This window comes from Globicatella sulfidifaciens DSM 15739 (genome assembly GCF_900167405.1).
In the GTDB taxonomy this organism is placed as follows: domain Bacteria; phylum Bacillota; class Bacilli; order Lactobacillales; family Aerococcaceae; genus Globicatella; species Globicatella sulfidifaciens.
The window spans coordinates 1-54,894 of sequence record NZ_FUWO01000015.1 but is presented as its reverse complement, the minus strand read 5'-3'; the positions used below and the strand labels follow the sequence as shown (position 1 = coordinate 54,894).

General features: G+C 36.3%; 48 protein-coding genes, 2 pseudogenes and 1 other annotated feature. Of the genes and pseudogenes, 4 read left to right on the top strand and 46 right to left on the bottom strand.

What is annotated here, in order from left to right; translation table 11 throughout:
- Positions 1-596: 596 nt before the first annotated feature.
- From B5D12_RS10675 to B5D12_RS07895, 31 genes and pseudogenes are all read right to left on the bottom strand, one after another.
- Complete coding sequence (locus B5D12_RS10675; RefSeq protein WP_407645211.1) at positions 597-869, bottom strand: pneumococcal-type histidine triad protein; 273 nt, start codon at positions 867-869, stop codon at positions 597-599.
- Positions 870-874: 5 nt separating this feature from the next.
- On the bottom strand, positions 875-1,288 hold the full coding sequence (locus tag B5D12_RS10560; RefSeq protein WP_268762621.1) for a pneumococcal-type histidine triad protein: 414 nt from the start codon (positions 1,286-1,288) through the stop codon (positions 875-877).
- A 35-nt stretch (positions 1,289-1,323) separates the two neighbouring features.
- Positions 1,324-1,650 (bottom strand): annotated as a pseudogene (locus B5D12_RS10670) (pneumococcal-type histidine triad protein); the annotation flags it as partial.
- Positions 1,651-1,803: 153 nt separating this feature from the next.
- A pseudogene (locus tag B5D12_RS10665) lies at positions 1,804-2,109 on the bottom strand (pneumococcal-type histidine triad protein); the annotation flags it as partial.
- Between the two features lie 139 nt (positions 2,110-2,248).
- Positions 2,249-3,184 (bottom strand): metal ABC transporter solute-binding protein, Zn/Mn family, encoded by a 936-nt coding sequence (locus B5D12_RS08025; protein ID WP_078756331.1) that lies wholly within the window; start codon positions 3,182-3,184, stop codon positions 2,249-2,251.
- Between the two features lie 487 nt (positions 3,185-3,671).
- The gene (locus B5D12_RS08020; protein WP_078756330.1) at positions 3,672-5,093 is read right to left on the bottom strand and encodes a glycoside hydrolase family 32 protein; all 1,422 of its coding nucleotides are present in this window, start codon (positions 5,091-5,093) and stop codon (positions 3,672-3,674) included.
- Positions 5,094-5,107: 14 nt separating this feature from the next.
- Positions 5,108-6,715 carry an ABC transporter substrate-binding protein gene (locus B5D12_RS08015; protein WP_078756329.1) on the bottom strand — a complete coding sequence of 536 codons (1,608 nt, stop codon included), beginning with the start codon at positions 6,713-6,715 and terminating at the stop codon, positions 5,108-5,110.
- A 24-nt stretch (positions 6,716-6,739) separates the two neighbouring features.
- Positions 6,740-7,627 (bottom strand): carbohydrate ABC transporter permease, encoded by an 888-nt coding sequence (locus tag B5D12_RS08010; protein ID WP_078756328.1) that lies wholly within the window; start codon positions 7,625-7,627, stop codon positions 6,740-6,742.
- Between the two features lie 10 nt (positions 7,628-7,637).
- A complete protein-coding gene (locus B5D12_RS08005; protein WP_078756327.1) occupies positions 7,638-8,558 on the bottom strand; it encodes an ABC transporter permease in 921 nt (306 codons plus the stop codon).
- A 202-nt stretch (positions 8,559-8,760) separates the two neighbouring features.
- On the bottom strand, positions 8,761-9,732 hold the full coding sequence (locus B5D12_RS08000; RefSeq protein WP_078756326.1) for a LacI family DNA-binding transcriptional regulator: 972 nt from the start codon (positions 9,730-9,732) through the stop codon (positions 8,761-8,763).
- 197 nt (positions 9,733-9,929) lie between these two features.
- Positions 9,930-10,790 carry an ROK family protein gene (locus tag B5D12_RS07995; protein WP_078756325.1) on the bottom strand — a complete coding sequence of 287 codons (861 nt, stop codon included), beginning with the start codon at positions 10,788-10,790 and terminating at the stop codon, positions 9,930-9,932.
- 405 nt (positions 10,791-11,195) lie between these two features.
- Entirely contained in the window at positions 11,196-11,861 is a 666-nt protein-coding gene (locus B5D12_RS07990) for a SatD family protein (RefSeq protein WP_078756324.1), read from the bottom strand.
- 153 nt (positions 11,862-12,014) lie between these two features.
- Entirely contained in the window at positions 12,015-14,087 is a 2,073-nt protein-coding gene (locus tag B5D12_RS07985; RefSeq protein ID WP_159443901.1) for a 3'-5' exonuclease, read from the bottom strand.
- 495 nt (positions 14,088-14,582) lie between these two features.
- Complete coding sequence (locus B5D12_RS07980) at positions 14,583-15,047, bottom strand: macro domain-containing protein (protein ID WP_078756322.1); 465 nt, start codon at positions 15,045-15,047, stop codon at positions 14,583-14,585.
- Positions 15,001-15,474, bottom strand: coding sequence for a hypothetical protein (locus B5D12_RS07975; RefSeq protein ID WP_078756321.1), 474 nt, complete (start codon positions 15,472-15,474; stop codon positions 15,001-15,003). The genes B5D12_RS07980 and B5D12_RS07975 overlap by 47 nt, the downstream gene beginning before the upstream one ends.
- 371 nt (positions 15,475-15,845) lie before the next feature.
- Complete coding sequence (locus B5D12_RS07970) at positions 15,846-17,474, bottom strand: glycoside hydrolase family 13 protein (RefSeq protein ID WP_078756320.1); 1,629 nt, start codon at positions 17,472-17,474, stop codon at positions 15,846-15,848.
- 649 nt (positions 17,475-18,123) lie between these two features.
- Positions 18,124-18,540 carry a DUF1801 domain-containing protein gene (locus tag B5D12_RS07965; protein ID WP_078756319.1) on the bottom strand — a complete coding sequence of 139 codons (417 nt, stop codon included), beginning with the start codon at positions 18,538-18,540 and terminating at the stop codon, positions 18,124-18,126.
- 72 nt (positions 18,541-18,612) lie between these two features.
- Positions 18,613-19,563, bottom strand: coding sequence for a DUF4349 domain-containing protein (locus B5D12_RS07960; RefSeq protein WP_078756318.1), 951 nt, complete (start codon positions 19,561-19,563; stop codon positions 18,613-18,615).
- A 650-nt stretch (positions 19,564-20,213) separates the two neighbouring features.
- Entirely contained in the window at positions 20,214-20,648 is a 435-nt protein-coding gene (locus tag B5D12_RS07955) for a hypothetical protein (protein WP_078756317.1), read from the bottom strand.
- A gap of 347 nt (positions 20,649-20,995) precedes the next feature.
- Positions 20,996-21,574, bottom strand: coding sequence for a hypothetical protein (locus B5D12_RS07950; RefSeq protein ID WP_078756316.1), 579 nt, complete (start codon positions 21,572-21,574; stop codon positions 20,996-20,998).
- 747 nt (positions 21,575-22,321) lie between these two features.
- Positions 22,322-23,281 carry a DUF697 domain-containing protein gene (locus tag B5D12_RS07945; protein WP_078756315.1) on the bottom strand — a complete coding sequence of 320 codons (960 nt, stop codon included), beginning with the start codon at positions 23,279-23,281 and terminating at the stop codon, positions 22,322-22,324.
- A gap of 483 nt (positions 23,282-23,764) precedes the next feature.
- Entirely contained in the window at positions 23,765-24,100 is a 336-nt protein-coding gene (locus tag B5D12_RS07940; RefSeq protein WP_078756314.1) for a hypothetical protein, read from the bottom strand.
- Between the two features lie 1,208 nt (positions 24,101-25,308).
- On the bottom strand, positions 25,309-25,980 hold the full coding sequence (locus B5D12_RS07935; RefSeq protein ID WP_078756313.1) for an ABC transporter ATP-binding protein: 672 nt from the start codon (positions 25,978-25,980) through the stop codon (positions 25,309-25,311).
- Between the two features lie 9 nt (positions 25,981-25,989).
- On the bottom strand, positions 25,990-27,111 hold the full coding sequence (locus B5D12_RS07930; protein WP_078756312.1) for an ABC transporter permease: 1,122 nt from the start codon (positions 27,109-27,111) through the stop codon (positions 25,990-25,992).
- A 632-nt stretch (positions 27,112-27,743) separates the two neighbouring features.
- Positions 27,744-28,394, bottom strand: a complete 651-nt coding sequence (locus B5D12_RS07925; protein WP_234982947.1) for a sensor histidine kinase — start codon at positions 28,392-28,394, stop codon at positions 27,744-27,746.
- A 282-nt stretch (positions 28,395-28,676) separates the two neighbouring features.
- Positions 28,677-29,825, bottom strand: a complete 1,149-nt coding sequence (gene nspC / locus B5D12_RS07920; RefSeq protein ID WP_078756311.1) for a carboxynorspermidine decarboxylase — start codon at positions 29,823-29,825, stop codon at positions 28,677-28,679.
- Position 29,826: 1 nt separating this feature from the next.
- The gene (locus B5D12_RS07915) at positions 29,827-31,026 is read right to left on the bottom strand and encodes a saccharopine dehydrogenase family protein (RefSeq protein WP_078756310.1); all 1,200 of its coding nucleotides are present in this window, start codon (positions 31,024-31,026) and stop codon (positions 29,827-29,829) included.
- Between the two features lie 157 nt (positions 31,027-31,183).
- A complete protein-coding gene (gene speB, locus B5D12_RS07910) occupies positions 31,184-32,029 on the bottom strand; it encodes an agmatinase (protein WP_078756309.1) in 846 nt (281 codons plus the stop codon).
- Between the two features lies 1 nt (position 32,030).
- Positions 32,031-32,870, bottom strand: coding sequence for a polyamine aminopropyltransferase (speE, locus tag B5D12_RS07905; RefSeq protein ID WP_078756308.1), 840 nt, complete (start codon positions 32,868-32,870; stop codon positions 32,031-32,033).
- 124 nt (positions 32,871-32,994) lie between these two features.
- On the bottom strand, positions 32,995-34,437 hold the full coding sequence (locus tag B5D12_RS07900) for an aminotransferase class I/II-fold pyridoxal phosphate-dependent enzyme (RefSeq protein ID WP_078756336.1): 1,443 nt from the start codon (positions 34,435-34,437) through the stop codon (positions 32,995-32,997).
- A gap of 834 nt (positions 34,438-35,271) precedes the next feature.
- Entirely contained in the window at positions 35,272-35,931 is a 660-nt protein-coding gene (locus B5D12_RS07895; RefSeq protein ID WP_078756307.1) for an HAD family hydrolase, read from the bottom strand.
- Between the two features lie 175 nt (positions 35,932-36,106).
- Here B5D12_RS07895 and B5D12_RS07890 point away from each other — a divergent pair, with 175 nt between their 5' ends.
- Positions 36,107-37,117: a YeiH family protein gene (locus B5D12_RS07890; protein ID WP_078756306.1), complete on the top strand. Its 1,011-nt coding sequence runs from the start codon at positions 36,107-36,109 to the stop codon at positions 37,115-37,117.
- Between the two features lie 107 nt (positions 37,118-37,224).
- Here the strand turns inward: B5D12_RS07890 and B5D12_RS10210 are convergent, their stop codons facing one another.
- The 8 genes from B5D12_RS10210 to B5D12_RS07860 form a co-directional block, all read right to left on the bottom strand.
- Positions 37,225-37,368 carry a hypothetical protein gene (locus B5D12_RS10210; protein WP_159443900.1) on the bottom strand — a complete coding sequence of 48 codons (144 nt, stop codon included), beginning with the start codon at positions 37,366-37,368 and terminating at the stop codon, positions 37,225-37,227.
- Between the two features lie 189 nt (positions 37,369-37,557).
- Positions 37,558-37,923: a type II toxin-antitoxin system RelE/ParE family toxin gene (locus B5D12_RS10660; protein ID WP_078756305.1), complete on the bottom strand. Its 366-nt coding sequence runs from the start codon at positions 37,921-37,923 to the stop codon at positions 37,558-37,560.
- Positions 37,874-38,182 (bottom strand): type II toxin-antitoxin system RelB/DinJ family antitoxin, encoded by a 309-nt coding sequence (locus B5D12_RS07880; RefSeq protein WP_078756304.1) that lies wholly within the window; start codon positions 38,180-38,182, stop codon positions 37,874-37,876. The genes B5D12_RS10660 and B5D12_RS07880 overlap by 50 nt, the downstream gene beginning before the upstream one ends.
- Before the next feature lie 574 nt (positions 38,183-38,756).
- Entirely contained in the window at positions 38,757-39,548 is a 792-nt protein-coding gene (locus B5D12_RS07875) for a TatD family hydrolase (RefSeq protein WP_078756303.1), read from the bottom strand.
- Positions 39,549-39,990: 442 nt separating this feature from the next.
- A complete protein-coding gene (locus B5D12_RS07870; protein WP_407645210.1) occupies positions 39,991-40,743 on the bottom strand; it encodes a tRNA threonylcarbamoyladenosine dehydratase in 753 nt (250 codons plus the stop codon).
- Positions 40,744-41,867: 1,124 nt separating this feature from the next.
- Positions 41,868-42,224 carry an AAA family ATPase gene (locus B5D12_RS07865; RefSeq protein ID WP_234982946.1) on the bottom strand — a complete coding sequence of 119 codons (357 nt, stop codon included), beginning with the start codon at positions 42,222-42,224 and terminating at the stop codon, positions 41,868-41,870.
- A 14-nt stretch (positions 42,225-42,238) separates the two neighbouring features.
- Positions 42,239-42,406, bottom strand: a complete 168-nt coding sequence (locus B5D12_RS10475; RefSeq protein ID WP_234982945.1) for a hypothetical protein — start codon at positions 42,404-42,406, stop codon at positions 42,239-42,241.
- 345 nt (positions 42,407-42,751) lie between these two features.
- Positions 42,752-43,345 carry a uracil-DNA glycosylase family protein gene (locus B5D12_RS07860; RefSeq protein WP_200803016.1) on the bottom strand — a complete coding sequence of 198 codons (594 nt, stop codon included), beginning with the start codon at positions 43,343-43,345 and terminating at the stop codon, positions 42,752-42,754.
- Between the two features lie 469 nt (positions 43,346-43,814).
- Here B5D12_RS07860 and B5D12_RS07855 point away from each other — a divergent pair, with 469 nt between their 5' ends.
- Positions 43,815-44,996 carry an amidohydrolase gene (locus tag B5D12_RS07855; RefSeq protein ID WP_078756301.1) on the top strand — a complete coding sequence of 394 codons (1,182 nt, stop codon included), beginning with the start codon at positions 43,815-43,817 and terminating at the stop codon, positions 44,994-44,996.
- An 18-nt stretch (positions 44,997-45,014) separates the two neighbouring features.
- A complete protein-coding gene (locus B5D12_RS07850; protein WP_078756300.1) occupies positions 45,015-46,196 on the top strand; it encodes a M20 metallopeptidase family protein in 1,182 nt (393 codons plus the stop codon).
- 383 nt (positions 46,197-46,579) lie between these two features.
- On the opposite strand, the gene B5D12_RS07845 is transcribed toward B5D12_RS07850, so the two are convergent.
- The 7 genes from B5D12_RS07845 to B5D12_RS07815 form a co-directional block, all read right to left on the bottom strand.
- A complete protein-coding gene (locus tag B5D12_RS07845) occupies positions 46,580-47,212 on the bottom strand; it encodes a GNAT family N-acetyltransferase (RefSeq protein ID WP_078756299.1) in 633 nt (210 codons plus the stop codon).
- A gap of 534 nt (positions 47,213-47,746) precedes the next feature.
- Positions 47,747-49,009: an MFS transporter gene (locus B5D12_RS07840; RefSeq protein ID WP_078756298.1), complete on the bottom strand. Its 1,263-nt coding sequence runs from the start codon at positions 49,007-49,009 to the stop codon at positions 47,747-47,749.
- Positions 49,010-49,046: 37 nt separating this feature from the next.
- On the bottom strand, positions 49,047-49,688 hold the full coding sequence (gene pyrE, locus B5D12_RS07835; protein WP_078756297.1) for an orotate phosphoribosyltransferase: 642 nt from the start codon (positions 49,686-49,688) through the stop codon (positions 49,047-49,049).
- Between the two features lie 12 nt (positions 49,689-49,700).
- Entirely contained in the window at positions 49,701-50,429 is a 729-nt protein-coding gene (gene pyrF / locus B5D12_RS07830; protein WP_078756334.1) for an orotidine-5'-phosphate decarboxylase, read from the bottom strand.
- Between the two features lie 599 nt (positions 50,430-51,028).
- On the bottom strand, positions 51,029-51,628 hold the full coding sequence (locus B5D12_RS07825; RefSeq protein ID WP_078756296.1) for a 3'-5' exonuclease: 600 nt from the start codon (positions 51,626-51,628) through the stop codon (positions 51,029-51,031).
- A gap of 147 nt (positions 51,629-51,775) precedes the next feature.
- The gene (locus B5D12_RS07820; protein WP_078756295.1) at positions 51,776-52,888 is read right to left on the bottom strand and encodes a 5-methyltetrahydropteroyltriglutamate--homocysteine S-methyltransferase; all 1,113 of its coding nucleotides are present in this window, start codon (positions 52,886-52,888) and stop codon (positions 51,776-51,778) included.
- A gap of 59 nt (positions 52,889-52,947) precedes the next feature.
- Positions 52,948-53,178: a binding site (T-box leader), on the bottom strand.
- Between the two features lie 229 nt (positions 53,179-53,407).
- Positions 53,408-54,364 (bottom strand): 2-hydroxyacid dehydrogenase, encoded by a 957-nt coding sequence (locus B5D12_RS07815; RefSeq protein WP_078756294.1) that lies wholly within the window; start codon positions 54,362-54,364, stop codon positions 53,408-53,410.
- Positions 54,365-54,559: 195 nt separating this feature from the next.
- Here B5D12_RS07815 and B5D12_RS07810 point away from each other — a divergent pair.
- Positions 54,560-54,894 (top strand): UPF0236 family transposase-like protein (locus B5D12_RS07810; RefSeq protein WP_200803015.1); only part of this gene is annotated, 335 nt, incomplete at its 3' end.

Genomic DNA, 54,894 nt, shown 5'->3' with positions numbered 1-54,894 from the left:
GTTAAAAAATATATTGAAAATCAATTAACAGAATACAATGACGGTCGCCCTAGAACTTGATTCATCCATGTAATGAATGACACGGTTTTCTCAAGAGGCGACTTTAAATAAAAAATTGAAAAAAATCATAATGTTTTAGCTTATTATTCACTTATGAGAGGCGCCACAAAGTCCAACCATAAAAACCAAGCAACCGCTCAACTTTTCGAGATGTTGCTTGGTATTTATAAAATATTTTGCTTAAGATTTCACATCCTAAAAAAGCGTTGAGGTTACTTACTAGGACTCCAACGCTTTTTCTTATTTCTATTTGGTATCATTGAGCCCGATTAGTCTAATAGCACGGATAAAATAAAATATTAATTCATTGGCATAGATTAGAGGATTGGTACAATGTAGCAACATAGATTTTTATCGCTTCGTATTCTCACTCCCGCACAGTTGGGGGGAGACTAGAAGTAGAAAATCAAATGATTTTTGCTTCATCTATCCACTTTACCCTGTTGAGTAAGTATTATTTAAAACAAAGTTTAAGCCTACTGTGCTTTGAATTACCGAGCAATACTTAATTGAATTTATCAAATTTATGTCACCCTCTACAAGAAGCCTTTTGAGATCACCCTATCACATGTTGCTATTAAGACATAACCAACTTGTTCATTTTGTTTTTCTTTTCTTAACACTGCTTTAGCATTAAATGGTATTTCTTGCGGTGACGACGCTTCGTTTTTATCCTTCTTACCATTTTCATTGACTAAAATTAAATCAATATCGAAATGTTTCTTAATGTATGCTTGAGCCGCTTGTAATTCTCTTTTATTTAAATCAGTAAAAGGTACCCAGTGATAGTGACTACCATGTTTAGCAATACGTTCTACTTTTGTAATGGATTCAACGGAAAAGACATTCCCATCACTGGTGTATAAGGTTTGTTAGAATCGGTAGGTTTAACCGTGATCGTGTTGTCATTAGCGTGACCTTTTTGATTATCATGGTTATTGTGGTTATTTTGATGATTGATACCAAGTTGACCGCTATTATCTGATGTCGAAGGTTTAGTGTTACCATTTCTACCTAAGACAGCTAATGCAATTTGTAACTCTGCAGCAGCAAGGTCTGATTTTGGTATAAAATGAAAATAATTACCATGCGGTGCGATAAATCCAACGCCTAAGTCTTGAATAACATCATAGGGGCTGAACAAATAACCATCACTGGTCACATAGCTACCACTAGCATCTCTTGAACCTGATCCACCCAACAATTCGCCTTCTTTTACATGATTCACTTTTCTCATTTTTCACGTTGGGATACATCTTGTTCTTAAAATTCAGCGAACGATTTTTTAACTTGTTGAAGAATCGTGTCAATATCAATAATATGGTCATTATTTTTTTCTTGATAGACTTTATATTGGTCATAAATTTTTACGATAAAACCGTCTTTAATCGCTTGTTTAACATCAGCATCTTGTAATTGATAATCGCTCGGTGCTAATAATAATTCACTAAAATAAGTTTCTTCTGCTACGTCGCCACTGAATACATATAAGTCAATGCCAACTAACAGTACATATTCTTTTTCAGTAATATAAACGACAATCGGTTCCCCTTCTAAGTCTAAGTCTTTTAATACTTCTTCAGGCGTTTTATCTACAACCGGCACAATTAAGCTGTCGTCAGTTAAGTGATAATCTTTTCTCAATTCCACGATTGCTTTAGCATCCTTCGGGTCAATACCATTCGCTTGTAATAATAATTCATCGGTTGAACGTACAGTCGATGCTTTTTTGCCCTCTTCTAACCAAACATAATATTGGTCGTCTTTTTTAACAATCCAACCATTCGCACCTTCACTAACCTTCTCAAAAGAATCAAGGTCCTCCTCAGTCACAATACTTTCTAAGAAAATAGAGTCCTCAGGCACTTCACCATTGTAATAATGATAATGGTCACCATGAGAGGTAACATAACCTTCTTCGGTAATTTTTACAATAATTTGTTCTGTGGCAATGCCTTCATCTAAATTAACTTCTTCTTGTGAGCGTGATTCAGTCATTAAATGATTGCTGTCAGCTTGGTTTTCTTCAGCTCCATCAACATAATCCATTCCTGATGAACTGGTTTCTTCAGTGCCATCAACATAATTCATGCCTGATGAATTGCTTTCTTCGGCTAAGGCAATATTTTGATTTAAGAATACTCCACTAGCTAATAAAGTGACTATTAATGATTTTTTGAAATCCATACTATTCCTCCTGTTGTAAATGACTGCTTAATGTTTCTAATACTTTTTCTAAATTCACTAAAAATGGATCAGTATTAAGCGGATCGCCTTCTAGTGGACTTAATGCCACAATGGTGGTGCCGGTCGCATTGGCAATTACTTTAGCAGCACGATCAGAGACATTGGGTTCAACAAAGATTGTCTTCACTTTATACTCATTCACAAATTTTTGTACTTCAGCAATTTTCTTTGATGACGGCTCAATATCGGACGATACCCCTGCAATTCCTAACTGTTTCAAATTAAAGCGTTGGGCTAAATATGAAAAAGCTGTATGCTGGGTGACAAAGGTTTTCTGCTTCAATTGTTCAAAAATCGGTTGATATTTAGCGACAAGTTGTTCTGCTTGTTCAACAAATTGTTTTGCATTCGCTTGATAAGTCTCTTGGTTATCTGGGTCTAATTCCGATAAACGATCCGCAATCAATTGTGCTTCAACACTAGCTTCAATTGGATCTAACCAAGTATGCGGATCATACAACGCCGCATTATCCATCCCTTCGATTTCTTCAATATCTTCTAGTCCAGTAACTTTCTGCATAGCCATTCCTCTTGAGGCCTCAACTAAAGTAACCGATGAATTCTTTAAATTAACCGCTATATTTTTAGTCCAAGATTCTAAAATATTAGAATGATAAATAAAAATATCAGCGTCATAAATAGCCGCTATATCATTGGCTGAAGGTTCAAAACCATGAATACCATTTCTAGAATTCAGGACGCGAACTTCATGAAAATCACCGACAATTTCTTTGGTAATAGCGTACATTGGATAAAAACTTGTGACAATATTTAATTCTTTTGGTTCATTCGCTTGCGCAATCATGACGGAACGTTGAATAAGTGACATACAGCATAATAATATGATTAACAAGCAAGCTCGCCATATTTTTTTCATTTCTCTCAACCTTTCAAATTATAAACTCAACGTTTTAAATAGTAATAATTATCTATTATTAAGTCAAGTGTTTTTCTAAAACAAAAAGTAATTTTTACATTTTCTTAATGATTAAGACCATATTTTTTGTTACAACACCAACAGGAACTATCATGAACCGTCCTATGATTCGATTGTTAATGATTGGTCCTTATTTTTACCCCAACAAAAAGGACCAATCATTAGTAATCCCTTGATTACCTTTGATTGGTCCATTCCCTATTAAGTTGTTTTAAATAATCATCTATCAATCATTGAAGCTTTTACTGGATGTCATGATAGAGGTTCACCTAATGTCAATGAGATATTATTAGATGTCATTAATTAAAGTACCAACCAATATCAATGAATACACTATTAAACGTCATGACCTGCTATTGCCTCAAATGTCAACAAAGGTACTATTGGAGGTTATGACCTAAAGCCTAAACAAACCATAACCAAACAATTATTGAATGACATAACTTGTAATTTCAACGTCTCCATTCCATAATGTCACAACAGGTTCAATTCCTTCTCCTAAATAAATATTAGAGGATAAGGTTGCTGTACCATCATTGGTAATTAATTCGATTGAATTCGTATCTAAAATAATTTCCAGTTTAGCTAATTGAGCTTCTTTTACTCTGAAACCTCGCTGGTTGACAGGTTCATTTTCTTCACCTGATAAATCAATTCTTAGATTTTCTCGGTCTAAATAAACCGCATTGCCATCTTTTTCATAACGAATGCTGACATAGTCATTGGCACTCCCTACTCGCAACTCAAAATCGGCTTGCTTCTTAGGTTGTAAGACTAATAATTTTGCTTGATTGGTTGAGAAATCATCCATCGTTTCTGCTGCTAAATGCGCTTCAGTCAGCACGTGTGTTTGTGTAAATTGATTGTCGCGCCAATTTAAGACACGGGGCATTGTCATACTGAAAGCCCACTGATGGTCTAACTCTTTGGTCACATTGTTTCGTCCCCAAGTATTCATCCAAGCAATCATAATACGACGTCCTTGATCATCTTCTAATGTTTGAGGCGCATAGAAATCATGTCCATGATCTAATTCGTCCCATTGTTCAGGGATAAATTCCTTTTTCTCCCAATCAACTTTCCCTTTAACAACTACCGTAGTATTTAAGTTATGGTGACTCAAATCATCGCGTTCAAAACGCATCGGTGACATTAAGAGTGTATCGACGCCATCGAGATTAAAGTAATCTGGACATTCCCACATTTCGCCTTGTTCTTTCGTTCCTTTAAGGAAAATCGATTCATATTGCCAATCAATTAAATCATCGGAACTGTATAATAAGACGCAACCTACACCGTCTACATGACGAGCCACAATTACCGCATAATATTTACCATCTTTTTCAAAAACCTTAGGATCACGGAAATCAGCTGGCACAATTCCTTCAGGTAAATCCGCTTCGGTTAATACCGGGTTTTGGGCAATTTTTTCAAAATGAATACCATCTTCTGAGACAGCGATGTTTTGAATTTGACGGGGTTCGCCTTGTTCATTTTGAATATTCCCCGTATACATTAACCATAATTTGCCATCTTTTTCAATGGCACTACCTGAAAAACAACCACCAAGGTCATAGTCTTTATCTGGTGCTAACGCTACTGGTAAATGTTCCCAATGGATCAAATCCTTTGACTTTGCATGTCCCCAATGCATCGGTCCCCAAATCGCATCATAAGGATAATGTTGATAAAACAAATGGTACTCTCCTTGATAAAAGATAAAACCATTTGGATCATTAATCCACCCGATAGGTGCAGTAAAATGCACCTGAGGTCGGTATTGTGGATTGACTAAATGTTTGTTTTCTTCAATAAATTGATTTGCTCGCTCGATTGTAAATTGATTCACTGATACGCCTCCTACTATTCTTGGTTAGCTAAATACTCATCAAAATATTTTTGTTTAATTTCTAACCATTCTGGTAATCTAAATCTATCCAATTCTGCTAAATACGCATCCCATTCTTCATCAATATTACCGTTAACAATCCATTCTGAACGTTTACGGTTAACATATTCCATTAAGTCTGCTTCGATTGTTTCAACCTTTTCTAAGTCTTCAACGGTCATAAATACACGTGGATAATTATAATCATTATTCATATATGGCACATAATGTTCATGTAATAAATCTAAACGCCATTTCGCATCATCTGGCATAGTTGTCACAGTACCATAGTATTCATCCAAGATAGCTAAAGGTCCACCTAATTCGGTCTTTTGACGTAATTCTCCTGGTGCAGTCCCTTCTAAAGGTAAATGTTTTAAAGTTTGAGTTGCTTCATCAAATTCAAAGATGTTTTGTTGGGTATCATCACCATAAGTTCCCCAGTTATTTTGAACCGATTGTAGCGGTTCGTACATCTTATCAATCCATTTAGCTGTTAACTCTAAGTTTTTATTCGCTGAAGTAATGACTGCACGGTCACGAGAAAACCCAAAGTTATTAGTACGAGTAATATGCTTTTTACCATCTGGTCCTACTAATGCCGGTAAAATATCATAACTATCATTCATTCCCGTCACATTGGCTTTGTCCCATGTAAAGTAGACACCATAACGATGCTCTGAACCTTTCGCAATATAAGTGTTCCAATCTTGTTCAAAGGCTTCAGTATCTAATAAACCACGTTCATATAAGTCACGCATGAACTTGATTCCTTCTTTGTACTCTTCGTTATCAGCTGTAAAATCAACGATTTTATCGTTGGAGACAACAACGTGGTCATCCGTATCCCCGATTCCAAAGGCACCCATTAAAATTTTAAAGTCTTCATTACCTCCATTATTAATAAAGGACATTGGAATTTCATCCGCTTCACCATTACCATTAGGATCTTGAGTTTTGAATGCTTCTAGGACTTCAATTAAATCATCGGTTGTTTCTGGCATGTCTAAACCTAAATTATCTAACCATTCTACGTTAATCCATGCGATATCATTAACAGAGTGAATCGATTCTTTATCAGAACCTAATTCTTCAATCCAAGGGAATGAATATATATGACCGTCTGGTGCGGTAATCATTGCACGATATTCTGGATTTTCATCTAATATTTTCTTAAAATTCGGCATATATTGATCAATTAAATCTTCAACCGGTACAATCACGCCGTTTTTAGCCCATTTAATTAAATCCACATCAGAGGCCGCAGCATTATGGAATACATCCGGTAAATCACCACTGGAAATATCTAAGTTACGTTTTTCAGCATAATCAGTATTGTAATTAGTCCATTCAATATGAACATTCGTATCTTCTTCTAATCTTTTGACAATTAATTTATCATTTGGATCTTCTGGCGCTAAAGGTGAACTACCGGTCGTCACTTTTAAGGTCACCTGTTTTTCTAACGGAAATTTTACATCTTTCAAACCATAATCAGGACTTGAGGTTCCACCACCCCCACTACATGCGGCTAATATTAAACCACTGGACATTAACAATCCTAACATTTTTACTTTTTTCATCTTTTTTCCCTCCAAAAAATTTTTTTATCCTTTAATTGAACCAACCAAAATACCTTTATCAAAGTATTTTTGGAAGAATGGGTACATAATCATCAATGGTAAACTTGAGACTACAATGGTAGCGTATTTGATCATTTCCGCAATCCGCTGAATATCAATCATCGCGGTATTCGTTCCAATCATTTCTTGATTTGGTTGATTTTGAATTAAGATTTTTCGTAAAACCAATTGTAAAGGTTCTAATTTTGGATCTTTTAAATAAATCATCGCATCAAAATATGAATTCCATTGACCTACAAAAGCATATAAGAAGAGTACAAATAAAATTGGCTTACATAATGGCACAATAATTTTGACAAAAATTTGAAAATCATTGGCACCATCGATAACGGCTGCTTCAATTAATTCTTCAGGTAAATTTTGACAGTAAGTTCGAATTAAAATAATATTCCAAACATTAACCGCCCCCGGAATTAAGATTGACCACACGGTATTTAACATTCCCAGTTGCTTCACTAATAAATAAGTTGGAACTAAGCCGCCCCCAAAAAACATGGTAATTAATAACATAATATTAATCCATTTTCTACCAACTAAGTCTTTTCTAGACAGTGGATATGCTGTTAACATTGAGACAGCGACTGTAATAATCGAAAAAGCTACAGAATAAAAAATCGAATTTAAAAAACCTCGCACAATGGAAGAATCTGAAAAAACTCTTTGATAGCCTTGTATGGTCCAGTCTTTCGGATTTAAACTAATTCCTTTGGCTAATAGAGTAGTCGGATCCATGAAAGAAGCAATCAAAATATAGACAAGTGGTACAAAAGTAATTAAAACTATTAGACCAATCAAGATTCTATTAATCAGTAAAATTCGACGGTCAAAATCGGTTTGCATTGCTGAATTCATCATTTACCTCCTATAATCCTTCGCCATCATTTAACTGTTGCACTGTTTTATTTACAATTATCAGTAATACAACATTAATCACGGTATTGATTAAACCAACAGCTGTTGAATAAGAATAATTTCCTGAAACTAAACCTTGTTTATAAACATATGTCGATATAATTTCAGACGCAGTTAAGTTTAAAGATGTTTGCATTAAGTAAGCTTTCTCATAACCGACACTCATAATGTTACCTGCTGCCAAAATGAATTGAATAACCATCACCGGTTTTAAGGTCGGTAAGTCAATATGCCATATTCTTTGTAAAATATTAGCACCATCTAGTTTAGCTGCTTCAACTAGTGACGGATCAACGTTAACCAATGTGGCTGTGTACAAGGTCGAAGCCCAACCCATTCCTTGCCAAATACCACTTCCAATGTATAAGCTTCTAAAATAATTAGGATTGGTCATAAAATTAATATTGATGCCTACCATTTCTAAAATACGATTTACCGGACCTTCAATCGAGAACAGTAGAAAAATCATCCCGACAATGACCACCACTGAGATAAAGTTAGGTGCATATAAGATTAACTGGATTTGTCTTTTCAATCTTGGACTGGCTAACTGATTTAACATAATTGCTAAAATAATCGGTGGCAAGAAACCCCACAATAATCCATAGACGCTTAACTTTATGGTGTTCCCGACTAATAATCCCAGATTGGGTGCTGATAAGAACCTGGCAAATTCTTTAAATCCTACCCAATCACTTCCTAAGATACCTCGTAATGGATTGTAGTCCTTAAAGGCAATTAAGACTCCGTACATCGGGATATACTTAAATACGAATGTTAGTAGTAAACCTGGTAACAACATAAAAAATAATACTTTTTGTTTTTTTATTTTCTCCCAAGTACTCAACTCTTTTTTGATGACCGTTGACATCTGTTTTCTCCTCCTTTTGAAACGTTTCAAATTAAGTTTAAATAATCAGTGCTGCATTGCTTGGCAGCACATTTTAATTTTAATTTATTTAACATTACTATTGAAACGTTTCAATTATACTCTAAAAAAAATACTACGTAACTTTCTACACTCTTAGTTTATAAAAGAAAGCGTTTTTTGTCAATAGATATTTTAATTATTTTTATTTTTTTGTGGTTTTGCCTTCAACGTAATAACCAGGAATTAAATATTGACGCGTATGCTCCTTATCATCAATAATATCTAAAATAAGTTCCACCGCTTTTTTAGACATTTCTTCTAATGGTTGTTTAATCGTTGACACAACATATTGTCGTTCCATCGCCATTTTTATTCCATCATAGCCAATTATTTGTAGATCCTCTGGTACTTTAATGCCTAAATCTTCCGCAACTTCAATCACATCAAGCGCCGCAAAGTCATTAATCGTAAAGATACCATCAATTGTAGGATTTGCAATTAAAAACTTACGAATCTTTTCTTTTAAGTTAGGAACTGGCTCTACTTCATCTAAAATTGAAATTTTATAGCCTGCATCTACAATCGTTTTTTCAAAATATTGACGACGCTTTTTCGTTTCGTTCTCCGTCTCATTATGTGCTCCCACAAACCCAAAATGCGTACACCCTTTTTCAATGAGAGTCTTCGCCGCTATTTCAGCACCTACCTTATTATCAGACGCAACATAAGCAATATCCATTCCTGGAAACACCCGGTCAAAACTAACAAAAGGGATGCCTGAAGATAAAAACTCTTCAATCGAACTATAAGTAATCGCAATAATCCCATCTACTTTATTTTGTTGTAACATCTTTATATATTCTGCTTCCTTTTCAGGACCAGCGCTGTTACACAGAAGCATCTTATAATCTAATCGACTCAATTCTTGTTCGACATGATAAGCAAACTCGCCAAAAAACGGATGCCATATCGTCGGTACGATTAAAGCAATGGTATTGGTACGATTCAATTTCATCCCACGTGCATATTGGTCGGGGATATAATTTAATTTTTCAATCGCTACATTCACCTTATCAAGCGTTTGGGGTTTAATGCCTTGTGCTTTATTAATGACTCTTGAGACAGTTCCTAAACTAACGCCCGCTAATTCTGCGACATCTTTCATAGTTGCCATTTCTTTCACCTCACTTTACTTAAACATTAATAACGATGACTATCAAATTAAGGCATCCGCTAGCCATCGTTAATATTGGAAGTGGCAGACGAAATACAAGTTAATCTTCCCGTCTCGTCATGACCACTCATTTTTATTTGAATTCATTGTCGATTACATGACTCAATTCATTCACAAAATTTAACGTGCATACGATATTAAGATAATAATTCACGCGCTAATTCATAACATCCTGTAATACCGGCATCGTCTTCTAATGCTGGTGGCACGATAAAGCCTTCTAATTCTGGTGTTTCTAAATAACCATTATTGAACCTTTTGAAATTCTCACGAATTAATGGGAATAATTGGCGTTGTTTCATCACGCCTCCACCTAAAATGAATCGCTCGCAACCTAAAACAGTATAGTAATTATACAATCCTTGCGCAATATAATAAGCTTCCATTTCCCACGCTTGGTGATCTTCTCCTAATTCAAAGGCTTTTTGGCCCCAACGTTCTTCAATTGCTGGACCAGCAGCCATCCCTTCTAAACAGTCTCCATGATAAGGACATTTACCTTCATATTGATCTTCTGGATGACGTCTGACTAACATATGGCCTGTTTCAGGGTGACCATAGCCACTGACTACATGCCCATCGACAACGACACCGCCCCCAACACCGGTTCCAACAGTTAAATAAATGACATTATCCAATCCTTTGGCTGCCCCTTGTTTCATTTCACCATAAGCCGCCGCGTTCACATCGGTAGTCCACGCCATCGGTACATCAAATTCTGCTTTAAAAGCACCTAAGAAATTATAGTTATTCCAGCCTTTTTTCGGAGTGGTTGTAATATAACCGTAAGAAGATAACTCTTCATTATCGCCTAAAGGACCGAATGACCCAATCCCTAATGCTTTCATCTCAGGATATTTTTTAAAGAAAGCAATCATTTTTGGTACAGAAATATCGGGCGTTTCAGTAGGAATACTTACTCGCTCAATAATTTGTCCTTCGTTATCAAACATAGCACAAACGCATTTTGTGCCACCTGCTTCTAATGCACCATACATGGTATCACTCCTCATCGATTTTTGAATGTCGAGGTTAATCCACAATTTTACTGAAAATCTCAATTGTTGCCTCCAACCAACTTTCATTGATTGAACTAACCGATGACATTCATTTACCATCATTATAATCAATTATGATAAATTTGTGAATGATGAAGTTGATTATTGTCTGATTTTGTATGAAAAACGATAAAATGAATAAGTCTTAAAAACATTGATATCATAAGGTTTTAGAAGCTTTTTGTGATAACAAAAATATTTTTGAAACATTTCAAAAATAAGGGCGTTTTGGTTGATTTTTGATCAAAAAGATAGGGGTTTAAGATAGTCGCCTGATTTAAGCGATACAAAATAATAGGAGCGGTATAAAACAACAAGGCATTCATTTTCCTAGTACAACCATCATTATTCTTCCTCCTTTAGTAATTGATGCACCGCGTCAGTAATGGTATTGCGACCTCTTAAATATACTTTAATACCACTCCCCTTTAATCGCTTACTCAGGGCACTGGGGTTAATATTAAGTTGTGCAGCAATCATTTGATGTTCAAAGTCTTCTTGATAAATATCATTAGCCAATAAAACTGCTAATAAATCATTTTGAGACATCACCCAACTACTACGAATATATTCGGTTAACGCTAGATAATGATTCAAATCCTCAACCGTTTCAGTGTTTTCATGACCAATTCGTGCTTGCGTCATTCCATAGTCATTTTTTTCGTGAATATACTCTATAGCGGCGCGCGCATGCCAATAGGCCGGCCCATCTGCTCCGATGCTGATTTCATTATTGATTTCAGTCATCATCTCGCCTAAACCAAAGCCAAAGCGTACTTTATAAGGTCGAAAGGCCATTAAAATTTCATCCATAATCCTTAAAAATGGTGCATTGGCTGTCAGTAAGGCTTGAAATTCATCACCGGTTGTAATAGTAAAATTGGAAACAATAGTCGTTTGATATTGCTCATTTAATTGCTTCATAATCTTATTTAATTGATCTTGTGATTGTTGAAGTTCTTTAATTGACTTTGACTCAATGACATCGCCAATCATTGCGATATATTGCATGACCTCACCTCTTTTTGTCTATTATAATAGACAAAACCTAAATTGTCTATTTAAATAGACATTTTGATTATAATAACCCGATTCGTCCCCGGCTAACCATACATTGAGCCTCACCTGATTTATCATCACAATTTCAGGTGAGACTTTAATCAATTAAATGCCTTTCAATGCCCCATATAAGGCTGTATTAGGAAGTACCTTTCTAAAATCTTCTTTTGATAATTTTACTGGCACACCATTTTGTTCTAAAATATGCACTTTCGGTAATTCTATTTGATGTTCACGAATAAACTGAATTAAGCTGGAACTATTGCCAATACCCTTTGTACTATGTGGCGTAGCCCCAACGATTATGTCTGAATATTTCGTTGAATAATAACAAGTGCTAATATCAAAATGCTTCATTTCATCATAGGGAATCCATTCATAAGCATCTTTGGCTAATCCATATTCTTTTAAGAGTCCTGGTAAATGCTTCTCACGAAAACCACCATCGCCACCTAAAATTAATAACTTCGCATTATCACTAAAATAATACGTCGCTGGCTCTAAATCCAATTGATTATGAGCCAACTGGTCTTGCACTTTGGTTTCCATTAATTTTGCTTCAACTTCTAGCTGATGTTGCTTCTCATTTTCAATATCAACGGTTAATTTTGATATTTTTTCATTACCAAAGCCCACCTGACTAATCGGTTGTTCGAGTGTTTTGGCTAATTCAGATTGCGCTTGTTCTAACTCACTTTCTAATTCAGCAATCCGATGCGTATAGCGTTCAAACTCCTCCCGTAAAATGGCACGACGCGCATTCAAACGTTGAATCTGCTCTTTAAATAAAGTATCAAAAGCTGTCGGATTCCAGACAATCGGTAAAATTTTAGTTGGAGAAATCTCAGTTAAGTAGCGAACCGGTTGGTCACTACCAACAAATAAACTCAAGGTCTTACGCGCACGTGTCATCGCCACAAAGACTAAACGTCGCTCAACATCGGCATCTGTTTCTTCAATCGCATCCTCAAAGATGGCATCATCCATCTCAGCTAAAATCACATGATCAAACGAGAGTCCTTTCATCGAATGAAAGCTCGAAACCACCACTGGTGTCTTGCCGGTGTCTTGACTCAGATTAGTTTGATACTCAATACCAGCTTTACTCAATGCCTTTAACACCCGAAATTTAAACGCCGTCGTCTTGCGAAACCCGATGCAAATCCGTTCATTAGGATAATCGGATAGAATCTCTTTTATCTTTAATATAATATGTTCTAATTGGCTTTGTTCATTGCGTAATAAGAAGAGTTGCGGACGATTGCCTTCATCTTGAGTCTCGGTAATATCTTGCGAATATTCTTGTCGTGAGGCTTCTTTGACCACATATTCAAATTTTAAAATCGAATCGGCTGCCTCAAATATTTGTCTAGTATTTCTAAAATTGCGTTGCAGTTCTAATGGTCTAAATGTTGAACCTACCACGCCCACCCAAGTGAACCGTTTGCCATAAATAGATTGCGCCACGTCCCCAATATAGACCATCTTATCTTGGGTAATCTGTTGTAGCGCCCAAATCCATGTCTTCGGTATATCTTGCACCTCATCTAAAATAAGATGCTTTACGGTTGGTGACGTGTCATTTTCTGCAATGAACTCTAACACTAGATTGCCAATATCTGAAAAATCATACTCATTATTTTTAGCGAGTAGTGTTTGATACTGTTCAAATAAATCAAACACATACTCACGATCAAGATTGCCTCGGCCACGTCCTATTCGGACTGCTTGTAAATAATCCGTACGCTTCTTCAAGCCATTGCCATAAATAAAGGCAAATTCGGCTTCCATAAACCTGACACTATAACGTTTGGTATCGAGATGACTTTCTAAAAAGGCTCTTAACTTTCGCGAAGCAAATTTAACTTTCCCTCCATTTTTGCGAATAAAATCACTCAATACTCGATGTACGGTCATCACTTTAATATCATCCAAAAAATAATCCTGACGAATATGATTGACCAAGGCGTTAGTAAAGGTAGTTAAAACAATCGGCAGACGTTCTCCTTCAAGTGGGAGTGCTAATTCATCTTCTTCAGCCAAACGATTCCCAATACTAATCGCCACTAAAGTCTTGCCACTACCCGCTGGACCTTTAATCGCAGTCTCTTTATTTAATAAGGCTTGATCCACGACTTTTAATTGTTGTTGCGTTAAAGTATATACTTGTCTCCCCATCGTCAACACTCCCATCTATAAAATATTAATCGCTTTCACATCTTTAATAGTAGCTAATTTTAAGACTATATTCAATGCTTTAGGGAATGATTCAAAATATGATCAAAGGAGATGATTTGAATGATTGCACAAAGATTCAGTTGGGAATACTTAGTGAAAAACGAAATGGGAAAGAAAATTGAAGTGTGTGAAGCGTGTCATAACCAGATTGCTGATGATTAAAATGCTGTGAGGAAGCTCTAATATTTCATTAATTAAACGGTTAATTTGGATTGAAAAAGTGAACTGCCTGTCAATTTCGAATCACTTCTGCATTGTTCTCAAAGAAAATAAAAAATTTTATCTAAAATCGATTCAATATGGCAATTTTTTGTTGGAAAACGGTCCGAAATGAACAGGTAAATTAAAGGCGAAAAGATAGTGAAATGGGGATTAGAAAACTTGTTGGATTCACAAGTGCAAAAGAAAAAGCACCTCAAAAGAGGTGCTTTAAAATTATGGAAACAAGACCAAATAAACGTCTAAATAATGTTCAGTTAAGAAAGCTTCAATGGTCTCGACTGCGACTTGGTAAGCTGCTTCTTTTGGATAACCATAAATCCCACTCGAAATTAACGGAAAAGCAATTGAATTCAACTGATGATCAACCGCCACTTGTAATGAATTTGTATAGGTTTGAGCTAATAAACGCTTGGCTTCTTCTGGCGTGTACTGGCTATAAATAGGGCCAACTGCATGAATCACATGCTTAGCTGGTAAATTAAAACCTGGCGTCATTACAGCCTCACCTGTTTTAATTGGTGCTAAAGGACGACAAACCTCTGTCATCGCATCATACCCTGCCCCTTTAAAGATCGCACCACAGACCCCACCACCCGCTAAGAGTTCGGTATTGGCTGCATTAACAATGGCATCAACTGATAATTGAGTGATATCTTGATGATTGATTGATAATGACATGAGAACCTCCTCGTGTATCTTCTAGTTGAGTATTTTCAACTTTTCCATGTACACCCTTATTATAGGCATATATGGCGTAAGTGCCTCCATCAATGGTATCAACACCACTTAAGCCTTTGGTATTGGAATCACAGGCGGTCAAAACTAATACTTCTTTCAAATCCTCCTGTAACTTCATGTGATCTACTGTTTCTTTTGAATAAGAATTACCAGGCTTTAATTCTTTTATTCTGGAAAAAAGTTCATCTATTCCTGGAAGATCTTTTTTAGCGACTTTTGAAATTGATAAGTTAACAATCACCGGTTCGTTAATTTGGTCATTTTTAGCATCCATCGAATTTTGAATAATTTCTCGAATCGTTCTTTCTGAAATACCACCATCTTGCACAACAGTACTTCGAAATTCTTCTAAAGATTGATCAAACATAAAATTCTCTAAATGATCAAAAGCCGAGTCTAAAATAATTTATTTTTCTCTTGACTTATTACCACTAGACTTAAACATATTCTTTAAATTCAATTAGATCACATTTCTCATTATGGATCAATAGCGTTTGCAAACAGTTTTTAGATTTTATTACAATTTTCTTAAATATTCAAAAATTTTTCAAAAAATGGAGCATTAATTTTAAGACTGTTCTATTCTGTTTTCGCTTTTTCGTTTCAAAAATTCAAAACATTATAATAAAATTTCACATTCTCCTTCCTCCACCATCCCTTTTTTCATAACTAAAAACAGCCCCAGTTCATTCTCTTTCGAGACCAACTGGTGGCTGTTATTTATTATCTATTCAATTACTAAGCTATTTCAACTACAAAAGCTTCCCATGGAGCTAAGGTTAGGTCTTGTAGACTTGTATAGTCTTGATCCATATTTTGGATAATCACTTCTTTAATAGTATCATTCGTACTAAATGAGTTTTCTTCATTACTCATATTCGCTACGACTAACCATTTTTTGCCTTCATATTCACGGTAATAGCTGAAGACATCATCCGCTGTATCCAATAATTCAAAGTCGCCCCAAACGACGATTGGGTTGTCTTTACGTAATTTGATTAATTTTTGATAAGTATAGAAGATAGAGTTTTTATCTTTTAAAGTATCTTCTACGTTAATCTCAGTATAGTTAGGATTTAAAGCTAACCAAGGTGTGCCGGTTGTAAAGCCACCATTGTTCTCTGAGGTCCAAGCAACTGGACGGCGAGCATTGTCACGTCCTTTAGTATTAATCGACGTTAAAATGTCTTCCTTATCATAACCTGCTGCGAGACGTTCATGATATAAGTTCACCGATTCAATATCATCAGCTTCACTAATATCGCTAATAGGTGTATTAATCATGCCAATTTCTTCACCTTGATAAATATACGGTGTCCCTTTTAACATGTGTAAGAGAATCGCAAATAATTTAGCACTACGCTCACGGTATTCACTGTCATTTCCCCAACGTGAAATCACGCGAGGTAAGTCATGGTTTTCCCAGAATAATGAATTCCAACCTTCATCTTTTAGTTCAACTTGCCATTTTTCAAAGACACGTTTTAAGTCTTTAATTTGTAAGGGTGCTAAATCCCATTTCTCTTTACCGTCTTGTTGATCTAATAAAATATGTTCAAATTGAAAGACCATTGATAATTCATTGCGGTCAGCACCTGAATATAATTTGGCAGTTTCAGGAGTCGCACTCCATGTCTCGCCTACCGTTAATAAATCATGTTTGCCAAACGTTGCTTGGTTCATTTCCTGTAAATAAGGATGTAAGTTTGGTCCATCAACTGTTAAACCTTCCATTGGTAATTTTCCGATTAAATCAATCACGTCCATACGGAAACCACCGATTCCCTTATCAATCCAGAAATTCATCATGTCATAAACTTCTTGACGCATTTTTTCATTTTCCCAGTTTAAATCTGGTTGTTTCTTACTGAATAAATGTAAGTAATATTGACCACTGGCCTCATCGAATTGCCAAGCAGAGCCAGAAAAGTTTGACCGTAAATCATTTGGTGCACTACCATCTTCATTTGGATCTGCCCAAACATAATAATCACGGTATGGATTGTCTTTGCCTTTTTTCGCTTCGATAAACCAACGATGTTCATCTGAAGTATGGTTGACCACCAAATCCATCACGATCTTAATATCACGTTGGTTTGCTTCGGCAATTAAACGATCCATATCTTCCATCGTTCCGAATTCTTCCATAATCGCTTCATAATCCGAAATATCATAACCATTATCATCATTAGGAGACTGATAAACGGGTGATAACCAAATCGCACCAATCCCTAATTCTTTTAAATAATCTAATTTTTCAGTGATACCATTAATATCACCAATGCCATCACCATCGGTATCATAAAAACTTCTTGGATAGACTTGATAAATGACAACCTCTTGCCACCATTTTTTAGTTTGTTCCATTTTATTCCTCCTTAGTAAACGCTTATTTCACAATTTCTATTGTAACAAATTTAGTCCCATTTTTCGCATGAAAATTCTTGTGCATTATGGAGAATATATCCGAGCGAGATGACGAAAGAGGTAGCTTAGATACGGACTTTATCGTTGGAGTGCCTAATATGATAAGCTATTCATTAGTTTTAATCAGGGGCAATACTAGTAATGACCCTTAAAACATAATGCCTATTATCCGCCAGCTAAGCGCATCATAAACACAAAAAGACTGGGAAAACGAATGAAAGTCTTTCCCAATCTCGTAATGTTTATGTCAATGGTTAATTATTATCCATCAGCGCTCTTTGAGTTTCTTCAATTGTATGAGAGGCAATTGGAATAGACACTCCTTCACTCTCAGCTTGCTACTTAGGCAACACAATCATCAAAACTCATCAGCCAACGAACTGCAGTGCTTTCAACATTGCGAATCAATGCAGGTAAAGGCGAAATGGTTCCCCTCTTAATGCATGATACAAGTAATGGTAAAAACAGTCCCCTATTTAGCAAGTTGCTGTAGGTAAGGCGAATCGATTCCCAACTTTGGTCAATAATCGGTAATCCAAAGGGATCTCTTTAAAATCCCTTGAGCATTAACTTGACTATTATTTTAGGCTTATTGAATATTATACTTTTCTTTAGTATATGCTAATGATTTTCCCAATAGCTCTTCTAAGACACTCTTATCAATGTCAGCTAATTTATTAACATAGACACAGCCTTTAGCCTTTTTAATCTTACCTAACTTTTCCAATAACTCCTCACGTTCAGGAAAATCTTGGTCGAGATACAGACTGATTTTCGCTTTTCGCGGTGAGAAAGCCAATAAGGTGGCATCCCCTTCATGACCTGAATCATACACATAATGATATTGACCAAAGCCAATTATATTAGGATACCAAACGACAGCATCTTCGCCTGAAACACGCTCATATAATGCTAATAATTCATACGCATCGGCTTTTTTATTATCAGAGGGTAAGCTTTCAATTACTTCTGCAACTGTCTGTCCAGTTGGGGCAAATTTTGCCATTTTAACGCCTACTTTCTACTTAAAGTTTCGGTTCTCTGATGAGCAATAATTCACCATCTCAACACAGTCTAATTATTCTTTCGGTTCCTCAACTGGTGATTTCTCACCATCTAATAAAATATTGTTGTTGCGGTCTACCTTAACGGATCCTTCTTTTGAATTAAACTCTTGATTGATACCCATTTTATGTTTTAATTTATGGAACATCTTATATTGATGTTTGCGGATTAATAGGTATGCCACTGAAGCGACAAATATAAAGGGCGTCACTGACAAAGCAGCTACTAATCCAATTACTAGTCCCCATGCTAAGATAAAGAAGAAGTTTTTAAAGACTCTCGCAAATGGTAACCAGAAAGGTAAACCTTCAGAAGTAAAATAATCTACTTCACGTAAGGATAAAGTAAGCGTACTGAAATCTACTGATTCAGTTTGTTGAGTTTGTTGTTCTTCTAAAGCACGGATTTCATCTTCTAAAACAATTTTATCGGCTTCTAACTCTTCACGTTCGCTAAAGCGTAAATTATCGTCTTCTAATTTCTTATTAATTTCATCTAAACGAGCTTTTTTCACTTCAAGGGTTTCGCCAATATTTTCAATATCATCCGTCACATCGCGACTTGAAATATTAAAGGATTGAACATGATAATTCTCTTTCAAAGCTTGCACAACTGTTTCAAAATTATCTTTCGGAATCTCTGCCACCACAGATAACTCCGTCCCTACAAAGTCGGTATAATAGTTAGTCGCATGATTTGAATCTTGTGATTGAATAATACCACCATTATCGGTAATTAATTTCATCACACTTTCAGCATCTTTATCATAGTCTTTCGTTTCTAACGTGCCATAGGCATCGTAACTCACTTGTTGACTTTCAGAATAATAATCACTTGAAGATTCTGAATATTGCTTAGCTGTATTATTATAAGAAGTATTAGTAGAAGTATAAGGTAAGGTCCCATCACACCCTGCTAACACAACCATTAAAGCGGCTAATCCAAATAATCTTTTCTTTTTCATTGGCTTGTTCTTATCTTAGCTGTCTAAGATAATGCTCCTTTCTTGTCTTGATTGTTCTAACAATTTCCTTCAATATAGCAGTATTACATATTAAGTATAACAAAGCTCACCAAGAAAAGCCTTTACAACGCTTTAGCATGGAGCAATTTAATAAAATTTTAAACATCTTAACATGATAAGTAGCTGTTAAATCGCTTAAGGATTCTTACTCGTTGCAATGAATCTGACGATGGATTTTGGGCATCATCTAAATCAATGCAATCAAGTTTATGCCCAAATCTCTGGAATGTCTTGCAGTTTGTAGATCTAACTAGCAATCTCAATGACAACACCCTCTACCTAGACGTCCCTTGCATTACAGCGATCCAAATTAAACTTAGAAGGAAACGACATCATGTCTTCTACATAGGCAGGCTTTTGACGAAGTGAACGCATTTTTCTACATAGACGAACCCAAAACGAAACGACATCAGGCCTTTTACACAAATAGGCTTTAAAACGAGTGACAGGATGCCTCTACTAAAAAGCTGGTTTCAACCTAACTGCAACAAAGATTGGCTTCTGTCGAAGCACTACAAGTAATCTTAAATTTAAGCGATAGCTATCTTCTACACAACCAGTCTCCAATATTAACGCCCTTACTCCTTCGTTTACTCCACTTCCAGCCATTGCCATTGAAAATCAATGGTAACTTGATGGGACATTTTAAAAGCAAGATAGAGTTGTTGCGCTTCTTCAAGTGGCACCCCTTCTCTAACATAAGCATAGCCTTTTTGCCCGTTTTGAGGACGATACTCTATATGATAGGTCGTGCCAAAGCCGACACCGTATAAATATGTCTTCCGCTTGGCATCATCAATCCATTCTAATAACACATATTCATCATAGGCATTCACTGCCATGGTTAAGGCCGATTGAATGTCTTCTATCGATGGATCGGTTGTAGTCGTTTTATGTGTTGATAAGTGTAACCCAGGTGTCACTATTTTATAGACTGGGTTGGCATCTGGTGTATTAGTGTTTAATGACTCCTCAGCTGATTTTTCGCTCGATGTTTTCTTTTTAAACCAATCAAATAATCCCATACTGATTCCCCTTTCATACTGACTCTATTTTAACAATTTTTGAAAGAAAATAAAATCGTTAACTGATAGAGATTAACAATCAGCTTTAAATGAAAATAGCATGAGTGGCAACTACCATCATGCGTGATATACACTCAAATTGAAAATAACAAAAAGGATTGCTTAACTCACCTTCGAAAGTGATTAGTTAAACAATCCTAACTTTGCAAGATTTGAACAAATGAAGCGAGTATGCTTTAATTTTCTACTTCATGCCTATTTCTAACTTGCAGGATTAGACAGATAAAACGAGATTGAATCGCTGTCTACTACTGGACCACACCCAAAATTATGGTATCAACAATTACTTATTCTTCACTGGTTACTTGTGAAGTCTCTGCGTCATCTGTTACATGAGTATCTGCTGTCGATGCGGCTTCACCTTCTTCCACATAGGTAAAGGTATGGCCGTCTTTATCAGTTAAATCGCCATTCTCTTCAATATTGAATTCCCATTCAAATGTAGTATTATTGCCTACCCGTATTCTTAATATATTTTCGTCATTATAAAGTGAAGGCTGATGAATGACGATGGCTAATTTCGGAAAAGGTGCTGCTTGGTCATAAGTGATTAATTCAATAAATGGCAAATCATCTCGTTGCTCTTCTGATGGTTTCATATTGGGATCAATTAAACCAGTTAAACCATTATTGACAGCATCGCCCCATTTTAATAATAAAGAAATCAATGGATCTTCTTCGACTTGGGTAGCCGTATCATATATTAACATGACTTGATTATCGCTAATTGAAAGACCTTCAACCATCGATTCACCGGTATATTGATAATAGCCTTCTCGAATGGTCAACTCAGCGGCATTCACTGGATTAGTCAAAAACAAAGAAACAAGCAACATAAAAATAACTGACAACGAACGTTTTCTCATCATTTTCCCTACTTTCTCTTTAAAATATAATTTTATTATATCATTTTTCGGGGGGACAAGCACATTCTTTGCGACATTTTCTCATGGGAGAACATCAGCAAAACGTAAGGATTAGACCGTAAAAAGGGAGCGGGCAAGAAGTAAAAAATTAAATAATTTTCGCTTCGTTGGCCTACCCCCGCACAGTTGGGAGTGGACCAAAAGTAGAAAATCAAATGATTTTCGATTTGTCTGTCCACCCCCGCAAAGTTGAGTAGGTCTCAAGCAAGTCATTAAGACGCAGATTGAGACCACTCAACCACTGCGTTTTTAATTTAATAACAATACTTGATTGAGTTTACCAAATTTATTTTTAACCTCTTTGAGACGCAGTTTGAGGCCACTCAACCACTGCGCTTTTAAATATCGAGCAATAATAACCTGATTGAATTTTTTATGTTTATACCTTACTCATTAAGACGCCATTTTAGACTACTCAACCACTGCGCTATTAATTAACGATCAATAAACTTGACTAAATATATCAAGTTTATACCCGGCCTCAAAATTTTCCAAACTCTTACTATTTGACAAAGAACAAAATGATTAAATCGCAACATTTGACAAAGAGCAACAAGTTCAGTCAAATCAAAAATAGGACAAAAATTAAACGGCCTATCCCCTGTACCATACAGGCAATAAGCCGTTAAAAAAATTGAATAGAAAGTCCATATTTATCGGTGCTATTTAGACTCTTTATCGTTTAATTTATTTTTCAAAAAACCATTTCTTAGGAATGATACCTTTACCCGCATTTTTAACAGCACTACCGACAGTTTTCAACACAACTTTACTATTATTGGATAAGATTTCTCCCATATAGCTAATTGAATTAACGGACGCACTACGGCGAATTTTATTTTTCTCTTCGTTGCGATCCATTCCTAAATAGGTCTGGGCAATTAAGCCAACTCTCAATGTTAAGAAGGCATTAATCGACCCTTCCATTAAACTGGAGACAACTAAGTTGGTAATGGGAACCATCCCTGGAATGGCTGAAGCGATACTTTCGCCAATCACCGAGGTAATTAAAGGTTCCATTTGGCCTTCAATTAAATCAGCATCTTCAATCGTGCGAGCCATTAAAACGACCGATGCCACTTGAATATACAATTTGACCATGCCTTTTAAAGTAGGTCTTGTTTGATAAAAATTACTTAATTGCCATACCATTCGTAGGAGCGAAAATAACACAACAAAACTATCTAAAACACCATTTTGTGAGATAGCGGTTGAAAGAAAAATCGCATTTGCATTTTCCTTGATTAATGGTAAAGAGCGCTCATGTAATTGGATAAAGGCTTTATCAATCACACTGGATAATGGCATCTCCGTTTGATCAAAATCAAAATCCGCTAAATTAGGGTTGTCCTGTAAGATTTCTTTGACCTTCATCAAATAAATATGAAATTCTGCTTCACTAGCATCATCTGCCAATTCAACTATTTCGGGCTGTTGTCCCCAGGTTTTGTATATTTTAAAGCCCAGATAAACAAGGCCAATTAATAACATTCCCGCCACAATCATCCCCATGATAGGGTGTAATAATTGGCTAAAGAACTGATAAGTCAACATCAATTGGTTAACAATAAAAAGGGAAAAGATAGCTACTAAGAAATACAAGAGCCATTTTAATAAGCGACTTAAATCTTGCCACCATTTATTCATTTCATCATTCCTTTACTGATTCATTCACACTCTTATTATATCTTAAAAAGCTGATCGAATGTGAAGGGAATCATCTTTCTTGACTTTTAATGCTTAGGACATTGGGTACGAATGCTTAAAAATTGTTAAAACAATAGGGATGGCGCATTTTGGCATGGAAGTTTAGAGTCTTTCCTGAGAATACAATAGCATACCAAGAACTAAGACTATGCGAATTGGCGCATTTTGGCATGAAACTTTAAAACCTTTCCTGAAAATACGACAGTATACCAAGAACTAATTCCAGACGATTTGGTGCTTTCGATATGGGAGTTCAAGGCCCTGTCTTTGAATACGAAGTCATACAACAAACTATGTTTATAGGTACTAGCACTTTAAAGCATGAGAGCTCCTTCTTGAATACTAAAAATATAAAGTGTTAAGTCTATATTACCGAACAATACCAATAAAAAAATCGGCCTCACGACCGATATTAATAGTCTTTTATGCTGTCAATTGTGCTAAAAACTCTTGTTTCCAACCGATTTGCTCGTCTAAACATAAGGCAAATTCAAAGTCTTTCACATTCACTTGCACGATAAACTGATTATGTGCATAACGCACCATCAAGACCAAATCATCAAGGGTACGTCCAAAATACCAAAAATGCTGGTTATCCTCGCTATCCGCTTCAATATCCTTTTTAATCGTTTCAACTAAAGTCGGAATGGTATCAGTATCTGTATTAAAGATTAGCCCATATTCATGTTCAGTCATAAGGTCGACTTCATACCAATAGTGATTGGTATGGTCGTATTGTTGTTTTTCTAGTTGTTTCATTGTGACACCCTCTTTCAACTATTAATTTCTTTCATATTCTATTTTATAATGAAACGGTTTGGCTTACAAGATAGGTCCCCTATTTATTACTCAAAGGCTATGAGTATCGACACCATTTCCCTTTACCAATATTTTAACTCAATAAGCATTATTCGAGATGACATCAGTAATTTTTCGTTGACTAAACCTAATCGTATCTAATCTATTCGCAATCTTGATTAGGTCCTCATAAAAGAAATAAAAAAGAAGAAAAATAGATAAGCTTCTCCTATTCCATCCAGCCCTAAACCTTTTAGCAGGGCTGAACCTAGTCATTGAAACGCAGTTTAAATCGATTCAACTACTCTGTTATACATTTAAGAGGGAACAAATGGAATTATTAAATTTTAGCCTAGCATTCAATTAAAATAGTCGCTTATGATTTTATCAATCATCAAATCATTCCATAAATAGTTTGTCAAAATAGGATTTATCCCTATCTTATAATTCTGTAATACCGATAATGATTGAATATATATCCTCCGTAGTTCGACTTTATTTTGGCATTGCGATAAATTAATACCTGGATATTTATTACCACAATCATACTCATAAGTCTAAAGAAATATATAATTCGCCTCACTTTTCACCACATGTATTTTATTATAATTCGTTTGTGCACAAATTGAAGTAATAAGCTGAGTATTACAGATATCAAATTTTGATTTTTTCGCTAATAATAGTAGACAAACTATTTGCTTATCAGACTTTTTGATTCTCTCTGTAGGACAGCTTATTTCCTCTCTACTAATATAATCGTTGGCGCATCATGATTTTAACCTTCTCTTATAAAACTCCATAGTTAGTTGTTGACTGAAAGCGAATATATTTTTTAACATAAAGACCCCAAAGCTAGAATTTATCTAACTATTGGGGCCTGCACTATATATTCAATATCTTTAAACTAAGTATTTTAAATCAAAATGTCATCGATCCGTAGGAAAAGAAGCTATTTTATTCATCATATTACCTTCGATTTTTTTGAGTGAGTTTTAAAAACCCCTCTAAAAAATTTTCTTCATCACTTTTTTTCGGTTTTTAACAATTAATAATTTTTACTTTCAACTATCAAATAAAGTTTATTTATCAGCATGATAACATCCTGTTTTGTAAGGTTTTATCATGAGGTGAAGGAATAAAATAGCCCCTACGATTAAATCAACTTCTAATTATTTTTCAATGGTTAACTGACCATCAATGATTCGGAAAATGCGATCACAATAGGTTAGCATTCTCTCATCATGCGTGACCATTACGGTACTACGGTCCGTTCCTTCTGTCATCTTTTTTAATAATTTTACAACCGTTTTAGCTTTTTGAGTGTCTAAACTAGCGGTAGGTTCATCGGCCAATATTAATTTCGGTTCGGTATAGAGCGCTCGACAAATCGCAGCACGCTGTTGTTCACCGCCAGATAAGTCAGATGGATATAAATCCTTTCTCTTTAATATATCTAACTGTTCCATCAAATCTTGCGCTTTTTGACGATTATATTTTTTCTTTGCAAACTTATCGACCAAAATAAGTTGTTCCTCTATGGTTAAATAGGGAATCAAGTTGGAAGACTGTAAGATGAATCCTATTTTATCATATCTAAGACTATCTTTTTCTTTTGTTGATAGCTTCGAAAAATTTTTCTCTAAAAAATTTATTTCACCATTACTTGGTGCTTGAAGACCTCCCATCATCGTTAATAAGGTACTTTTTCCTGACCCACTGGGTCCTACTACAGCAACTAGTTCACCTGAATTGATCGAAAAACTTGTTTCTTTCAAGGCTTCAATCGTTTCACGACCATCTGAATATGTTTTACTAACATTTTTAAACGATATAATTTCCATAAAACGCTCCTATTCTAATACTTCCAATGGATCAATTTTGGCAATGCTACTAACAGAAAATAAAGCTCCAACGATTGAGAATAGCAACATTAATAAAGCGATAATAAAATAGTATAAACCATTTATTTCAAACGGTACTGCAGTTGGTAAAAAATAAGCAGAGATAAGATTCAATCCTAATCCAATAGATATTCCAATGATATTAAGAATAACCGTTTGTAATAATACTGATTTTCCGATATAACTTGAAGAGATGCCTTGAATCTTCATAATCGCAAAAGTTTGTCTTTTTTGATTAGTAATAATATACATGAATACCCCTAAGATAATTGAGGAAATGAGCACTAAAAAGCCAATCATTAAGCCAAATGTTAATATTTGAGCCAAATATCCAGGAAGGGCTAGAATAAATTCATCCACCGGAATGACTTCTACATCATCATTAGAATTAAGATCGTTGTTTTGATGAACAATGATCGCTGATATTAAATCTGGCATATTGGGTGTAGGTGTCGTATAGGTATCAATCGCTTGTTCAGAGTTTCGATTAGGATTAAATAACATCATTGCTTGACTAGCCATTTCTAAATCAGTATATATAACGGGGGAAACACTATACTTCGCTTCTTGAGAAAAACCTACAATTTTCAATTTATTTTCATTACTACTTAATTCGATCGTATCACCTAACTTAAGATTCAATTCATTTTTAAGTGACATTGAGCCAATAATTTCACCACTATTTTCTGGTAATCGTCCCTCCAAAACTTCCGGATAAATAGGCGAATCTTGACGCATACCAATCAGTACAAAATTTTCAGTCGTATCGTCACTTTTTTCGCCGTTCAAATACCCTACGGTACGTGCAATATTAATGGCTGAAATTTCTTGGTCATCGTAATCATAATAGATGTCTTTATCTAACTGACTTGAAAGAATATTTTTATTGACTCCTGATTTTAAAACAATGCTCTCAGCATTCCACCTTTCAATCTCACTGGTATTATCCTGTGATAATCCATATGCTAAACCCATTAAAAAATATACCAAATAACTAATTAGCACAGTAATGCTAATAATTAAGATAAAACGTTTCTTTTCTTTTTTTATTTCTTTTAGTGCTAAAAACATTTGCCACCTCCAAATAGAATAGCATAAATGTAACAGATAAAATATTTTAAATCAATCAACATCAACTGTATATAATTAAAAATTTCACTTTATCTCATAGATGTTAAAATAAAATCCATTTTCAGTTGAATATGAATGATTAGCTAATAGCAAACAAAGTCCTCGAAAGTATCAATGAATCGCCTTATATTTTTTTACCTACTCTTCTTTTTTGGTTCAATAAAGATGACTAAACTTAAAAGATGTATAGTAAACTCTTAGCTCCCTCTCCAACATTTATGATGTAAAACTACAAAAATGATATTGTCAAGTTCTAGGCAACTAGACTTATATCTTATTTATCGAATAGCCTTGCCGGTAGCTTTATCTCTATATCAATCAAGCACAAAAAAACAGGTTGCATTTCGTTAATGTTAGGAAGCTATTAATCCATAAAAGGACTAAGATTTCCGACACTATCCTAACGAAATTCACCTGTTATTGGTTATGTCACTTTTTCTTAGGATGCCCATTTTTAACGGAAGTTACCATTGACATTGACTACTCCTCAATTGCTCCTACCGGATGCCTGGCTGCTGATAGCACATTTCCTTTAATTATCACCGTATCATTAACAAGCTTCACGATTAGTCCTACAATTTGATTTTGAAGACGAACATTCGTTCATTATTTTCGACTGCATAGTCAATTCCATAATTTTTGAGTAACGTTTTGATGATATATAATCCTAAACCATGACTATCTTCTTTATTCAAATCAAATTTGATGTCCATTAGCGGTTTTAAATCAACTTCAGAATGTGTCACATTGGCGACACACAGCCAGTCGTTTTTGACATCAATCGAGATGACACTATTCGGTTCTGAATATTTGACCGCATTACTAATTAAATTGGACAAGACCAAATTGAGTGCTTTTTTGCCAATTAGTAGTTGTTCTGATTGAATGGTACTATTAAAGGTCAAATGATTGCGCATGGCTAATTCATCATATTTTACTAAGACTGCATGTAACACTGACTTAATGGGAACCCATTCCTCATCATCCTTTAAATATTCTAAAGATGAAAAAGTTAAAATTTGTGAAATATTATACGTTAACTCATTAGTAATATCCAAACATTTATCGATATACAAATCACGATCCTTATATTTGCCAATTTTATATTTCATGTTTTCTAAAATAATTTTCATCCGTGATAATGGTGTCTTCAATTCATGCGACGAACCTCTTAAAAAGTCATACTTCATCTGTTCGAGTTTGATGATTTCTTTATTTTTCACTTCGATATCATCGATAGAAATTTATAATTTTAAAGAGGTAATCTAATCGTATTTAAAATAAAAAGCTCCATATTTTAATATTTAGAACTTTGATTGGTACTTTTATATATTCCATTGCTTATAAAAACAAAGTAAATTTTTATTATTCCGTATATTTATTATTGAACTTTAGTTAAAAAAACAGAATCAAATTTTCGCCAATGGAGAAAATTCAATTCTGTTCTTTGTCTTTTTTCAGTTAACTCTTGAGGTTCTATTTTATAAACAAATGCTAATCATGTTTTATAGTCTTCTTTTAAACTCATTGTAATCGAATTGATTAACGATGCTGAGGTTATTTTGACTGTCAGCGGCCATTATTTTGGCTAAGGGCATGCCATTAAAGGTATTCGTTTTGACCATCGAATAGATTGCCATATCACAAAAGATAAGCTTGTCACCGATTGCGAGTGGTTGATCAAAGGAATATGTCCCTATGATGTCCCCTGCTAAACAAGTCGGTCCGCCCAATTGATAAGTATAAGCTTTTTCATCTGGTTGGCCTGAACGAATAATATGTGGTCGATACGGCATTTCGAGTACATCCGGCATATGACAAGTAGCTGAAGTATCTAAGATGGCGTTGGTTACGCCTTGATTGTGGGTAATATCTAAAAACGAAGCGACTAAGTAACCCGCATTTAACGCGACAGCTTCACCTGGTTCTAAATAGACGGTTAAATCATATCGCGTTTGCATATGATTAATTAGGCGAATTAAGCGTTCAATATCATAGCCTGGGCGAGTAATATGATGGCCACCACCGAAGTTTAACCATTTCATTTGATATAATAAATCACCAAATTGAGCTTCGATCGCTTCTAAGGTTGTCTCCAAATCATCAGAGTCTTGTTCACATAAGGTATGGAAATGTAAGCCGTCAATACCTGTTAGATCTTGTCCTTCAAAATCGGTTACTAAAATGCCTAAGCGCGAACCTGGTGCACAGGGGTCATAGATTGCATGGCCATCTTGAGTTGAGATATTTGGATTAACTCTTAATCCAAAGCTAGCTTTTGTTTGATTCTTTAAGTGTTTAAATCGATGCCATTGTGTAAAGGAATTGAACACAATATGATCCGCGATGGGCAATATTTCGCTCATTTCCTCATCACGAAATGCCGGCGAATAAACATGAACTTCGCCTGGAAAATGCTCATGCCCCAATTGAGCTTCATAGCTTCCTGAAGCAGTAGTCCCATCTAAATATTGTGCCATCATGGGATAAAAATAATACATCGAGAAGGCTTTTTGTGCAAGTAAGATTTTACACCCTGTAGCCTCTTTGACTTGTTTTAGAATTTCTAAGTTATGACGTAATAAGTTTTCTTCGACTACAAAAGCGGGCGTTGCGACTTGGTCAACTGCCCAAGGTATGTTGCGCTCTGTCATCTTAGTCTACCAATACCGGGTTGAAGTCTTCTTGCCACGGTAAGCCCCACTCATTTAAAGCTTCCATAAAAGCATCCGGATCTAATTCTTCTACATTATGGACACCTGGTTTAGCCCAAGTACCATTTAACACTAACATGGCACCAATCATTGCTGGTACACCCGTCGTATAAGAAACGGCTTGTGAACCAACCTCACGGTAACATTCTTGGTGGTCACATACATTGTAAACATAGTAATTCACGGGTTGGCCATCTTTCGTTCCTTGATAAATACAGCCAATATTGGTTTTACCTACTGTGCGCGGACCTAAAGTTGACGGGTCTGGTAAGACAGCTTTTAAAAATTGAATTGGCACAATCTCGCGCCCTTCAAACATAATCGGTTCGATAGATGTCATCCCCACATTTTCTAAACATTTCAAATGCGTTAAATACGATTGACCAAAAGTCATGAAGAAACGAATACGTTTGATGCCTTTAATATTTAAAGCTAAAGATTCTAATTCTTCATGATGTAATAAATACATATCTTTTTCGCCTACTTGGTCGAAATGATATTCACGTTTGATTTCCATAGGTTCGGTTTCAATCCACTCGCCATTTTCCCAATAAGAACCTTTGGCAGACACTTCACGAATATTGATTTCTGGGTTAAAGTTAGTTGCAAAAGGATAGCCATGGTCACCGCCATTACAGTCTAAAATATCGATGTATTCAATTTCATCGAAGTAATGTTTTTGAGCATAAGCGGAAAAGACGCCTGTAACACCAGGATCAAAGCCTGAACCTAAAATAGCGGTAATACCTGCTTCTTCAAATTTTTGACGATAAGCCCATTGCCATTTATATTCAAATTTGGCTTCATCCTTTGGTTCGTAGTTAGCGGTGTCTAAGTAGTGAGTTTTGGTTGCTAAACAAGCATCCATGATAGTTAAGTCTTGGTATGGTAAGGCTAAGTTGATGACGATATCAGGTTGTTCCTGTTCGATTAAGGCGATTAATTGATTCACATCATCCGCATCAACTTGTGCTGTGGTAATAAGGGTCCCTTTGCCATCTAATTTTTCTTTTAACGCATCACATTTTGATTTTGTACGAGAAGCAATGCACAATTCTGTGAATACCTCACTATTTTGCACACATTTATGTGCTGCGACACTCGCAACGCCACCTGCTCCGATAATTAATGCTTTTGCCATTTACTTTCCTCCTCGGTTATTATCTAAATTATTTTATTTTAATCTTTTTTGTCTTCTTGATTCGACTTTCATTTATCTTAATTAATAATGATTGGGTTCTTTTAACGTTGTAAGCCGGTTAGACAGCTTGTAGTTAAGGCGATTAAGCTCATTTTTCTTAGTTAAAGGCTAATAAAATTTCGCGAATGATTTTGGTTGCTAAAGCAGTTGAAGCACCACTCAAATCATAATGCGGGGATAACTCATTCACATCAATTGCCACAACATTTAATTGGGCAATATCGATAATCGCTTGTAATAAGGTCATAAAGTCAATGCCTCCGGCTTCGGGTGTACCCGTTCCAGGAAAGGCAGACGGATCTAACACATCAAGATCAATCGTTAAATAAACGGGTTTATCTTTTAAATCTGCGATTGCTTTTGATAAGCCTGTCAGATTGAATTTTGTTAAATGGGTATGTTCTTTAGCAAATTCAAATTCAGCTTTTTCGCCAGAACGAATACCCAATTGGTAAATCCGGTCATCGCCTACCATATCCCAAATCCGACGGATAATCGTTGCATGAGATAATTCAGCACCTAAGTATTCCTGACGTAAATCTGTGTGTGCGTCTAGTTGAATCACGCAAACATCGGGGTATTTCTCAGCGACAGCTCTAAATTGACCTAAAGTAACTAAATGTTCGCCACCAATCATTAACGGTCTTTTGCCGGCCGATAATATTTCACGGGCATGATTTTCAATATCCTGTAAAGCCAAATCTACTCTTCCGAAAGATAATTCTAAGTCTCCAGAATCAAATATTTTCACTTCCGATAAATCTTTATCTTGATACGGACTATAAGTTTCCAAGCCAAAAGAATCATTGCGAATCGCTTTCGGCGCAAAACGAGTCCCTGGTCGGTTAGAGGTGGTTGAATCATATGGCGCACCAAAGATGACTGTGGTCGCTTCTTCAAAGCTTGCATCACAAGCGATAAAGGTTTCAATGTTAGGTTTCATATTAGGTCAACTCCTTTAAATAATTAGGTAAGGCAAAAGCTGCTTGGTGTAAAGGTAAATTATAATAAATGGTTTCAATCTGTTCGCGGTGAAGACGGACATTGGCTTCATCGACTTGCCAGCTCGTTCCTTTAGAGGAAAAACCAGCTAAGATATAACCTGCTGCATAAGATGGCACTGAAATCATATACGTCTCATTAATTGGAAAAACTGCTTTTAAGCGACTCATGACATGTTTGAAGGCTTCGACATCTTCGTTATAAAAGCCATTAACTTGTTGTGACAATAATATTCCTTGTTCTGTTAGAGCGTTGTAACAATTGCCGTAAAATTCACGGGTAAATAAGGATTCATTTAAACCAAAGGGATTGGCTGAGTCGACAATAATTAAGTCATAAGTATTTTCACAGTGGCGCACAAATTTTAAAGCATCCTGAATGTATAAACTCACGCGTGGATCATCGAAACAAGGTCGGGTTTCCGGTAAATGTTCTTGGCAAATTTCGACTAAGCGTTGATCCAGTTCTACTACATCAATATTTTCAATCGATTGGTACTTTTCTAATTCACATAATACACCACCGTCGCAGCCACCGATGACCAAGACATTTTTTATGTTGGGATTGGCTGACAGTGGCACATGCGCCATCATTTCAGAGTAGAAATACTCATCTTTCTCCGTCGTAATTAACTCGCCATCGAGCGTTAAAATGCGCCCGTACTCTCTCGAGTCTAAAACGGCGACATGTTGGTATTCCGTTTGTTCGGTGTGGACGACTTTTTGCACATTAATGCCTAATTTGACGTCTTCTTGATGATAATCATCGAACCATAATTCCATATTATTCCCCCTTTGGTGTTTGTTGGTTGGTTTGGATGTTGCTTTGTTGGCTAGATCATTAATAGCCTGTTTTGATTTTTCTTCAAGCTATTTTTTTGTCGAATGGGTTATTCGGTAGTTATTTTTACTTTTGCTTAAGCATATATTTCACGACTTGAATGTTTTGTAAGGTTGGGTCTTCCGTTCCCATTAAGAAACACCCTTTGGCACGAGCATACTCAATATGATCGATGATTTCTTGAGTAATGAGTTCTCCAGGCGCCACAATTGGAATGCCTGGTGGATAGCACATGACCATTTCGCCGGCAATTTGGTTGACACTTTCAGCTAATGGTAGTGGGTATTTTTCTGAGAAAAAGGCTCTACGTGGTGAAATGGCCACTTCAGTTTTCGCTATGTCAAAGACTAACAAACCTTTTTTGGTCTTTTTAAAGCGACGACGAATTTCAGCTAAGGCACTCACCAGTCGTTCAATATCATGGATACGATCTCCCACAGAAATATAGGCTAAAATATTAGCTGAATCTCCAAACTCGATTTGGATATCATATTCATCACGTAATAAATCATAGACTTCAATACCAGTTAATCCGGTATCGGTGGTTTTAATACTTAATTTGGTTTGGTCAAAGTCAGCAATCCCATGACCGTCGATGATTTCTTTAGAATAAGCGTAATAATCACCAATCGCATTGATTTCATTACGGGCATAATCTGCCAATTGTTCGACTTTATCAAATGTAGCTGCCCCGTTTAATGCCAAGTGGCTACGTGCTAAGTCTAAACTGGCCATTAATAAATAAGAGGCGGAAGTGGTTTGAGTCAGGGTAATGATATTTCTGACATATTCCGGATCTATTTCATTATTTACTAATAAGAAAGAAGATTGGGTCAAAGAGCCACCTGATTTATGCATGGAAACAGCAGCCATATCGGCACCGGCAGCCATTGCTGAAATCGGTAAATGCTTGCCGAAATAGAGATGTGTGCCATGGGCTTCATCGACTAATACTTTCAATCCATGTTGATGTGCTAGGTCGGTGATACCTTTTAAATCGGACGCAATCCCATAATAAGTCGGATTATTCACTAAAACGGCTACTGCTTCGGGATGGTTTAAAATCGCTTGTTCGACGTATTCAAGTGGCATACCGGTTGAAATTTCTAATTCAGCATTATAAGGAGTCTCCACATAGACTGGAATACCACCACACATGACTAGGGCATTAATCACGCTTTTATGCACATTGCGCGGTAATATAATTTTTTGTCCTTCTTTTACCACTGAATAAACCATATTTTGTACGGCCGAGGTGGTGCCATTGACCATAAAAAAGGCATGCTTGGCGCCAAATGCCTCAGCCGCTAAAAGCTCGGATTCTTTAATAACCGATACGGGATGACTTAAGTTATCTAATAATTCCATTGAATTGGCATCCATTGTGATGGCTTTTTCACCAATAAAAGCTTTTAGCTCACTATTTGAACGGCCTCTTTTATGTCCAGGTACATCAAATGGCACGATACGTCGTCGCTTTAATTCGTTTAATGCCTCTACGATCGGCATTCTTGTTTGATCCAACCTATTTCACTCCTTTGGGTTAACAGTTGATGATTCTTAATAAGATGTCAAAATTTTGGTAACTTTATATTTTTAGACTACTTATTCAAATACGGATGCGTTGATTGCGTTTGATTGCAGTTGCTTCGTTCAAATATAATTGACTACCCTTTGTTTCTATTTTATACATAAAAAATAGACCAAGCATTTTCTGCCTGGTCTACAATTATCTACATTCGTTTTTAATAAATTAAAAATACGTAAACTCTTATGAGGACACACGGTCCCCTTAAAGTTCATTTGTAGAACGAAGAGTCTATATAGCGCAATACTTTTACTACTCTTACTATCGTTTTCACAAGCACAATGCCTCAACATTATGTTATAAAAAATTTGAGTCGACAGATAGATATCCATCTCTTCAATAGACCCCTTAAAGAGTCCGTTTACTACTTCAAACCTGTTCTTAATAAACAGCAATAAGTTTGGCAAAAGTATTTACTCGCCGCTCTCGTTCGCAGTGTTCGTTCACTGACATGCTAAATATTAACATTCAATAAATAACATGTCAATTGTATTTTTAGTTTTATTTTTATATGGGGATAAGTGTTCGTATTTTTTAGTTTCCAATTCAATGCGTAGGCTAAAACTTTGAAAGCTTATCCTTTTAGCTATGCGGATGCTTGGTTTTGATGCCCACACATAAACTTCTGCATTTTGTAATAAGAAAGCAGCCATATTGCACTTAGTTGGTTGCTTAATATTTACCGTAATCCTTCATTTTCAAAAGCTAAAAGAAACCCCTACCGCCATAAAATACGATAGGGATTTGCTTGGTATTTATTCACCATAAACGGTTTGAATTAACTGTTCTAAATCTAAATCATCATGATGATAAATTTTTTGGTCAACCATCGATAAATCCTGTGCAGGATATTGAGTATCGATGTAACCAATACAATACATTCCCGCTGCTTTAGCGGCCCGAGCGCCATTGTGTGAATCTTCAATGACGATGCACTGTGAAGGTTTCATTTCCAATAATTTGGCTGTATGCAAATAAATCCCCGGGTCTGGTTTAGATAGATTAATCTCTTCACCACTCACTAAGAAATCAAAATAGTCTTGTGCATCCAATACGTCAACGGTTTGTTGAATTTCTTTCATTCCCGAAGAAGAGGCGATGGCGAGACGAAAACCATGAGCTTTCAATCTTTTTAATAAATCTAAAATCCCTGGATAAAAAATGAGCCCGTGCTCCTCATCCAATTGTTCCTTATAAGCCATCATTTTTTCAGTCAGTTCAGCTGGTGTACTATCAATTTGGAAATCTTTAATAATTCGAGTCCAAGTATAAGTATTAGTGGTGCCAATAAACTGATTCGTATACTCTTGATCAACTTCATGACCATAATCGTTGACAACGCGTTGAATCGCTAAAGCATAATACTTTTCGGAGTCAATTATTACCCCATCCATATCAAAAATAAAAGCTTTCATATAATCCTCCTCGTGTTAATTTTAATTTCATTTTACTTTAATATTAAACTTTAATAAAGCTAAATCCATTTTAGAAAGATGTATCGCTTTTTCAAAGATTTTAGGAAAATCAAGTGTCTTTTTCATTTGAACTTTGTTAAGATTAAGCTATGCTTATTAAAGGAGACGATATGCAGTGAAACCATTCAACACAAAATTACCAGGACTAGTTATCGCTTTATTAGTGGCCTTGGTCGCTTGGTACCTTGGAAAATTATTCCCTTTAATCGGGGGACCCGTCATCGCCATTTTTCTGGGAATGCTACTCAACCAATGGGTATCCAGCCAAACACAGTTCACTGACGGTTTAAATTTCAGTTCAAAATACATTTTACAAACAGCCGTCGTGTTATTAGGATTTGGCTTGAATCTCAATCAAGTGTTAAAGGTGGGTTATAGTTCGCTACCGATTATCGTCAGTACGATTTTAACCTCTTTATTGATTGCGTATCTGGGCTATAAATTATTTAAAATCGATCGTGATACGGCGATTTTAGTCGGTGTTGGCTCTTCAATTTGTGGTGGTTCTGCGATTGCGGCAACTGCACCGGTTATTGATGCGGAAGAATCCGATGTGGCACAAGCCATTTCAGTCATCTTCCTTTTTAATATTTTGGCGGCGATCCTATTCCCCATTTTAGGTCAAATATTAGGCTTGTCGAATGAAGGGTTCGCGATATTCGCCGGAACAGCGGTTAATGACACCTCCTCAGTGACGGCTACTGCGACCGCTTGGGATGCAATTCATCATTCCAATACACTTGATAATGCCACCATTGTTAAACTAACACGAACACTAGCAATCATTCCGATTACATTGGCTTTATCTTATATCACTAATCGCCAAACAAGTAATGGACAATCATTCAGTTTTAAACGTGCTTTCCCTAATTTCTTATTGTATTTTGTACTCGCATCCTTATTCACAACCTTATTTGACAGTTTAGGCATTAACATTGCCCTATTCAGCCAATTCAAAACTCTGTCTAAATTCTTTATTATTATGGCCATGGCTGCTATCGGTATGAAAACAAATATTGGCAAATTAATCCGTTCAGGTGGTCCTGCTATTTTATTAGGCGCCCTTTGTTGGATTAGTATTACGATTGTTTCATTATTGATGCAGTCTTTAATGGGTAGTTGGTAAAAGGACGATTAACTGATGCATTAACTATTTGGAAATAATAAAATTTTTTCCTAATAAAAATAGCGCCCGGTCGTAAAAGATCGGACGCTATTTTTATTTGCTAGGTATTAATTAAAGACTGTTAAGTATTGTTCGACAAAATTTTCTACTGTAAAGCCATAATCCGCCACCACTTCTTCACCTTTTCCAGATAATCCGAAGCGATCTATTCTGATGGTAACACCATCTAAGCCAACATATTTTACCTTCATTTCCTAGTGTAAATTGATAGTCTGTTGCCAACGATTCCTAGTAATAAAATGATAGTAAGTACCCAACGAATCTTGGTATAAAATTATTACGACAAATTCATTAGTTGGGATGAAAATAAAAATAGCACCCGGTCATAGAATGAGGACGGATAAAGCTCGCTCATGTGTTTGGGGGGCTATTAATTTAAATTAACGCTTCTCTATTTGAAGTTCATCCAAATAATCTCGTTTATGATACAAAACCCGAATTATATAGACGATCCGTTTAGTTTTATCGATATAATAAAATATTAAATACTTATGAACTGGCATTATGCGAATTTCTACTCCAAATTGAAAAGCACTATTCAATCGCTTGTGCCGATATGGAAAAAATTCTAGACTAATAATGGCAGATTGAATTTTTTCAATTAATCTCTTTCCGATAACAGAAGCATTATTCTTTGAAATAATAAATGAATAAATTTCATAAATATCTTGCTCAGCTCTACTAGATATCTGTATTTTACATTTTTCCAATCTTCTTGTGAATAGAATTAAAGACTGTACTGGCATCTGCCTGTCGACCTTCTTGTATATCTTGTAGACCTTCCAAAATCATTTGTTTAAATTCTTCCTTAGTTATGTTCGATATATCAAAATTTGGTTTTTCAGGCTCCTTGATTTCAAATGGTATACTTTTTGTAAGAATAATTTGACGATAAAACATTTCAATTGCATTTGAAGCAGATATTCCTAAATTATTTAAAATAGCTTCAGCTTCTTGTTTTATTTCTGGTTGCATTCGAATATTAAGGTTAGCTGTTTTAGACATAATATCCCTCCTAAGAAACATGATACCAATTGTGTTTACGATGTCAATACTTTTTACTCTATTCTCTCCTTTCTGTTTTAAAAGCTAAAAATATTAAATCGTCTATTAATAGGTACGATAATGGTAGCAAATTTACTTGAAAATAAAAAAGGGAGTGGACCAGAAGTAGAAAATTGAATGATTTTCGCTTCGTCGGCCTACCCCCGCACAGTTGGGAGTAGACCAGAAGTAGAAAATCGAACGATTTTCGCTTCGTCGGCCTACCCCCGCACAGTTGAGTAGGCCTCAAACAAGTCGAAAGACGCAGTTTGAGACCACTCAACCACTGCGCTTTTAATTATCGAGTACTAATCTGAGTGAATTGGTCAAGATTATTCTCAATCTCATTAAGACGCAGTTTGAGACCACTCAACCACTGCGCTTTTAATTATCGAGTACTAATCTGAGTGAATTGGTCAAGATTATTCTCAGCCTCATTAAGACGCCGTTTGAGGCCACTCAACCACTGCGCTTTGAATTAAATAGATATGCCTGAACAGAATTTAAAAAAGTTTTTGCCCAGCCTCCGCTTATATTATTTTCCATACACCTTCTGCTGATTCACCATGATCACTTCTAACATCTCTTCATCTCGCAAAGCTGATAATTTCTCAACCAGTTGTGGTAAAGTAACTTTAAATTGTGAAATTAATGTTTGTAAGTCACTTTCTAAAGTTATTGGATGACTTGGCCAATCAGTTTCCAATAATAATCGCTCTCGTGGGACTTGGGTGACATAGGCTCGCCCTTTTTTAGTGGTTAACATACGAGGATTAATCGATAAATAACAACCCATCTTAATCAAGCGGGTTAATTCATCACTCGTCCCACTGAACCAATGAATAATGGGGATGATGTTTTCTTGCATGACATGACATGCTTCTAAAATATCTAAAACTGCTGTCACGGCTCGAACAGCATGAATTGATAAGATATATGGTTCTTGGCTATTTTGAGAATAACTTACGACTTGTTGGATGAGTTGCTTAAAAATACTTATTTGTATGGCTTGAGGTGCAACCGCTATTCGCTTGTCACTAAAGTCTAGCCCTATCTCGCCAATAAGACGTGTTTGTGATGCCCATTTTTTAAACACTACTAACTCACTTTCAGCTGTTTTTTGATTTTCAATCCACCAAGGATGAAACCCCAGTGAAACCTTACAAGGCTTGTTGTCTTGCGTGATTAATCGTTCATACTCGGACGGTAGGACGGTTTGTGCCACCAGCTCCAACGATGCCTGTTCCATCTCCGTTAACAATTGTTGTCGCAAACTATCCTTTTTAATAAAATCAAAATGAAAATGCGTATCGATTAAATTGGTCATTCTCTCACCACCTTGAATTTGATTATTTCTCAATCGGCATGCCGATTACCATGCCCAATAGCATCCCTATAAACACACCTACGGCCAGAGTGTATTCACTTAAAAATGTTACGATGGCCGTTCCTAAACCCATACCGATAGCCATTCCTTCAGCCATATAATTTTGTTGTTCACTCGCTTCTTTCTTAGCGGTTTTTTGGTCGAATTTTGGTCCACTTTAAACGCCGCCATTTTGACGACCATTACAGCACTGATTGCCACTAAGGGAGTGGACAAGATTATTCTCAGCCTCATTAAGACTCAGATTGAGACCACTCAACCACTGCGCTTTGAATTAACAAGATATGCTTGAACAAAATTTAAAAAGCTTTTGCTCAGCCTCGTACTCATTTATCCTCACTCCCGTCTTACATTAAGTAATAATCCATTTTAACTAACTTTCTTATTCTATGATTTTAGGAATGCCGTCATAGTCTTCCAAACCTGCTAAGCGACGGATTACTTTACTAGCTAGCGTCATCCCCATAATGGGTGGCATATAACTGGTAGAACCTAAGGTATCAGCCTTTTTCACGCTACCATGACTTTCAATTTTTACCGCTTTTTCCTTTGAATAAAGCACTTCAACACCCTTAATGGCTAATTCTTTACACTCTAAACGAATCGTCTTTGACATCCGACAATAACTGGTATTTTCAATATATTCAAATAATAACTGGCTTGGATCTAATTTATTCGCTGCTCCCATAGAAGACAATAGCGGCACTTGATGTTCCATACACCATTGAATAATAGCGACTTTTCCGTAAAAATGATCAATACAATCAATGACATAATCGGGCTTAGGAAAACTTGCGAAAGCCGGTTCAATATTTTGGGCACGAACAAATTTTTGCAATGGATATACTTGACAATCGGGATTTATATCGTGAATCATCTCCGTCATCACTTCGGTTTTAGGACGTCCAATAGTCGAAGTAAAAGCGATTAACTGACGATTAATATTGGTAATATCCACCACATCACCATCAATAACGATTAAATTTCCTACCCCTCCACGTGCTAATGCTTGGGCACAACTAGCCCCTACGCCACCTAATCCGACAACCATCACCGTAGCATTTTGTAATTTTGTTAAGCCTTTGTCCTTTAAAATTAAATTCAATCTGGCGAACCGTTCATTCTTCTCTTGCAAATTAACCATCCTTTATTTTTCAACTACCTTTAATCATAACCATCTAGCAATCGTCATGCAACAAAAATTTAAAAAAGTGAGGACGATTAAAGTGCCACTAATTTTTCTAACGTTTCCGATCGTTTAGCGCCTCTTGCCTTTATTAACATTAGCGATTGCTAGCGCATCATCTTCAGTAGTTATTGAAGATGAATGACCTATATCGCTTGAATTTTTTAAGTCACTATCAGAAACAATTTATCATTCTATCGGTACTTTATTAAAGTAGGCGCTTGGTCATAGACTGTTATTATCGTTCTAGGTAAGGTGATGTGTTTGGCACGTGTATTCAAGACAGCAGAAAACTTTTGGCTATTATAGTTGGTGGATTCTTGATGCCGCATTACTTATTTCAGCTAAAGTTTGTGTTTGACTAGTGACTTCAAAATGCCAGCAATTTTTGCTATTATTCCAACTTTCTAAACTCACCTACCATTTATTTATGCACCCCCTTGTGAAATAAGCTCACCTATATAGTGCATTCGTTTTATTTTGATCAAAGCTGTTTTCATAAATTGGGTGAGGCTGGGCAAAAACTTTTTAAATTCTGTTCAGACATATCTATTTATTTCAAAGCGCAGTGGTTGAGTGGTCTCAATCTGCGTCTTAATGACTTGCTTGAGACCTACTCAACTGTGCGGGGGTGGGCAGACGAAGCGAAAATCGACTGATTTTCTACTTCTTGCCCACTCCCTTTTTGCTGAATTATTAAGAAAAGTTTAAGAAACGCGCTCAAAAAATTTAAATTTTATGAAAATGAAAACAAGTGTCTAAAAGTGCCGTTTTCATGTCTCAAAACGAGACGCGATTAACAAAGTTAACAAAAATGAAGAAACAGAAAAATCAATTAAATTGGCAAATGTAATGCTTTCATCTCAAGACTAGTCCTTCGACGAAAATAACCATTTGTGAATTGGTATATCTGGCCTGTGAAATAAAAAAAGCAAGAGCTTAAAATTCTAACGAATTTCAACTTCTTGCTTCCTTCAATTTGTTACTTATAATTTAACGTTTTATATCTTCTGCTTCTTGGGATGCAGCTGTTTCAAGATGGGTCATCACTTTAGCATCCGCTTCAAAATAATTCATCCGTTCTTTAATGGTCTCCCACCATATCGTTCATATTCTTTGTACATCAAATCAACTTTTCGACTTTCAATCGCAATATGTTTACTTTCTAAAAATAATTTAAAAGAAAATGGGAAAACAACAATTTCAACGTATCTACCACTTAATAGAGTTGCTAATTCAACAGATAGCAACTTAGCATTAGATCCTGTAATCACGATATCACAGTTAAAGCTAACTCTAAGACCATTAATTACTTTCTGCCACCCATCTACCCAATGAATTTCATCTATTAATAAATAATATTTCTGAGTTTTATTTTTTATCATATCTAGTAATAGTTCTGATAGCTTGACTTCATCTTTTACATTCAAAAACTCAAAAGCTTCTAAGTTAATATAATGTTTTCAGGTGAGATTCTTTCTGAAATTAAATAATCTCGGTATTGCATTAATAAGACTGACTTCCCAGAACGCCTTACACCCGTTATAACCTTAATAAAATCATGATCTTTAAAGTGTTTTAATTGATTTAAATAACGATTTCTTATGTACAATTATTTCACCTCTTTTATATTGGAACTATAATTCCAATTATATCAACAGAAACAAAAGTTGGAATCATAATTCCAATTTTTACTAAATATATATTTAATTGGAAGTACAGTTCCAATTTCAACACATTATAAAAGGTTAAGCAAAAATTATACTAATCGTTTTCAAATGGGAGTAGACCAGAAGTGGAAAATCGAATGATTTTCGCTTCGTCGGCCTACCCCCGCACAGTTGAGTAGGCCTCAAACAAGTCGAAAGACGCAGTTTGAGGCCACTGAACCACTGCGCTTTTAATTAACAAATAGTAAACTTGACTAAATTTATAAAGTTCATGCCTAGCCTTAAGTTCATTCCAATATTTCCTTTACCCTATGTTGTAACTCTGGGATAACGTCTTCTTCAAACCAAGGATTGCGTTTCATCCAACGGATATTCAAGGGGGAAGGATGAACGAGTGGCAGGTACTTTGGTAAATATTCTTGATAATGACGGACTGTTTCCGTTAAGGTTCGTTTTCCTTGTTTGCCTAAATAATATTTCTGTGAATAGGCTCCAATTAGAATGATTAATTCAATATCAGGCATTAATTCAAGTAGTTTAGGATGCCATTTTTCAGCAAATCCTTTACGGGGTGGCTTATCACCCGATTTGCCTTTACCTGGAAAATAAAAATCCATCGGCACGATGCCAAACTTTCCAGATTCATAAAAAACTTCGCGACTAACACCCAACCAACTACGTAATCGGTCCCCACTCGGATCATTAAAAGTCTGTCTTGACTCCTGTGCGAGTCGACCGGGTGCTTGTCCTACTAATAATATTTTTGCGGTTGACGGGGCCATAAATAGCGGTTCAATTTCCTCTTCGCTGTAGACTTGATTCATCTCATCCGCCATGATTTCTTGTACGACTTGTTTGATTGCATGATTATGTTGATACATATTCCTCACCTCTTATTACATCAATTGTATTACACATGAGGGGATTAGTTAAATGATAACTATCACCATATTTTATAGATCATGCGTTTAAGCAAGACCTTTGAAGCGTAGTGACACAAGCTCGATATATATTATGCTCTTTCATCAATCAATAAAAGTAACATTTACCTTCTTTCGAGTTCTCGGTAATGATGTAAGGCATTTTACCTGATACGAAATAAGTTATTGGTTACCAAAACACAATCATCTAGAGTTTTATTGCGGAAATTTTACCCCAAGCAAAGACCAACATTATTAACATAAAAGTTTCAAAAGCTTTTTGCTACTCCTCCCACCTTCACTTTTTAATTCTCATGTTCTTTTCACTTTAAATTCATAAGTTTTTAATATACAATACTATTTAGTTTATCTTAATAGCATTTACTCATCATCGCCAATAGGCTGTCAAAGATATTACTAGGAGGATTTTATGAATACACAAATTAAACACTATATTTTGGAGCATGAGGATGAATTAATTCAGAATCGTCGCTATTTGCATCGACACCCTGAATTATCTCTTCAAGAGTTTAAGACAACCCAATTCATTGCCCAAGAATTAGATAAATTGAAGGTTCCCTATCGTTTAATGGAGGCTACTGGCGTTTTGGCTGAAATTAAAGGTTTAGAACCAGGTAAGACCGTCTTACTTCGTGCCGACATGGATGCTCTCTCGATTGATGAACTTAACCATCATCTTGATTATTATTCAGTAGAAGTTGGAAAAATGCACGCTTGCGGTCATGACGCTCATACGTCTATGTTATTGAGTGCTTTAAAAGCGTTATTTTCGGTGAAAGATCAAATTAAAGGCACTGTACGCTTTATTTTCCAACCAGCCGAAGAAATCGGTCAAGGAGCTAAAAAAATGGTAGAACAAGGTGTCTTAGAAGATGTTGACAATGTCTTTGGAATTCATATTTGGTCAGTACATGAGACCGGTCAAGTCGTCTGTGATCCCGGTCCATCTTTTGCCAGCGCTGATATTTTTAAAATTCATTTTAAAGGTAAAGGTGGCCATGCTGCTCAACCTCATCTTTCCCACGATGCGGTAGTAATGGCAGCTGAATATGTTAACAATGTACAATCCATCATTTCACGCGCGATTGATCCCCTCTCACCAGCTGTGTTAACCATCGGAAAATTTGAAGCTGGCGACCGTTTTAATATTATCGCTGAAAATGCCGTCCTAGAAGGAACCGTTAGAACGTTTAATAATGAGACCCGTTCAGTGGTGGCGACCCAGATGCAAGCATACGCTGAACAAATAGCTGAAATGTATCATGGAAGTGTCGAATTTGACTATTCATATGTGACTGAAGTTGTCGATAATCATTTACAAAGTGCACAATTAGTCCAATCGATTACCGAGCAAACATTTGGTAAGGACTTTGTCCATCATGATGACCCAACAATGGGAGCGGAAGATTTTGGCTATTATATGAAGACTATTCCCGGAGCCTTCGCAACGGTTGGGTGTCGTAATGTCGACAAAGAAACTGATTTCCCTCACCATCATGCACGCTTTAATGTGGACGAAGAAGCGTTAAAATACGGTGCGGAATTGTATGCTCAGTACGCTCTTCGTTACTTAAATCAAGGCGAATTCTAATTAGGAAAGGATATTCATATGAACCAGACAGTTAAACAATTTATTCAAGACCATGAAGCTGACATGATTGAAATGCGACGCCATCTCCATCGACACCCTGAATTATCTTTGGAAGAATTTGAGACGACACGTTATATTGCGAAACAATTAGATCAATTAGGCTTAACCTATCGATTAATGGAACCTACCGGGGTGATGACAGAAATTAAAGGGGCTCAACCCGGTAAAACCGTATTATTGCGTGCCGATATGGATGCCCTCTCAATTCATGAATTAAATGACCACATCGATTACCAATCACAAAATGAAGGTAAAATGCATGCTTGCGGACACGATGCCCATGTAGCGATGTTAATGATGGCACTAAAAGCCTTGTTATCAGTAAAATACTCTATCAGAGGCACCGTACGTTTTATCTTCCAACCGGCTGAAGAAATTGGTAGAGGAGCAAAATTAATGATTGAACAAGGTGTACTTGACGATGTCGATAATGCCTTTGGTATTCATATTTGGTCGATGGATCAAGCTGGATTAGTAAACTGTAATGTGGGCCCTACTTTTGCAGCAGCAGACCGTTTCTATATTCATTTCAAAGGTTCGGGTGGACATGCCGCTCAACCACATTTAACAAAAGATGCGGTGGTGATGGTCTCTCAATATATTTCGCAAGTCCAAAATATCATTTCGCGTACGATTGATCCAATGGAATCAGCGGTGTTAACCATTGGGAAAGTTGAAGCGGGTGACCGTTTTAATATTATTGCGGAAAATGCTAAACTAGAAGGTACTGTTAGAACTTTTGATGCCGCTACGCGAGACACCGTTGAACAGGAGATGCAACGTTTTGCTGAGAAAATCGCGGCGATGTATGGTGGCACGGTTGAATTTCAATATGATCGCTTACTAGATCCCGTCGTCAACGAACGTCATAGTGCAGAGCTGGTACATCGTATTACGAAAGAAACTTTCGGCGAAGAATTTGTCGGCAACTTCCCTCCGAAAATGGTTGCTGAAGATTTTGGTGAATACAATAACCATATTCCAGGAGCCTTCGCAACGGTTGGTGCACGCAGTGAAACTAATGGGGCAATCTATCCTCATCATCATGCTCGCTTTAATGTCGATGAGGAAAGCCTAAAAGTCGGCGCTGAACTCTATGCACAATATGCTTTAGAATATTTAAACCAAGCAGATTTTTAAGCTTTTGCTCGCCAAAAATAGTGGGAAAAAGGACACTGTGGTTTACAAACTGAAAATGCGGAAAGGACACTCGGTTTGTCCAAGTGATACGGAGATGGTTTGTTTTACTGTCCAAAAATAATATGGAAAATGACAGTCCGTTTTGCCAAGCGAAACAGAGATAGTTTTACTTACTAAAATTAATGCGGAATTTTGAGCTTGTGCTCACGCGGGAATGAACACTGCAGGGCGTAAACCAAAGCAAAATGACCCTGAACTAAACAATACAGTTGATTCCCTAATACAAAAATCGTGCGCAAGGCACCCTTTACCAAACAAAAATAGGAGCGACCCACTGAAGCAAAACCACTTGGTTTTCACTTCTAGGTCACTTATTATTTTTTTTACATAAATTGATATGCGTACATGAATTCTTCGCGTGCTCTGCTACCATTTTTAGTAGGAATTTGAATCGTATCACTTGTCACTTGTTCAAAATCCAAATAATCATAAAATCGATAATTACAATCAGAATCAGTGAATAAATAAAGGTTTTGGCAATCCTCATTTTTAAAATCTTTTATCGCTTCATAAATAAGGCTTTTACCTAAACCATGACCTCTGGATTTTGAAGAGACGGCGATGTATTCAATACTAGCATCATAATCTGTGTCTACTTCATCTAAGAATTGATTGTAGATTGACTTTTCCGCTTCAAACGTTTTGATTAAGCGATTGATTTCTTGTTCTTCGCCATGTTTTGATAATTCAATTAAATTTTCAATGGTATTGGTTTGGAATTTGCGAAACTTCGGATCATCTTTAATTATTTTACATAAAATCATCCCTAAAATTTGGCCATCCACTTCTGCCACTCGGCCTGTAGAACTATTGTATAATGCTTTATTAAGTGAAATGGCAGCCGCAGCCTTCTCAAATTCTTCCTTTTCATAGAATCCGTCGAACCACGCTTCATGAACTAAGTTAATCATTTCAGGTATATCGCGATCTTCAATTTTTCTAATGGTTAATTGCATTTTTTCCTCCTATAGTTTTCTCAATTTAAAACGATGTTACCACCCTAACAAAACTATATTGAGTTGTCAATTAAATTACTTTACATTAGAAACGATTGAGATTTTTAGTTGGTTTTGCTTATCTCTTTAATTTAGTTTTAGTAGTTAGGCGATAAAATCGAGTGACAATGCGACCAACTTTTACTTTGATCACTAAATTAAAGCTTAACCTTGTAACCATCAAACATGCTCTTCAATAGCTACTCACTCAAAACCAAACGGCATAGATTTCAGCATAAAGGTAACCGGTGATATTTCGTTAACTTTTTTTACTAATATTTCAATAAATCCAACTGCCTCTACATCACTGCAACCATAATTACTCTCATTTCCTTCTTAGTTTCGATACGAATACCACTTATTCAATTTCATACACACAAAAAAACCAGCTCAACACCTTTTTGGCATCGACTGGTTAATATAAGTGTTTTATCGGTTAGGTTGCTACTGATAGTTGACACACTGTCAGTAACAATCACATTCCTTTCTTTATCCTTAAACCGTAGTGGTGGCTACTTTAACGGTTCCTTCATCTTGAACACCGTCTGTATTTAATAACGCATCATAACGCTCTTTTTGTAAATAGGGAATGGATAACATGGTGACAAAACTGATTAAGTATAAGCTGGCTAAGAATAACATCACCATTGAGACCGATGAGCTATCTAAGATTTTCCCGATAATTACCGATGAGAAGCCACCAACAGCACGGCCAACGTTTAAGATGACATTATTAGCGATTGAATGAATACGTCCTGCATACAAGCGACTGGTCATAGCGCCATATCCTGAGAACATCCCATTAACGAAAAATCCAACAATCATACCGCCGATAATCATCGTTAAAGCTGAATTCGCAAATTGGAATAAGTAGACTGAAGCAGCTGACATCAATAAGAAGATGCTGTAGGCTAAACGTGGTCCTAAATGGTCTAGGATTTGACCAAATACTAACATGCCGATACACATACCGACAATTGTTGCAATCATCCAAGTAGAAGAGTTTTTAACCGAAACGCCTAAAGACTCTTGCATAATGGTTGGTAACCAGTTCATCATCCCAAAGTAACCGGCAATTTGAACAGTGGTCATCACCATTAAAGCGATGGTTTGATGAGCTAGAATTGGTGTCGCAAATAATTCTTTAATTTCTGGCTTTACATCCGTATTTTTAGCCACACGACGATTAGAAATAGTAGCTTCATCCACAGCAAAATGCATATACGCCACAAGAATTAATGGTAGTAAACCTAATAAGAATAATCCTTTCCAGCCAAATATTGGAGCCACAGAACCAGCTAATAATGCTGAAAAGATTGAACCGACTTGACCGGCAATCCCGTTTAATGCGGAAACGCGTCCCATTTTCTTCGGCTCAACAATACCAGCCATAATCGCAACCGCCACACCATATTCTCCTCCGACTCCAATTCCTGCGATGAATCGCATTAAATATAGGTAGTAAATATTTTCCGTAAAGAAAATTAATCCGGTCGCAATTGAAAAGATGATAATTGTCCATTTGAAGACTTTATATTTATTATAGCGATCAGCTAAAACCCCAAATACTAGACCACCTAATAACATCCCAAAATTCGTAATCGTCGCAATCCATCCTCCTTGGGTTTGAGAGATACCTAGGGTTGAGACAATACTGGACATTGAAAAGGCTAAAAACATCACGTTTAAATCATCTAATCCTGAACCGACAATCGATGTAACTAAGGCTCTTTTATCATTTTTACTCATTTTTTCCATTTTTATGCTCCTTAATGAATGATCTCGTCATTCTTTATTAATTTTGTTGTGCTTGACTCCATGCTACTGGATCTTGATACCAATCTTCTAATGATGTTTTATACTCAGCTAACCCTCCTTCTGTTGTCGCAATTTCTAATAGTGTTGTGTAATCCGTTAACGATTGAGATGCCAAACCTGCTTCTTTAAATGCTTGTTCGCCACTATTGAGTTGATAATTAAAAATGCTAACCACGCCTAATACTTCAGCGCCTTCAGCTTGGATTTGTTTAGCAGCGTTTAAAACGCTACGCCCAGTCGATATTAAGTCTTCAATTAAAACCACTTTAGCTTGTTTATCCAATGCGCCTTCAATCGCACGACCCTTTCCGTGGTCTTTAGCGGATGAACGTACATAAATCATCGGTAAGTCTAATTCCGCTGCAACAAAAGCGGCATGAGGAATACCAGCCGTAGCGGTTCCGGCAATAACCGTGACCTCTGGATAATGTTCTTTTATCGTTTTAGCTAATAAATACTCAATTACTTTTCGTTCACGAGGATAAGACATGATCAAACGATTATCCGTGTAAATAGGTGCCTTTAAGCCACTGGCCCATGTAAACGGAGCTTGTGGGCTTAGACAAACGGCTTCGATGTCTAATAATATTTGGGCGGCTTGTTTTGCTGATGTCGTCATAAATCATTCCTCCTAAAATAATGCGTTCTCAGCCAAACCTTTTTGCCACTCAGCTTTAATGGCTTGGTAGGCTGCCACAGGGTCTTTGGCTTGAGTAATTGGACGTCCCACTACAATATAATCACAGCCATTTAATGCGGCCTCATAAGGTGTCGCAGTCCGTTTTTGGTCATCTTGACCTTTCGTTAGTCGAATCCCCGGTGTGACTGTTAAGAAATCCTCACCAAATTTCTCTTTGATAGCTTTGGCTTCTAGTGGTGAACAAACGACGCCATCTAATTGTGCTTGTTGAGTAAGCTTCGCTAAGTGGTTGACACTTTCTGCCATCGTTGCTTCAACTAATTGTTCATTTTTAAGTTGTTCTGGGCTAGTGGACGTTAATTGGGTCACCGCTAGTAAAACCGGACGTTTCGCCCCTTCACCAGTCCCTTTTTCTATTCCTTGACGGGCCGCTTCCATCATCGCTTGTCCACCCATTGCGTGAACATTTAACATTGCTACGCCTTGCTTAGCCAAGGTTTTCATCGCCCATTTTACCGTATTGGGAATATCATGTAATTTTAAATCTAAGAAAATATCATGACCGCGGTTTTGTAATGCTTCAACCATCTGTGTACCGGTCGTATAATATAATTCCATCCCTATTTTTACATTTAAAGGCTCGGAAAATTGATTTAAAAACTCATTTAATTGGTCTATTTCTTGAAAATCGAGTGCAATAATTGGTTTACTCGCGTCCATTTTCATCATCCTTTCACTCTTTCGTGATAAAAAGAAAAAACCTACACACGTGTGTAGGTTCATAAAAGTACATAAAGATAGTGCTATTAGACGGATTTAGCACAATCCCCCAATGGCAAATATGGTTATGGTAACTTTCATGTTTCTCGAACACGTTTAAAGATCCCTAAATTTCTTTCTAAAGTATACTTATCATTGGACTAATTGTCAAATGGAAAATTCAAATAATGGTTAACTCTTACGCATCGTTCGGTTTGTTCCCCATAAAAAACGCTAGGCTTAGGCTTTTAACTCAACCCGAGACGGTTTTAGGACAGATTAAGTGAAGCTGACTGCAATTTTAAATGAAGAAACGAACTGCGGTTTAACTCAATAAGGCGTACAGCTATTTTAACACAATGAGACGAACAGCGTTATAAAATATTGAGACAAGCTGCGATTTCAAACATTCAGGCGAATCGCAATTTACCTCAACCGAATCGTTTTTAGGCCATATTAGGTGAAGCTGACTGCGATTTTAACTCAATGAAAGCGAGCATTTTAATACCCCAAAAAAGTTTAAATGGTTATTGATAACTCTCATTGTCATGATGACTCAATTATTCATCTTCACCGAACAAGCCCGCTAACCCTAAGCCGGCGAATGGATTATTAGTTACCACTTCTTGTTGATCTAAATAACTTTCATTGGCTTTCAATTCTAGTAAACCTTGATAAACTTCTGCCGTCATCTTGGCATCTTCTAAACTGTTATGTGCTTGCCCTTTTAAGCCAATATATTCTGCTACGGCTTTTAGACTCAATCCCTTTGAACCTGATAAATAGGTCGTTTTCATTGCTTGTGCTATTTCATAGACATCAATTTGATATTGCGCTTCTAAATCTAAGCCATGACTTTGTAGCACTGGAATATCACTTTTTCTGCCATTATAACCCATCAATGGAAAGTCACCGACAAAGGCTTTAAAATCCCTTAATACTTCCACTAAAGGAGGCGCATTTTTAATTTTATCTTGCGTAATACCCGTTAATCCTGTAATAAAACTTCTAATATGAACGGTCGTATGAACATAGGTGTCAAAGCGTTCAATTTCTTGATGATTGACGTACTTTATCGCCGATACTTGTAATAAATGTTGAATGCCCTCTACCTCGTTAAATTCTAAGTCGAAAGACACATAATCTTTAAATTCTTCCACATCTTCCCTCCTTGAAATTCCCTATAATGATATTGTAATCGATAAAAGCGAAATTGTCTCGGTTAGGATGATGGTTGCCGGGTTAAGGTTAAGCTTCTATTACGAAATACCCATCGTATCGGGACCGGCAATCAAAATTTTATTTCATTAACCCCACACTTCATCAGCAATTTCTTTAACCAATTGTAGCTTTTTCCATTGATCTTCTTGCGTTAATTTATTCCCTTCTTCGGTAGATGCAAAGCCACATTGAGGGGACAAGCTTAAGCGTTCTAATGGAATGTATTGCGCCGCTTCATGGATACGGGCGATAATTCTGTCTTTATCTTCTAATTCTGGTCGTTTAGAGGTTATCAATCCTAGTACTACTTTCTTATCACCGGTAACTTTACGCAGTGGTTCAAAACCACCTGATCGTTCATCATCAAATTCAAGGAAATACCCATCCACTTCTTCTTTTGCGAAAAGAAACTCCGCAATCTCTTCATAGGATCCGCTCACTGCATAAGTCGATTTAAAATTACCACGACAAACATGAGTCGTCACTACTAAATCTTCTGGACGTTGGCTAATCGCTCGATTATTAGTCTCTAAAAATAATTGCTTGATTGCTTCAAGCCCTGCTTGGTCAGTACCAAAAAAGTCTTCAGCACGCTTATCCACTAATAACCCCCATGAACAATCATCTAACTGAAGATGGCGCAAACCTAACTGATATGCCTTCTGGATAAATTGTTGGTAAATCGAAACTAAATCCTCTACCAACTCCTCTTGACTGTCATAAAACTTAAGCGTATTGTCAATGGCAAAAGGCATAATTAATTGTTCAAGAAACTGAGCGGGTGCTGGGATGGTTAATTTAGCTTGATGCCCTTTTTCTTCAAACTGTTTTACAAATTTAAAATGTTCAAAGAAAGGATGATTCTCATTAAATCCTAAACGACCTACTAGATAAGTATCATCGATTAGCGCCACTTCATCTGCAAAAGGCAATCCTGTTTCTGTTGGGCGATGGTCAATGCCGTCAAATCCCCACATAAAATCTAAATGCCAAGTAGAACGTCTAAACTCTCCATCGGTAATAAATTCATAGCCTAATTCTTTTTGCTTATTAATTAATTCCTCAATTACTTGATCTTCTACAATTTTTAACGCTTGTGCATCAATTTTACCTTCCTTAAACTCTTGTCGAGCAGTGACTAATCTTTCAGGTCTTAAAAAACTCCCCACAAAATCATGTTTACTACAATTATGACACATATTATTTCCTCCTTAGAAATTATTAGTCGATTTCATTAACAAAAAAAGACCCCATCCTCAAAAAGGACGAGATCACTCGTGTTACCACCTTAGTTTATATTAATCTCACGATTAATACCTCAATGAGTACTATCATACTCGCTCGCTTTAACGGGCGAACCCGGACTCACCTAAATATCGAAGAGCCAACTCGAAGACCATTTTCAATGAATTGCCATTTAACTGCTTGCACCAACGACAGTCTCTCTGTAAAACTTTCATCCATCTACTTTTCTTGTCAATGTTTTTATGACTATATTCACACTATAAATTAATCTGTTCCTAATGTCAAGCTAATAATTGAAACTTTAAATTAGTTTGGTCTTTTTCACGACGAGTTGTTTGAGAATTCACTGTGGAATAACGGACACTTTCATCGCGACGGAGATTTTCACCACAAACCGCATAGGTTCAATGAATTGGCATAATATCCCGCAAACCTTCATCGATATTTAATAAAAGCTGCTTTAAACACAATCATTAATTCATTATATTTTGTGGTTTCCCTTCGATAAAACTAATCACATTTTGAAAGGCGATTTCAGCTCGTTTTACCATTGCTTCATCACTAAGAAACGCAATATGTGGCGTTAAAATGGTGTTTTTAGCCTCCAATAATGGATAGTCGCTAGCTAATGGTGGCTCTGTATCAAACACATCAATACCTGCTCCTGCAATGCGCCCTTCATTTAAGGCTTGGGCAAGTGCCTCATTGTCGACCACTGGACCTCTAGCAGTATTGATTAATATCGCCTCTTGCTTCATCAAGGCCAATTTTTCTTTTGATATTAGTCCTTTAGTGTGATCATTTAATGGTAAATGTAAGGAAACTATATCACTGTTTTTTAGTACGTCCTCTAATGATTGATAGGTCAAACCTAGTTCTTTTGCCTGATCATTTTCACTGCGACTATAGCCGATTAACTTAGCGCCAAATGCTTTGAACAATTTTGCTGTTTCAATCCCAATATTACCGGTCCCAATGATACCCACTGTCTTTCCTTTAATTTCCATACCTTGAAATGGCCCTGGAAAATCAGCCGCTAGTCGTATATCGGCATCACTTTGCGGTATTTGACGATAGAGAGCTAATACCAATCCTAAAACTAATTCACTAACAGAAGTCGTCGCATAGCCAGAAGCATTCGCAATTTGAATTCCTAGTTCATTAGCAGCCTCTTGAGCGACATGATCGATTCCAGTAAAAGCGACATCAATTAACTTCAATTGTGGGTTAGCTTTTATCACTTCAGCCGGATAAGGATTGTTGGCAATCATCACAATATCCGCTCCGTTTGAACGTTCAATCAGTTCCTGAACATCGGTCGTTTTAGTGTCAAAATAGGTGAACTCATGGCCCGCCTTAAGTAAAGGTTCTGCTAGTTCAGTAATTTTTTCTTTTGATACTCGTAAGGGTTCTAATAAATGTATCTTCATCTTCACTCATCCTTTTAGTCTATTCTAATTATCATTATAACACGACAATGATGATAGCTATAAAATAATCGCTTACTGATGTATGTTGATGCCTGGTCTTAGTGTAAAATAACTGTTGGTCAGCTAAAAGCAAAAAAGATAATCCTCTGCTATACTGTAAGTAGTCTAAACACACAGAAAGGTAGAGGATTATCCATGAGTATTATAACACAAATTATGCAAGAAGTTAGTAAAATGATGCAAGATTTATATAATCAAGCGATTCAAGGTGAAGTAGACTTTTCAACATGCATCCAAACTATTAGTGATACGATGCGTCAACTCTCAGTCGATTTAGGAGAAGATCTCTGTACAACAATTGAGGAATCACTCTTTGAAAGTCCTGGAAGAAAAGCAAGATATAGCGTTCATCGTAGCAATGATGAAAAAACAATCTCCACACTGATTGGTGACATTAAACTCTCAAGGCGTTATTACAAAGATAAACAAACGGGTGAGTTCTGCTATTTATTGGATGACTTCTTATCGCT

Bases quoted from the DNA above. Each gene is read 5' to 3' on its own strand.
- B5D12_RS07860 (WP_200803016.1), bottom strand. From the start codon at position 43,345: ATGTATCAACATAATCATGCAATCAAACAAGTCGTACAAGAAATCATG.
- B5D12_RS07965 (WP_078756319.1), bottom strand. From the start codon at position 18,540: ATGGCAAAATTTGCCCCAACTGGACAGACAGTTGCAGAAGTAATTGAA.
- B5D12_RS07840 (WP_078756298.1), bottom strand. From the start codon at position 49,009: ATGGAAAAAATGAGTAAAAATGATAAAAGAGCCTTAGTTACATCGATT.
- B5D12_RS07845 (WP_078756299.1), bottom strand. From the start codon at position 47,212: ATGCAATTAACCATTAGAAAAATTGAAGATCGCGATATACCTGAAATG.
- B5D12_RS07945 (WP_078756315.1), bottom strand. From the start codon at position 23,281: ATGAATAAATGGTGGCAAGATTTAAGTCGCTTATTAAAATGGCTCTTG.
- B5D12_RS07940 (WP_078756314.1), bottom strand. From the start codon at position 24,100: ATGAAACAACTAGAAAAACAACAATACGACCATACCAATCACTATTGG.
- B5D12_RS07880 (WP_078756304.1), bottom strand. From the start codon at position 38,182: ATGTCTAAAACAGCTAACCTTAATATTCGAATGCAACCAGAAATAAAA.
- B5D12_RS07850 (WP_078756300.1), top strand. From the start codon at position 45,015: ATGAACCAGACAGTTAAACAATTTATTCAAGACCATGAAGCTGACATG.
- B5D12_RS07935 (WP_078756313.1), bottom strand. From the start codon at position 25,980: ATGGAAATTATATCGTTTAAAAATGTTAGTAAAACATATTCAGATGGT.
- pyrE (WP_078756297.1), bottom strand. From the start codon at position 49,688: ATGACGACATCAGCAAAACAAGCCGCCCAAATATTATTAGACATCGAA.
- B5D12_RS07950 (WP_078756316.1), bottom strand. From the start codon at position 21,574: ATGAGAAAACGTTCGTTGTCAGTTATTTTTATGTTGCTTGTTTCTTTG.
- pyrF (WP_078756334.1), bottom strand. From the start codon at position 50,429: ATGGACGCGAGTAAACCAATTATTGCACTCGATTTTCAAGAAATAGAC.
- B5D12_RS07895 (WP_078756307.1), bottom strand. From the start codon at position 35,931: ATGAAAGCTTTTATTTTTGATATGGATGGGGTAATAATTGACTCCGAA.
- nspC (WP_078756311.1), bottom strand. From the start codon at position 29,825: ATGACAGAGCGCAACATACCTTGGGCAGTTGACCAAGTCGCAACGCCC.
- B5D12_RS07875 (WP_078756303.1), bottom strand. From the start codon at position 39,548: ATGACCAATTTAATCGATACGCATTTTCATTTTGATTTTATTAAAAAG.
- B5D12_RS08015 (WP_078756329.1), bottom strand. From the start codon at position 6,715: ATGAAAAAAGTAAAAATGTTAGGATTGTTAATGTCCAGTGGTTTAATA.
- B5D12_RS07970 (WP_078756320.1), bottom strand. From the start codon at position 17,474: ATGGAACAAACTAAAAAATGGTGGCAAGAGGTTGTCATTTATCAAGTC.
- speB (WP_078756309.1), bottom strand. From the start codon at position 32,029: ATGAAACCTAACATTGAAACCTTTATCGCTTGTGATGCAAGCTTTGAA.
- B5D12_RS07955 (WP_078756317.1), bottom strand. From the start codon at position 20,648: ATGGGATTATTTGATTGGTTTAAAAAGAAAACATCGAGCGAAAAATCA.
- B5D12_RS07990 (WP_078756324.1), bottom strand. From the start codon at position 11,861: ATGCAATATATCGCAATGATTGGCGATGTCATTGAGTCAAAGTCAATT.
- B5D12_RS07820 (WP_078756295.1), bottom strand. From the start codon at position 52,888: ATGTGTCATAATTGTAGTAAACATGATTTTGTGGGGAGTTTTTTAAGA.
- B5D12_RS07815 (WP_078756294.1), bottom strand. From the start codon at position 54,364: ATGAAGATACATTTATTAGAACCCTTACGAGTATCAAAAGAAAAAATT.
- speE (WP_078756308.1), bottom strand. From the start codon at position 32,870: ATGGAATTATGGTTCGATGATTATCATCAAGAAGACGTCAAATTAGGC.
- B5D12_RS07900 (WP_078756336.1), bottom strand. From the start codon at position 34,437: ATGCCGATCGTAGAGGCATTAAACGAATTAAAGCGACGACGTATCGTG.
- B5D12_RS07985 (WP_159443901.1), bottom strand. From the start codon at position 14,087: ATGGGGAGACAAGTATATACTTTAACGCAACAACAATTAAAAGTCGTG.
- B5D12_RS10210 (WP_159443900.1), bottom strand. From the start codon at position 37,368: ATGAAGGTAAAATATGTTGGCTTAGATGGTGTTACCATCAGAATAGAT.
- B5D12_RS08025 (WP_078756331.1), bottom strand. From the start codon at position 3,184: ATGAAAAAAATATGGCGAGCTTGCTTGTTAATCATATTATTATGCTGT.
- B5D12_RS07975 (WP_078756321.1), bottom strand. From the start codon at position 15,474: ATGTTTGATCAATCTTTAGAAGAATTTCGAAGTACTGTTGTGCAAGAT.
- B5D12_RS08010 (WP_078756328.1), bottom strand. From the start codon at position 7,627: ATGAATTCAGCAATGCAAACCGATTTTGACCGTCGAATTTTACTGATT.
- B5D12_RS07995 (WP_078756325.1), bottom strand. From the start codon at position 10,790: ATGTATGGTGCATTAGAAGCAGGTGGCACAAAATGCGTTTGTGCTATG.
- B5D12_RS07960 (WP_078756318.1), bottom strand. From the start codon at position 19,563: ATGAAAAAGAAAAGATTATTTGGATTAGCCGCTTTAATGGTTGTGTTA.
- B5D12_RS07915 (WP_078756310.1), bottom strand. From the start codon at position 31,026: ATGGCAAAAGCATTAATTATCGGAGCAGGTGGCGTTGCGAGTGTCGCA.
- B5D12_RS07855 (WP_078756301.1), top strand. From the start codon at position 43,815: ATGAATACACAAATTAAACACTATATTTTGGAGCATGAGGATGAATTA.
- B5D12_RS07930 (WP_078756312.1), bottom strand. From the start codon at position 27,111: ATGTTTTTAGCACTAAAAGAAATAAAAAAAGAAAAGAAACGTTTTATC.
- B5D12_RS07980 (WP_078756322.1), bottom strand. From the start codon at position 15,047: ATGTCATTATCAATCAATCATCAAGATATCACTCAATTATCAGTTGAT.
- B5D12_RS10660 (WP_078756305.1), bottom strand. From the start codon at position 37,923: ATGCCAGTACAGTCTTTAATTCTATTCACAAGAAGATTGGAAAAATGT.
- B5D12_RS08000 (WP_078756326.1), bottom strand. From the start codon at position 9,732: ATGGCAACTATGAAAGATGTCGCAGAATTAGCGGGCGTTAGTTTAGGA.
- B5D12_RS08005 (WP_078756327.1), bottom strand. From the start codon at position 8,558: ATGTCAACGGTCATCAAAAAAGAGTTGAGTACTTGGGAGAAAATAAAA.